Consider the following 57671-nt stretch of genomic DNA (forward strand, 5'->3'; position numbering starts at 1 on the left):
AATGTCGAAAAAGTTCGGAGCTTTGAAAATGAAGGCTACTTGGTATTGGAAAACGACTACAGAGTTCCAATTTCGAAAGCCAATAGAAAAGTTTTCCTCGATTTATTTAATTAGGAATTTTATGTCTTTTTAATAACGAACCTCGTTTTTCTTTTTTGCTTTTTTAACCACTTTTTTCTCATCTTTCCTTTTGTAGTTGCCTCCTAAATGCGGACATTTTTGCTGCTGCTTTATACCATTATATGGTACCGGAACTTTGATATATGAGAAGGTCTCTGCTAAGGATTTTATAAGATGTTTGTCGCCAACAGTTAATTCTACATCATCCATCGTAAACTGACTTGGGTGCTCGTAACCACAGGCGTGAGTCATTTCTAATAGTTCTTTTCTGAAATTTTTAAAATAGAAATTGGCTCTAACAGATTTGTCTTCAATATTAATACCGTTTTGTCTCCACTTATTTTGGGTTGCAACACCACTTGGACAGGTATTATTATGACAAACCTGAGCCTGTATACAACCAATTGAAAGCATCGCTTCTCTTGCAACGTTGATAATGTCGGCTCCCATTGAAAAAGCCATTACAGCTCTAGCCGGAAATCCTAACTTACCACTACCTATAAAGACAATTCTATCCGACAGCTTTTTCTGCTTAAATATTTTATATACTTCCGCAAAACCAAATAACCAAGGCAATGCAACATGATCGGCAAAACTTGGAGGTGCAGCACCAGTTCCTCCTTCACCACCGTCTACCGTTATAAAATCGGGACCTTTTCCTGTCTCCACCATTAAATTGGCTAGTTTTTCCCAATCTTCTAACTTCCCAACAGCCGATTTTATACCAACCGGTAATCCGGTGGCTTCGGCAATTTCCTCGACAAATTTTAAAAGCCCATCAACACCGTCGAATGCAGAATGAGTAGGCGGTGATAAAACATCTTTGCCAACGGGGACATGACGTATCGCCGCTATTTCAGGTGTTATTTTGGCAGCAGGTAAAACACCACCTTTTCCCGGTTTAGCTCCTTGTGATAATTTTACTTCAATAGCACGAATTTGCGGATTGTCTTGCACCAGTTGTATCATTTTCTCCATAGAAAAACCACCATCGTCATCGCGTACACCAAAATAACCTGTTCCGAAGTGAAACACTACATCGCTGCCCATTTTGTGGTAAGGAGACAAACCCCCTTCACCTGTATTATGATAGGCATGTGCCAGCTTACAACCTTTGTTCAGTGATTCTATTGCTCTCGCAGATAAAGAACCAAAACTCATGGCCGAAACATTTATTACAGAGGCAGGACGATACGGTCTTCTACGTTTATTATATTCTCCCATTACTTTCGCAGAAGCCACAAAATATGGGTCTTTTGCGTTTGGATGTGTCAATTCAACCTTAAAAGGCAGCATTGCATTATTAATAAATATATAATTTGGCTCATAGATATCTCTATCCGTACCAAATCCTTCATAGTTATTTTCATTCTTAGCGCTTGCGTAAATCCAACCTCTTTCAATACGATTAAAAGGCAACTCTTCGCGATTGTTAGCTACTATATATTGTCTTAATTCGGGGCCTATACTCTCAAGCAAATACCTTAAATGCCCTATAATAGGGAAGTTGTGACTTATCGTGTGCCTCTTATTAAAGAACACATCCCGAATTGCAATAATTATCAATACAACTATTAACCATCCCCACCATGGCACACTTCCAAGAAATTCCATTAATAAATCCATATATATTTAAAGTATTAATTTTTATATGTTTAAAATTTTAATTTTCAAGTGGAAAAAAATCTTTTATAATTTCTGAAGAATACTTTGGTAGTATCTAATTTGCGTTTAAGTAATCAATCGCTAGCTGGCTCATCGTTTTAACTCCCAATAACATTCCACTGTCTTCAATTTGAAAATCGGCAGTGTGATGTGGATAAGGTGTTGTATTTCCGGGTGTCATACCTCCAAGAAAAAAATAAAAACCGGGAATCAATTCCTGAAAATATGAAAAGTCTTCACCACCGGTAGAGGCTTTCATGACAATTACATTTTCTTCTCCGGCTATGTTCTGAAGAGTAGGAAGCATTTGCTCAGTGAGAGCGGGGTCGTTATAAGTTACAACAGTATTATTCTGCCATTCAATTTCGGCAGTCCCGCCATAGGCTTTCGCTAAATCCGAAGCCATTTCCGTCATGCGAGTCATAATGTGAGTTCGCATAAAGGGATCCAATGTTCTTACAGTTCCAATCATTTCCGCGCTTTCCGGGATAATATTAAATCGAACTCCACTGGTGATTTTTCCAACTGTAATAACGGCAGGTTCATTTACCAGATTAGCTTCACGACTAATGATAGTTTGAAATCCGTCGATTATTTTTGCAGAGATCAAAATAGGATCCACACCTGTCCAAGGAGCAGATCCATGAGTTCCTTTTCCCTTTACGGTTACCACAAAGCGTTCTACTGCGGCCATGGTTCCTCCCGATTTATAACGAATGTCACCAACAGGCGTTCCGGAATTTATATGAAGTCCGAAAATAACATCCACATCCGGGTTTTTCAAAACTCCTTCTTTGATCATCAATTTAGCACCACCTTCTTCCCCCGGAGGTGGGCCTTCTTCTGCAGGTTGGAAAATAAATTTTACGGTGCCCTTAAGTAAATCTTTATGTTTCGAAAGCACTTCGGCCACACCCATTAATATAGAAATGTGAGTATCATGTCCACAAGCATGCATAACTCCTGTTTCTTCATCAAGGAAGGTGGTTCTAACCTCACTTTTATACGGTAAATCGTTTCGTTCTGTTACCGGTAACCCATCAATATCTGCTCTTAATGCTACAACTTTGCCCGGCTTATTGCCCTTTAAAATTCCAACAACACCGGTTATTCCTACGCCAGTTTTAACTTCCATTCCAAGCGACTTCAAATGAGCTGCTATTTTTGCAGCTGTTTTGAACTCCCTGTTAGATAGCTCCGGATTCTGGTGAAAATAATGACGCCATTCTATTACCTGTGGTTCTATGGCTTCAATATCTTTAAGCAGCGTGGCATCCATTTGAGCAAAATTTGAAAAACTAATAAAAAGGAGAATTACAGAAAAAAAAGCAGTTTTCATAAAGTAAATGTTTCAGTTAGAACAGTAGTGCTTATATATAGTTTAGTAAATACAATGCATCGATTCAAAAGCGTTCTCGTACAAGGAAGTATTAGTGTAGCTAAAGATATTAAATTTCAGATGAAACGAAATGATTGATACTGTTTATAAATTCTGAAAGTTCTTCGGCTTGATTAAGCCTATTTTACTTAATTTCACACTCTCAGAATTACTTCAGAAAAAAATCAGAAATCCAAGAAATTGCAGAACTATTTAGAACAGTTAAATGATGCGCAGCGTGCTCCGGTATTACAGAAGGACGGGGCGATGATTGTAATTGCAGGTGCGGGCTCCGGAAAGACCAGAGTGTTGACCTTCCGAATTGCGTATCTCATGTCCCTTGGGGTAGATCCCTTTAGCATTCTTGCTTTAACCTTTACTAATAAGGCGGCACGGGAAATGAAAAAACGTATTGCGCAGATCGTTGGTAATAGCGAAGCAAAGAATCTATGGATGGGAACTTTTCATAGTGTTTTCGCTAAAATTCTAAGATTTGAAGCCGACAAATTGGGATATCCTTCCAATTTTACCATTTATGATACACAAGATTCTCAGAGCGTTATTCGAGCCATTATTAAGGACATGCATCTCGATAAGGATATCTACAAATACAAACAAGTGTATTCGCGGATTTCCTCTTATAAGAATAGTCTTATTACAGTAAAAGCGTATTTCAGTAATCCGGATTTGACGGAGGCAGATGCCATGGCAAAAATTCCCAGACTCGGAGAAATTTATAAAGCCTATGTAGAACGCTGTTTTAAGGCGGGTGCCATGGATTTTGATGATTTATTACTGAAAACAAATGAGTTGCTTACACGTTTTCCTGAAGTACTCGCCAAATATCAAAATCGTTTCCGGTATATACTAGTAGATGAGTATCAGGATACAAATCATAGTCAGTACTTGATTGTAAAAGCGTTGAGTGATAAGTTTCAGAACATTTGTGTAGTAGGAGATGATGCCCAAAGTATTTATGCTTTCCGGGGAGCGAATATTAATAACATTCTCAACTTTCAGAAGGATTATGATGGTGTGAAAGTATTTCGATTAGAGCAGAATTATCGTTCTACGAAGAATATTGTGAATGCGGCGAACAGTATCATTGAAAAGAATAAAACCCGACTTGACAAGGTTGTTTGGACGGCAAATGACGAAGGTGCTAAGATCAAGGTAAACCGTACCATGACAGACGGGGATGAGGGACGGTTTGTTGCGAGCAATATTTTTGAAACCAAAATGAACGAGCAGGCACAGAATGGCGATTTTGCTATTTTGTACCGTACAAATGCGCAATCACGTGCCATGGAAGACGCTCTTCGGAAGAAGGACATTCCATATAGAATCTACGGCGGATTAAGTTTCTACCAGCGAAAAGAGATCAAAGATGTATTGTCGTATCTACGACTGATTTTAAATCCGAAGGATGAGGAAGCATTAAAACGAGTCATCAATTATCCGGCTCGCGGAATTGGAAGTACGACCATCGATAAAATCATTGTAGCTGCCAATCATTATGGACGTTCTATGTTTGAGGTGATGCAGAACATCGATAAGATTGATTTGAAAATTAATAGTGGTACAAAAACTAAGCTTCAGAATTTTACGATGCTGATAGAGAGTTTTAGAGTGACCAATGAAGCTTCAGATGCTTTTCAAATCACCGAGTATGTCTCTAAAAAAACCGGATTGGTTCAGGAATTAAAGAAAGATGGTACTCCTGAAGGAATAGCAAGAATTGAAAATATAGAGGAACTCCTTAACGGGATGCGGGACTTTGTGGAAGAACAAAAAGAACTGGCAGATGCCAACGGTTCTTTAGCTGAATTTATGGAAGACGTTGCTTTGGCGACAGATCTGGATAACGAAAAGGGCGATGAAGATAGAGTAGCATTGATGACTGTTCACTTGGCAAAAGGACTCGAATTTCCGTATGTGTATGTAGTAGGAATGGAAGAAGATCTTTTCCCTAGCGGGATGAGTATGAGCACGCGAAGTGAACTGGAGGAAGAGCGAAGATTGTTTTACGTGGCATTGACCAGGGCCGAAAAGCAGGCCTATTTAACCTATACGCAATCCAGATATCGCTGGGGGAAATTGATCGATGCGGAACCTAGTCGTTTTATTGAAGAGATCGACGCTTCATATTTGGAGTATTTAACACCAATTACCGAGCATCGTTATAAACCGCTTCTGGACGCCGATATTTTTGATGAGGTGGATAAGAGCAAATTGCGAATGCGAAAGCCGGTTGCAGGTAACGCTCCAACAGCTTCAAAAAGCTCTACGGAGGATCAATTGCGCAAGCTTCGAAGATTGAAACCGGTAACTAGTGATACTGATAAGAATTTTAGTGCCGAGGAGGCCAACTTAAAAGTTGGAACTTTGGTGGAGCATGTTCGCTTCGGAAAAGGGCGCATTTCCAAAATCGAGGGAATAGGAGCCGATACTAAGGCCGAAATCAACTTTGAGAACGGAGGCCTGAAAAAATTGTTATTGCGATTTGCCAAGTTGAATGTATTGGAGTAACAATTACTTCACCATCCAAACAGAATTTACATTTCCTTTTCCATCATCTTCTCGTACAGGATTATCGGGATCCAAAATCCAAACCCCATCCACAATATATTTATAGTGATGTTTTCCCGCGGGAAGAAGTAAACCGCATTCCCAACCGGTGAACGATTGTGACATTTCCTGAGCATTTTCATTCCAATCGTTAAAAGATCCGGCCAGTGTTACTTTTTTAGCATTTTCATAGCCGTTAAGAATAAAAGTGGTAGGTGCTAAAATGCTAATCACCGAATTGTAACCTGAATATTCGTTTCTGCGTTTGCTAGGATTGTTAGGATCTTCAATCCATTTACCATCCACAATGTATTTGTATTCGTACTCTCCTGGCTTCATTTGAAGGGTAAGTTCAAAACCGAAATCCGTACTTTTCATTCTAAATAGATGTTCATCCCATTTATTAAAAGAGCCGCTTAAAACAACGTTTTTGGCATCCTTAAAACCCTTAAGTTTAAATGTGATATTTCCAGAATCATTTGGAAAAGCAGTGTACATCTGTAAATTATATACATTTAGTTCTAAACCGTTCTTTAAGGCTTTAATAACGTTGGGGTCTCTTTTTGAAGGTTCAGCCCAATAATTATTATTCACAACAAATTTAAATTCCCAAGTAAATTCATCATTGAAATCGCTCAGTTTTTTTCGAAGTTCGTAGCGATCGGCATCTATCTTTTTCATATACCAGTCATTCATCGACCAATTGTTGAAATTCCCTGAAACCACTACATTCTCAATATCGATATCGTCAAAATCAATTCTCTTGGAGGTCTTTTCCTTAGTAGCTTTTTTATATTCGTTTCTGTGGAAACTAAATACAATTTCATCACCCTCAATTCTATATCCTTTTGGGGTATCAGTTTGTGCATTACTCCCCATAAACGAGAGAATAAAGATTATAAAAACGATATAAAGATTACTTTTACTCATTGTCTGTTAAGTGGGTAATTGATAAAGAAAAGTTTTTCTTTTTGATAGTTAATAATAGTTCTTTTTTGCTGAAAAAACTCATACCCCAACACGCCATCTAAATTTGTTCCAAAAGCTTCATTCATCTTGTTTAAATTTGTTAAAACCGTGTTCATAGGACCGAAATAAACATTTTCACTAAGTTTTACACCAAACAATCTACCAGTGATCACTTCAATTTTTTTATTACTGGCACCGGTTAATAATATTCTTCCCTTCGGAAAAAAGGATCTAATTACTTTCTTGTTAATTCGTTTGTTTAATTGGTTGAATTCCGCTGCACTATCAAGTCCAAAGTTAACAGTTATATCATTTACCATCGCTTTAAGGGTTATGGTATGACCGTTTAATTTAAAAGGAATGCTATCCGTTATTTTTTCTGAATACACTTTTTTATCATACTTATTACCATACTTATCGACCTTAGTCAAGGTAATCTGGTTTAAGTGAAGGTCGATAAAAACTTCATAATCTTTTAATATTGAAAATCCGATGATTCCCAATAAATGTATTTTTTTGCTTTTTTCAATATGGGATAGATCAATAATTTCTGAATGTGCATTTTTAAGTACGAAATCATGCAATAGAAACTCTTGAAGTTTTCGCTCTTTTACATTATCAATAATATCGATAACGCCTGAAGCTTGTTTGGTTGGTGTTAGAAAAGGATATTCTGAAGGGAAATGAACTTCATTTAAAAGCAAGGCTTCAGAACCAGTATCTATAATAAAGTCACCTTTCTGATTTAATAAGGCCGCTTCCACTACAATAAGTCGATCTACAAGTTTAAATGGAATTCTAGCAGTATACTCATTTAGTATTTCTGCTTCAGTAAAAACAATGCTTCCGTCATCAAAATACGGAATAACAGGCTTGATTCCAGCTCGAAGTGAACTATGAAGTAAAATAAATGCTATAACCATTATAAATCTACTCATAATTAATAGACTCTTAAAGTTGCCTTAAGTTACACAATATTTTGGAGTGGCAACCATAGCTTGTCATTCTATGTAATTAAAGTAATATATTTATAGTTATGGAAATGCTAACCACCGAAAAACTTTCCGAAGTACAAAAAACAGAACTTTTCCAGCTCTGGAATAAAGAATATCCGCAGAATTTGTCTCTTCACGATATTGCGAGCCTAGAAAAGTACCTTGATAGTCTTTCGGATCCCTTTTACACACTTTTAATTAATAAAGAAGGGCAAATACAAGCTTGGTTTGCAGATTTTAACAGGGACGACGCCAGATGGTTTGCCATGATAATCGATTCTCAATTACAAGGAAAGGGCAATGGAACAATGCTAATTGAAGATGCCAAAAAAAGACAATCGGCGCTCAATGGATGGGTAATCGATGATGAAAATTATAAGAAATCCGACAACACCTTTTACCGATCACCTCTGGGTTTTTACAAGAAGAATGGTTTTAAGGTTACTAGAGATACGAGGCTAGAGTTGGAAAAATTTTCGGCGGTGAAAATAGTTTGGAAAAGTAACTAAGTCAGTTGCTACTTCCATAAAAAGGGATATCCTTCAGAAAAACATACTTTTCTGCTTCAAAATCCATCTGACAATAATAGTGTTCTAAGCCATTGGTAACCATTAAATAGCTTGCATCGAGGACCAGATTGTAACGAGCAATCTGATCGAAAGTGGTTTGGTCTATATTAATCTTCGGAGCCTTACATTCAATGATAAGATGAATACTTCCATCACTGTTAAAAACAACGATATCGTAGCGTTTTGTGGTGTTGTGAAGCTTCAGTTGTTTTTCTACGTTTATATGAGAAATGGGATAATTCTTTTCTGAAATCAGGAAGTTTACTACATGTTGGCGCACCCATTCTTCCGGCGTGAGAACCACAAACTTTTTTCGGATCACATCAAAGATCAATGGTTTGTTTTCGTTACTTTTGAAACGAAATTGATATTCCGGGAAGTTGAGTATCTGCATAGCACAAAGTAACAGTTTCCGAAGGAAATAACATCTAAATCCAATCAGGAAAAGTAAAATTCCAATACATAAATGCCATTAGACAAAGCCAAACAAATTGTAACTAGTATCAAGCAGGGAGATGTAAAAGCCGTTTACTTTTTAATGGGTGAGGAGGCGTACTATATTGATGCTATTTCCAATTTTATTGAAAGTTCGGTGCTTTCCGAAGAAGAAAAAGGATTTAATCAAATGGTGCTTTACGGACGCGATGTTTCTATTGATGATATTATAAGTCATGCAAAGCGCTATCCGATGATGGCAGAAAGACAGGTGATAATTGTTAAAGAAGCCCAGGATCTTTCCAGAACCATAGAGAATTTGGTGGCTTATGTCGAAAATCCGCAGCCCACAACGGTTTTGGTAATGTGTTATAAATATAAAACCCTTGATAAGCGTAAAAAGCTTTCAAAAAGCATCGCCAAGCATGGGGTGATTTTTGAAAGTAAGAAATTATATGAAAACCAGGTGCCTGATTGGATTAGGAGAGTGCTGGCAGGCAGAGGATATACTATTACACCGAAGGCAGCGCAGATGCTTGTCGAGTTTTTAGGGAATGATTTAGGAAAGGTAAATAATGAATTGGAGAAGCTTCAATTGATAATTAAACCGGGAGAGCAAATCACACCTCAGATTGTGGAAGAGAATATTGGGATCAGCAAGGATTTCAACAATTTTGAGCTTCAGAATGCAATAGGAGAGAAAGATATAAAAAAGGCATTCGCCATTGTTCAGTATTTTGCTCAGAACCCAAAGAATCACCCAATTGTAATGACCGTAGCTTTACTTTATAGTTTCTTTTCAAAATTACTAAAGTTCCATGCCTTAACTAATAAGCGAGATGCGGCAAAATCGTTAGGTGTGAACCCCTATTTTATTAAAGATTACGAACTGGCGGCAAGAAATTACCCGATGAAAAAGGTAAGTGCTGTTATATCTTCCATTCGTGAAATAGATATGAAAAGTAAGGGAGTAGGAGCCTCCAATCTGCCACAAGGGGATTTATTGAAGGAGCTCCTTGTGAAAATTTTCAACTAGTTATCTTCTATCAACAGAGTGCTTTCCGGCACCAGTTAAAGCAATAACGATAAAAGCAATTAAATAAAGTAACGCCTTCTCTTTGGTTGCTATTGGATCTGCAGCATGAACAATAAATGCAGCGACTCCCATAGTAATAATCGTTGGGATAGCGGCAATACGTGTTTTATAACCAATAATAATTAAGAGCGGACAAATTGCTTCACCAATTACAGTTAGTACTAAGGATAAAGTGTTTCCATTACCGATTGGGTCGCCAAAATCCAGATTTCCTTGAACTAAGTTTATTAACTTAGGAATCCCGTGAGTTAGCATCATAGCGCTAAATCCAAGACGTAATAAAAGTAATCCGATGTGGTATGTTGATGACATATAAGTTGGTTTTAGTTAGGTGTCTAAAAATAGTAATTTCCTACAAAACATATAACATTACTACCATTTACTTTGAAGATCTTAAAAATCTGGCAATTAAATACTTCTGGATATTGTTATTGATTTTCCATAAATTAATAAAGATACTAGTTCGTATATGTCTAACTCCTGAAGTGGAAAAACAGATTGTTCGTCTTTAGGTTTTTATTTTTAAGCGTACTTTTGCGGTACTAAATCAATTGAATGTCAAAAGTAAAAGCTTGGATATCTGCAGCGCGACTTCGCACATTGCCCTTATCCATTTCAGGAATTTTAACAGGTTCTGCTGCGGCCATGCTGATCAACAAATTCAATCCATTAATTTTTGTGTTCGCAATGTTAACTACGTTGGGGTTTCAGATACTTTCCAATTTCGCCAACGACTATGGCGATGGTGTTAAAGGAACTGACAATGCAGACAGAGTTGGACCAGCTCGCGCCATGCAGAGTGGTTTGTTAACCGCAAAAGAGTTGAAAATGGGTATGGTGATTACGGCCATCATCACATTATTAATTGCAAGCATGTTGATTTTTGCTGCTTTTGGAAACGAAAATTTTATTCTTTCTCTTATTTTTTTTAACCTCGGAATTGCTGCTATTGTTGCAGCAATCACCTATACGGTAGGAAAAAAGGCATACGGATATCGAGCTCTTGGCGATGTATTTGTATTCTTGTTTTTCGGACTATTAGGAGTCATGGGAAGTTATTTCTTGTATACCCACCAGTTACAGCATCATATTTATTTAATAGCTGCCACAATAGGTTTGTTAAGTGCCGCCGTTCTCAATCTTAATAATATGAGAGATCGCTTTGCCGATGCGAAAGTGAATAAAAACACATTAGCCGTTGTTTTGGGAGAGAAAAACGTAAAACATTATCATGCAGCTCTTATTATAATTGCTTTAGGCTCTGCGGTTTCGTATTTCATTTTAACTAACGAAATTGTTTTACAGTATGTTCCATTAATTGCATTCTTACCCTTACTTCTGAATATTTTCACTGTTTATAAAAATGTAAATCCGCCCTTGCTGGATCCCGAATTAAAGAAGGTCGCATTAAGCACTTTTTTATTTTCGCTATTGTTTTTTATCACTACTTTGATTTAATTACTAAATAACAGGACATGAAAATTACTTTTTACGGACAAAACAGCTTGTCACTTATTATTTCAGGGAAACATATCATTGTAGATCCATTTATTTCGGGCAATCCGCTTTCGAAAGACAAGGTGAATATCGATCAACTGAAAGCTGATTATATTCTATTAACACATGCACATCAAGATCATATATTAGATGCCGAGGCTATAGCTAAAAATACAGGTGCCACTATTGTGAGCAATTACGAGATAGCAATGCATTATGAGAAAATGGGGTGTACTGTACATCCTATGAATCATGGTGGGAATTGGCAATTCGATTTTGGAAAAGTAAAATATGTGAATGCTGTACATACTAGTTCGTTTCCAGATGGCAGTTACGGTGGACAACCCGGCGGATTTGTAATTGAAGGTGAGCACAAAAACATCTATATCGCCGGAGATACGGCACTTACAATGGATATGAAACTAATTCCGTTGCATACAAAATTGGATCTTGCCATATTACCTATTGGCGATAATTTCACTATGGGAATTGATGATGCTATCATTGCAAGTGACTTTGTTGAATGTGATAAAGTATTGGGAGTTCATTACGATACCTTTGGTTATATCGAAATAGACCATACCGAAGCTAAGAAAAAATTCTATGACGCTAATAAGGATCTTATGTTATTGGAGATTGGGGAGTGTTTAGAGTTATAGATTATTGGTTGACAGTTGACAGTTGACAGAAAACCAGAAAACCAGGAATCCAACAATCCAACAATCCAACATTCCAACATTCCAACAATCCAACCATCCAACAAACCAGTATTCCAACAATCCATAATGAAAGCTACTTATAAAAAATATGTTCTCAATTTTAAAATGCCAAGCGGTACTTCCCGTGGTATTCTTAAAACAAAGGAAACTTGGTTTATCAAGATCGAGCAGAAACATAATTTTGGTATTGGTGAATGTGGTATTTTAAGAGGATTAAGTGTGGATGATCGTCCGGATTATGAAAATATGTTAAAATGGGCTTGTGAAAATATACGCCTGGGTGAAGAGGTACTTTATAATGCGCTTACCGACTATCCATCTATTCAGTTTGGGATTGAAATGGCTTTTAGATCGCTTTCTTCGGAAGACAAATTTCAATTGTTTCCTTCAGCGTTCACCAGAGGTGAAAAAGGTATTCCCATCAACGGCTTGGTATGGATGGGGGATAAACAGTTTATGAAGCAACAAATTGTCGATAAACTTGACAATGGTTTCAGTTGTATAAAAATGAAAATAGGAGCGATCGATTTTGCTTCAGAAATAGCACTGCTCACATCCATTCGGAAGGAATTCTCGGCATCAGAAATAGAACTAAGAGTCGATGCCAACGGAGCATTTTCTCCTTCCGAAGCACTAGAAAAACTAAAGATACTTTCAGAACTTGAACTGCATTCGATTGAACAACCCATAGCAGCAGGTCAATGGGAAGCAATGGCAAGCTTGTGCGAGGATAGTCCGTTGCCTATTGCATTGGATGAAGAGTTAATTGGGGTGTTTTCTTCGGAAGAAAAACAACAACTACTGCAGTCTATTTCACCTCAATTTATCATCTTGAAACCCAGTCTAATTGGAGGTTGGAAAGGGAGTGATTTATGGATTTCTGAAGCTTCCAAATTAGGGATCAACTGGTGGATAACATCGGCTTTGGAAAGTAATATTGGATTAAATGCAATTTCGCAATATACCTTCACAAAAAATAGTAAATTGCCGCAAGGATTAGGAACAGGAAGTTTGTATACAAATAATCTGTCATCGCCTTTAGGAGTTAGTAACGGCAACATTTATTATCGATCTAAGGATGCCTGGAAAATTGATGAAATTTTTTAGTGACTCAGAAATAGTCGACTTTCATTAAGAAAAATAACCGATTTTAATCAAAATTTAAAATTAAGTATGTTTATAGCACAAGCGTTTAAGTACGATCACGAATGGTGGCGTTATTTGGTTGGGGTGATTATTATTTTTGCGGCCTCACAAATTGGATCGGTGCCATTTTTGTTAGCGGCCATGTTCGAGGTGATGCAAAATGGTGGAAGTATAGCAGATCTTGAAGACATTAACGTACTCATGTCGGTATTGGATTCTAATCTCACATTCTTCTTAATGTTGTTAAGTTTCGCTATCGGATTGTTGGCTGTATTCTTTGTGGTAAAGTATCTACACAGACAACCTTTCTTAAAAGTAACTACTTCCAGAGGCAAAATGGATTGGGGACGTTTTTGGTTTGGGTTTCTACTTATTGCCGGTGTAACGATTGTACTTACTGTTGCTGATTATTACTCGAATCCACAGGATTATGAGCTGCAATTCAATTTGGTTCCTTTCTTAATACTTGCCGTAATTGGTATCATAATGGTTCCATTGCAAACCAGCTTCGAAGAGTATCTTTTTAGAGGATATTTAATGCAAGGATTGGGTGTAATCGTAGGTAATAAATGGTTTCCGTTATTTGTCACCTCTCTTGTTTTTGGAGGGCTTCACTTTTTTAATCCCGAAGTAGATAAAATTGGCAACATTATCATGTTTTACTATATTGGAACCGGTTTATTTTTGGGTATAATTACCTTAATGGACGAAGGGATGGAACTGGCACTCGGTTTTCATGCTGGAAATAACTTGGTAGGAGCTTTATTGGTAACAGCAGATTGGACCGTATTTAGAACCAATAGTGTACTTCTGGATATCTCTGAGCCAAGTGCGGGTTTTGATGTATTGGGGCCGGTGTTTGTAATATATCCTATTTTCATTGGAATCATGGCCTTTAAATATAAATGGACAAATTGGGGTGAGAAATTGTTTGGCAAGGTGATAAAACCCGAAGAAATAATTGAAAACCCATCTCTTTAAAAAGCACAATTGAAGACAATCTCTCAAATACTTCATCCTTCCTTTACCTTGAATGGTTTGCAATACGATTCTGTGAATGAATTGCTTTCAATGGCAAAAGAACTCCGACAAGAAGGCGATGATTACGAGGTACATATCGGGAAGTTTATAGAGAAATGGTTGGACGATTCAGATACAGTGACAGTTCGGACTTCAGGGTCAACTGGAAAGCCTAAAAAAATAGAGATTCCGAAGCTTAGTATGGTAAATAGTGCCAAAGCTACCGGAGATTTTTTCGATTTAAAAGAAAAAACTTCTGCCTTATTATGTTTATCGGCAAAGTACATTGGCGGAAAAATGATGTTAGTTCGTGCGATGACTCTTGGCTGGCATTTACATATAGTAGCCCCAGTCAAGGATGCCTTGACACAGTATGACAACGATTATGATTTTGTGGCAATGGTGCCATATCAGTTGTATCATTCCATTCCTGCATTGAAAAAAGTAAAGAAAATGATTGTTGGTGGTGGTGTGGTTTCAAAGGAACTTGAGGAAAAAATACAGGATGTTTCTACCGAGATTTATTCTACCTACGGAATGACAGAAACTGTGAGTCATATAGCTGTAAGAAGGCTCAACGGAAAAGACAAATCGGATGTATATAAGGCGCTACCCAATGTTAAGATTGGTACAGATGGAAGAGAATGTATGATCATTTATGCGCCAGAGATCAATAAGGAGCTACTAATAACCAACGATCTTATTGAACTAGTTTCTCCTACAGAATTTAAGTGGTTAGGTCGTTATGATAATGTGATTAACAGCGGTGGAGTAAAATTATATCCCGAAAAAATAGAAGCCAAATTATCATCCTATATTGAGTTACCGTTTATAATAGCTTCGGAAGCTGACGAACAATTGGGAGAACGTATTATTCTGGTACTTGAAACTAAGGAAGATCAACCAATTCCTAATTATACTGAAGCATTCGCTATGCTTGAAGGTTTCGAACGACCTAAAAAAATCTATACCCTTTCAAAATTTCCATACACCGAAACCGATAAAATAAAAAGAGCGGATGTAATACAAGTTCTTCGGAAGTATAAGTAGCCCTAAGTTATTTGATTTTTGTAATTTTAGGTTACAAAGCCAATCTACATGCGAACAAACGCCTTTTTTTTCTTCATCCTATTTACTCAAATTTTAACGGCTCAAATTCTCAACGAACGCGATCGTGCTGTATTAAAAGACGATATTCTTACCGATCGTTTCAATAATCTACTCCCTCAGCTTATGGACAGAGCGGAAATTGATATGTGGATTGTAATAAGCAGAGAATACAATGAAGACCCTGTAATGAGAACAATGCTTCCAGCAACATGGCTGAATGCCAGAAGAAGAACTATTCTTGTGTTTTTCAGAAATAAAGAACAAAATACTATCGAAAAGCTTGCAGTTGCCCGCTATGATGTTGGTGAAAATATTACTTCGGCATGGGATAAGGAAAAGCAACCTGATCAATGGGGGCGTCTTGTAGAAATTATTGAAGAAAGAAATCCGAAGAAAATCGGAGTGAATTTGTCAACGCACTTCGGAATTGCAGATGGTTTGGTACATACTGACCATGAAGAATTTATGCAGGCCATTACACCAAAGTACAATGATCGAGTGGTTTCTGCCGAAAAGTTGGCTATTGGTTGGATTGAAACAAGGACCGAAAAAGAAATGGAACTTTACAATACATTAGTTTCCATTACACATGAAATTATAGATGAAGCATTTTCAGCTAAGGTAATCACAGCGGGTGTAACTACCACAGACGATGTTGTTTGGTGGTTGCGACAAAAAGTAACAGATATGGGTCTTGAAACCTGGTTTCACCCCACGATTGATGTCCAACGGGATTCAGAAGCATTGAAAAGTCATATTGAATCCTTTAGTAAAGCAAAAAAGGAAGATATTATCATTCCGGGAGATCTGCTACATTGTGACTTCGGAATCACTTATATTGGATTAAATACCGACTGCCAGCAACATGCATATGTACTAAAGGAAACAGAACAGCAAGTACCAGGTTTCCTTTCCGAAGCATTCAGTAAGGGGAATCGAGTTCAGGATATATTTACCAGTAATTTTGCCTCCGGGCGATCTGGAAATGAAATTCTATTGCAGTCTCTTTCCGAAGCGAAAAAAGAAGGATTACAACCTTCCATTTACACACATCCATTAGGAACCTATGGTCACAGTGCCGGACCTACAATTGGGATGTGGGATTCTCAAGGTGGTGTTCCGGGCACGGGTGATTATTTGTTGTATCCAAACACCGTTTATGCTATCGAATTAAATACAACTGTAAACATTGCGCAATGGAATAAAGATATCCGGATAATGCTTGAAGAAGCAGGATATTTTGGAGAAAAAGGATTCAGATATGTAAATGGAAGACAGCAGTCAATAAAGGTAATTAAAACCTTCTAGATCTTTTATTTTTGCATTTTCAGATAGTAATCTACAGAGTGTTTACCACTTCCGTAGAACATAAAGAAAATACAAAGTGCCAATATCGCAAGTGAAAATAAAAGGTTCGAAATTACCATTTCACCATAGAAGTTTATTAAAACAGCTCCAATTAGAATTGGCAATTGTGCGATCACCGCCCATCGAGTGAGCAAACCAAAAACAATAAGCAGTCCGCCAATAAAATGAGCAGGGATTACATAGTGCACAGCTAGCATTCCCCCAGCTAAGTTTTGAATAGGTTTAAAAAGTTCCATGAGCATTTCAACATCCGACATAAAATTGATCCCTTTAACAAAAAGAAATACTCCTAAACCGATACGTAATAGATCCAATGGATAATAGGTATGGGCATTTGCCCATTTGTTTAAAGATTTAATTCTCCCCATGGCCTTTTAATTTTGTAGACTATCTAAGGTACTCATTTTAAGGGAGATATAAAAGTTAAAAATTAAAAGACTTAACTCCGTTTCGATATGTAATGTAATCGTAAAGTGGCGATTAATCCAACAAATGAGAAGATTGCTAGCATGATAAAAACATGCTGATGTCCGGGTTCACCAGGATGATTATCCAACAGATAACCAATCGCAGGACCGGCAAAGATATCTGGGGTATAGCCTATTAATGACATTAAACCTACTGCTGTGCCTGTAACTGCCAATGGAATGTTTCCCTCTTTCATTGCAGCGAAATAAAGAGTCCGGAAGGCATAGACACCTGTAGCCGTAATAATAAGAGCGAGAAAGAATAAAAGTTCGGTATATGCACTAATAACGCCAGTTGCGAACAAGATGGCTCCTAAAATGATCGTCACAAAACCAAATATCATCATCAAACTTGCCTTAGTGCGATCTGCTAATACACCTATTATAACTCCAACAACAGGACGTATATATAACATAAAAGCGCCTACTTGAGCAGCTTCTATCTGATTATAGAGCATCACTTCTTCAGCATAAAGAGAAAACACGTCTGTTACTTTGTAACCAGTATAGGCACAAAGAATGATAATCATTAGTAAATAAACTGAAGGAATTTTAAGCGCTTTTCGGTAGTTCGAAAGTAATTCAATGCTATTTATGTGCGTCCTTTTTTCAGAAAGTGGTTGTCTGATCTTTAAGAAAAAAAACACAAGAACTCCAACAAAACCTATGATTCCTGACGAAATTAAAATGACGTGCTTAAAGGCTTCTTTTCGATCTACAAGAGTAGCAGCGTCAATTTCTGAAACTAAAAACAGAGAAAATATAAAAACGCCTAATGACCCAAAACCGGCAGCAACTAAACCGCGACCGCCATCTAAAAATCCAAAGGCTATTCCTTGCTTATTTTCTCCTCCCCAAACACGGGTAGCCTTGATCATTGCTGCCCAAAATAAAAAGATCGTTGTAAATCCCCAATATCCATAAAGGACTTTTAAAGTTTCATAGGATGGGAATGACGCGTATATTAAACCTCCCAGAGCTGTTAGAACTAATGCTACTGCCATAAGTACCCGAGGCTGAAACTTATCGGCAAGACTGCCACCAAGGAGGTATGATGCAAAAGCGACAACTCCATAAACTGAAAAACAAGTTCCTAATTCGAGATTGGTTAGCTGAAAAACATCCAGCACAGTAGGTCGAAAGACTCTAGCTAAAACAAAAGGCAGAATAAATACCGCTTCCCCTGCTAGAATGAGCAACAGTATCATGTAAAAGGGTTGTCTCGTAAGTGCCGTTTCCTTCATTGATGTGAAAAGGTAAGACTTTTAAACGAGCAAAATAAATTGTTTTGAAACTATGGACTAAACCTGAATAATACCCAGATTAAAAGGTTTTTCGATTGGAGCATGGTTCGCAGCTTCTATTCCCATTGAGATCCATGTTCGGGTATCCAACGGATTAATAACCGCATCGGTCCAGATTCGAGACGCCGCATAATAAGGCGAAATCTGCCTATCATAGCGTGCTTTTATACGATCGAAGAGTTCTTTTTCTACTTCAGGAGTAATTTTTTCTCCTTTCTTTTTCAATGAGGCTGTTTCAATTTGAAGCAATACTTTAGCCGCGCTATTGCCACTCATCACCGCAAGCTCGGCACTGGGCCAGGCTACTATTAATCGAGGATCGTAGGCTTTTCCGCACATGGCGTAGTTTCCCGCGCCATAAGAATTACCAATCACGATGGTGAATTTAGGTACTACACTATTACTTACAGCATTTACCATCTTAGCGCCATCCTTAATAATTCCTCCGTGTTCGCTTTTAGATCCTACCATAAAACCGGTAACATCTTGGAGAAACACCAACGGAATTTTCTTCTGATTACAATTCGCGATAAACCGTGTGGCTTTATCGGCGCTATCACTGTAAATCACACCACCGAACTGCATCTCACTAGGTTTGGTTTTTGCCTTGGTTGTTTTTACCAGTTTCCGCTGATTCGCAACAATACCTACAGCCCAGCCATCGATACGCGCATATCCGGTAAGAATTGTTTGTCCGTAGCCTTTTTTATATTCTTCAAAATCACTATTATCAACAAGGCGAGAGATAATTTCCCTCATGTCATATTGCTCAGCTCTGGATTTTGGGAGTAGTCCGAAGATCTCGTCAGGATCTTCTTTTGGTTTTTCGCTTTTTTCACGGTTATAACCAGCCTTTTCGTAATCACCGATCTTGGAAACTATATTTTTAATCGTGTCTAATGCATCCTTATCATCTTTGGATTTATAATCGGTAACGCCACTAATTTCGCAGTGTGTAGTTGCACCACCAAGAGTTTCGTTATCGATACTTTCACCGATTGCAGCCTTAACAAGATAACTTCCTGCAAGGAAAATACTTCCTGTTTTATCCACAATAAGTGCTTCATCGCTCATGATTGGCAAATAGGCGCCTCCAGCAACACAACTCCCCATCACAGCAGAGATTTGAGTGATTCCCATGCTGCTCATGACTGCGTTGTTTCTGAAAATTCTCCCAAAGTGCTCCTTATCCGGGAAAATCTCATCCTGCATAGGCAAATAGACCCCTGCACTATCTACCAAATAGATAATTGGCAGTTTGTTTTCTATAGATATTTCCTGAGCTCTTAAATTCTTTTTGGCGGTAATTGGAAACCATGCACCTGCTTTAACTGTTGCGTCATTGGCAACCACGATACACTGCTTTCCTTTTACATAACCTATTTTTACCACGACACCGCCACTTGGACAACCACCATGCTCTTCATACATTCCTTCTCCGGCAAATGCTCCAATTTCAATACTAGGTTTTTTATCGTCAAGTAAATAGGCAACACGTTCACGGGCAGTCATTTTGCCTTTAGCATGTTGTTTCTCGATACGTTTTTCGCCCCCTCCTAATTTTACTTTGGAAAGTTTTTGGCGTAATTCTGAAGCTAGAAGTTTATTATGATCTTCGTTTTTATTGAAGTTGATATCCACGTGAAATAAGTTTGGTGCTAAAGTACAAAATATCGAAATAATTTGAAGGCTTGGAGCGGTTATAGTGAAAGTTTTTTAGTTGTACATTAGTATGGGCAGGTTTTATGAATTGTGGCTATATTTGCCGTTTCGCTTTAAAAACATATATGAAGAATATAATTGCATTTGCAGGAAGTAATAGTAAAAAATCAATCAATAAACAACTAGCGGTGCATGCATCTGGTCAATTGTCTGAGATGAATGTTACCATTTTGGATCTCAATGATTTCGAATTGCCTGTTTTTGGGGTAGATTTAGAAGCAAAAGAAGGGATTCATAAAAATGCACTAAAATTCTTAGAGCATATAAAGTCGGCCGACGGAATTATTTTATCACTGGCAGAACACAATGGTGCCTACTCAACAGCTTTTAAGAATATTTTCGATTGGATGTCGCGAGTAGATGGTAAATTATGGAGCGGAATTCCAATGTTGTTGATGGCTACTTCGCCGGGTGGAAGAGGTGGAGCATCGGTGTTGGAAATTGCCAAGAATCGTTTTCCGCATATGGGTGGCAATATTGTAGCAGACTTTTCTTTGCCTTCCTTCGGAAATAATTTTTCTGAAGATGGCATTACTGATGAGGCATTAAATGAAGAATTTAAAATGGCAATAGGAAGATTTCAGTCAGCTTTGAAATAGTGTGCTGGGAAACTTCTGAAGCAAGCTGGATAGTTTACACATTCTTGGAATAAAGCATCTTTCGAGATGTTTTTTTGTATAAATATCCGATATTTGCAGTTGCTATTAATACGCATTAAAAGGGGGAGATAGTCTTAATACATATTAAATTATGTAACAGCTTATCTAATAATAAAAGCGTTAGTGATAGAGGCATTGTTGGAGCTCATGATTACCGTCTAAACGGTGATGATAGCGACTGCCGAAAGCACGACTTACTTATTCGCCATAGGCGCAGAAGTAAGTAACGCCATAACACAAAACAATATGATGAATAAAAATACAGTATTGGCCTGGGCTACTTTTATAATGATTCTAGTAGGCATGGGACTAATTGCATTGGGAGCTTTTAAGTATGACGATGTTGCTGGTTGGGGTTTCGCCTCGGTTGGGTTTGGATTCTTCGCCATAGCATGGGTGTTTAACGCTTTGAAAGGAAGGGTGTAATGAAATTATACCAATCGGTATATTTTAAGTATTAACGAGTTGATTAATTAGATAATAAAATAATGGCAGACGATAAGAAAGTAATCTTTTCAATGTCCGGTTTAACGAAGACGTTTCAGAACGCGCAGACACCGGTTTTAAAGAATATATATTTAAGTTTTTTCTATGGTGCCAAGATTGGTATCCTTGGATTAAATGGTAGTGGTAAATCAACCTTGCTTAAAATCATTGCAGGGGTAGAAAAAAACTACCAAGGCGATGTGGTATTTGCACCGGGTTACTCGGTTGGATACTTAGAACAGGAACCACTACTAGACGAGAGTAAGACGGTGCTCGAAATTGTAAAGGAAGGTGCCGCTGAAACGGTTGCCATTTTGGATGAGTACAACAAGATCAACGATATGTTTGGTCTGGAAGAGATATATAGCGATGCCGATAAAATGCAGAAATTGATGGATCGTCAGGCTGTTTTGCAGGATGAGATCGATGCGGCTAATGCTTGGGAACTGGACACAAAACTGGAAATTGCCATGGATGCTCTCCGTACTCCGGAAGGCGATAAGAAGATTTCGGTATTGTCTGGTGGAGAAAGACGTAGAGTGGCACTTTGCCGCTTGTTATTGCAGGAACCGGATGTTTTATTACTGGATGAGCCTACTAACCACTTGGATGCAGAAAGTGTGCATTGGTTGGAACATCATTTGGCACAATATAAAGGGACAGTTATCGCTGTAACGCATGACCGTTACTTCTTGGATAATGTTGCGGGTTGGATTTTAGAACTTGATAGAGGAGAAGGAATCCCATGGAAAGGAAATTACTCTTCATGGTTAGATCAAAAATCAAAGCGTTTAGCGCAGGAAAGTAAAACAGCTTCTAAAAGACAAAAGACTTTAGAACGTGAGCTGGAATGGGTACGTCAGGGTGCAAAAGGACGTCAGACTAAACAAAAGGCGCGTTTAAAGAATTACGATAAATTAATGAGTCAGGATCAAAAGGAACTTGATGAAAAGTTGGAAATCTACATCCCTAACGGACCGCGTTTGGGAACCAATGTGATAGACGCCATAGGAGTAAGTAAGGCATATGGCGATAAATTGCTATATGAAGATCTTAATTTTAATCTTCCACAGGCGGGAATTGTTGGAATAATTGGTCCGAATGGTGCGGGTAAAACCACCATTTTTAGAATGATCATGGGCGAAGAAACTCCGGATAAAGGTGAGTTCAAGATGGGAGACACGGCCAAGGTGGCTTATGTGGATCAGGCGCATTCGAATATCGATCTTGAGAAAACAATCTGGCAGAATTTTAGCGACGGACAAGAATTGGTGATGATGGGAGGAAAGCAAGTAAATTCCAGAGCTTACTTAAGTCGATTTAATTTTAGCGGAAGCGAGCAGAATAAAAAAGTATCGTTACTATCGGGTGGAGAACGTAACCGATTGCATTTGGCGATGACCTTAAAGGAAGAGGGCAATGTCTTATTACTCGATGAGCCAACCAACGACCTGGATGTAAATACGCTTCGAGCACTTGAAGAGGGACTTGAAAATTTTGCTGGTTGCGCTGTAGTAATTAGTCACGATAGATGGTTCCTAGATCGAGTTTGTACGCACATATTATCTTTTGAAGGTGATAGTCAGGTGTATTTCTTCGAAGGCGGATTTAGTGAGTATGAAGAGAATAAGAAAAAGCGTTTGGGTGGTGATTTAATGCCGAAACGTATTAAGTATAAGAAGTTGATTCGATAACGAAATTGATTTTAGTAATAAAAAAGCCGCAAGAAATTCTTGGGGCTTTTTTATTTATATTATTTGATTAAACTCTTTATAAAGCTGTTTTGGTGTCCTATTTAAACGGTGTATTCTATTCTGAATGGTTTATAATTGTGAATATAAGATCGTCTTTGTAATAAAAAAAGACAAATTACAACACCTTGATTGCTAGACTTTATGAAAAGGTGTTGTTTGTCGGTGAAAATTACATTTTATCGTAAGTAACTGATATATCTATGTTTAGCTGTTAAAAATTTGGCAAAAATAAAAAGAAGCACTTTATTTGTTTTGTAGGAATTATCTGATTATATCACTATTAACTCAAGTGGAAAAGTATAATTTAAACGATAAACTGCAAACTCTTAAACTAACAACATAAATAAGAAGTTATGAAGCCCCAAATTTCAGCTTTTTCTTTCGCAAGTCTTCTTGCAATTTTTGTTTGCACAAGTGTAAACGCTCAGGTAGGGATTGGAAACAGTAATCCCGATAAATCAAGTCTTTTAGAAATAGGATCCGGAAATGATGCCGGAGGTTTACTTGTCCCACGAGTAGCTCTAAGCGCTGCCAACATTTCGGCGCCAATTAGTACTCCTGAGAACAGTCTATTTGTATACAATACTGCTACAAATCTTTCACCTGCTGGTTATATCAACGACGTTCGTCCAGGGTTTTATTCATGGGATACGTCTAGAAATAGATGGGTAACACAGACTAAAGAAACACGAACTGCTAAATGGAAGAGTACGAACACTACAGAACAAATGAACACGACTACTCCCACACAGGTAAATTTATTCGGAACAAATATTTGGAACGATGATAGTAGTTTATTTAATGTCTCACCTTCTGATACAGAAGATGAGTTATTTATCTCGGAGGCAGGGAGGTATGAACTAAACTTCGTCATAGGTCTAGAAGTAATAGAAGCCGATAAATACGAAGAAATAGTTGTAAAATGTGAGGTACGCTTAAGAACTGGTGGAGTTTATAGTTATCCAGGAGTTTCTGTGTATGGTTATATTAACGATGATAACGATATTTATAGAACATCGATGCAGATTAATGATATCATTGAAATTCCCGAAAACACTACGCTATCTGTTTGGGTTACAAGAGAGGTTGATGAGGCGGAAGTCTATTTGGAAGACACAGGTTCTTGTGTACTTACAATTCGTAAAGTGGAATAATCGTAGCAGAAATTTAATACAAAAAGCCTCAAGTATCACTTGAGGCTTTTTGTATTGAAGATGTTTCTTTAGCGCTTTACTATTATTTGTTTACTGTAAGTATTTGATCCGCTAATGAATTTCACAACATATTGTCCATTTGCTAATCCTTCAGTGGAAATACTTATTCTTCTTGATTGATCAAAGTTTCCTTCAAAAAGTGTTTTAATTTTCTTGCCTGAAATATCATATAAAAGTATCACACCTTCTGAAGAGAGATTGTGATCAATCGTAAATTCAGTTCTAGCCGGAATTGGATACATTTTAATAGCTTCGGAAGCTAATGCATTATCATTTGTGCTTAAAATAATATTACCAATATCATAGCTGTGCATAGATCTTCCGAAGGTACCTGCATACAATGTATTAGTAGGCTGGTGTACTTTAAGATCCATAGTGATCGTAAATGGTAAGTCATTCCCAACGATATCCCAATTGGTACCATCATCTCCAGAATACCAAACATTGAGATCGGTTGCCACAAAAAGCAGTCCGGCAGATGGATAAATAACTATGTCATTCACAGGTATGCTTGGTAAATTACCAGAAATATCAACCCAATTCTGACCACCATCGGTTGTTTTAAATACATGGGGCGCATAATTCACAGCCTTATAACCCGATAAAGTTACATAAGCAATATTGTCGTCTGTTGGCACTGTTGCAATTGATGTGATATAGTGGTCTGGTAAACCGGTGCTAACATTGCTCCAGGTGGTTCCTCCATCGAAAGTGACGTTGACATTTCCATCGTCACTTCCTGTATAAATGGTGTTTAAGTTATTGTAAGAAGCTGCAATAGCAGTAAGGGTTCCATAAGAAAGGGATCCACTTGGATGGGGTCCGTCTGTAAGATCCGGGCTAATAGCACTCCAAAATGATGCTCTACTTGAACTGTATAATCGATTGGTTCCATAATACACGATTTCAGAATCGAATGGCGAAATTATTACCGGAGTATTCCAGTTATTACGGTCACTACCGCTTATCCCGTTTGTAGCATTGCTGAAATTTACGCCACCATTTGTAGATCTTCCAAGGTTTCCATATTGAGATTCTACATAGATATAATTATTGTCGTTAGGATCTACGTTAACGTGAAAGCCGTCACCTCCCCAAATCGAGCTCCAATTACTAGTACCTGCGGTGGTAGTTCTAATTGTATTATTATCTTGAGTTCCCCCGTACAAGCGTTGTGGGTCGGAATAATCAACTTCAATATTATAAAACTGAGTGATTGGTAAATTAAGAAACTTAGTCCATGTGGTTCCCCCGTTTTCAGAAATATAGGCGCCTCCGTCATTTCCTTCAAGTATAAAATCTGTGTTGTTTCGTGAATATTCCAGGGCGTGATGATCCACGTGCATTCCATTTACTTCTTGCCAGGAAGTACCACTATTTGTTGTTCTTGCAATTCCTTGCCCCAGTACATATACTTCATCGGGATTTGTTGGATGAACGCGAATATTTCCGAAGTACCATCCAAAAGAAGCATCAATACCACTCAATGCCCCTAAGGTTACTAAAGTCCAATTATTTCCATCGTCTGTAGATTTATAAATACCGTTAAAAACGTTGGTTATTGGGTTGGTTGTATAGCGCGCATATATAATAGAAGGATTCGATTCAGAAATCGCCAATCCAATGCGGCCCGTTTCCGTATCGGGAGCTGGTAAACCATTTGCGGCACCAAGTTCACTCCAAGTTGTTCCTCCATTGGTTGATTTGTGTACAGTAGATGTAATTCCGCCGTAGCTTCGTTGCCAAGGCTCACGAATACGTTCCCACATTGCAGCGAATAGTATATTTGGGTTATCCGGATTGATAACTACATCAATAGCCGCTGTGATATCAGAAATATACAATACCTGTTCCCATGTAGTACCTCCGTTTGTTGTTCTGTAAATTCCTCTATCGGGTGTTGCTCCATAAAGAAGTCCTGTAGCCGCAACGTAAACAATATCGGGATTCGTTGGGTGAATAACGATACGACCAATATGGTTGCTTTCTGATAGCCCAATATTGTTCCAGGTATCTCCACCATCGGTACTTTTGTAAATTCCATCACCAAAATAAGCTCCATCGGTGGCACTTCCATTTGCCTCTCCGGTACCTGCGTAAATAATTTGTGAATTTGAAGGTGCAATTGCAATATCCCCAATTGAGGGTTTTGTAACGTCATCGAATATAGGTGTCCAATTTGCACCTCTATCGTAGGATCTAAAAATACCTCCTACAGCAGCAGCAACATATAAATGATCGTCATTGTCGGGTGAAATAGCGACATCGGTGATTCGACCACCGGTGTTTAGAGGCCCAACCAGCTCCCAGTCGGCAGCTTGCGATTCTCCTCTATTGGCAAGAATGTTTTTAGAGATTTGAATGGCTTCAGATATAGCTTCACGGTTGATGTAATTATCAGGGTATGCTCTCTGATTGTACATATGTTCGTGAGGATACTCTTTAAATAAGGTCGCTTCATCTGAAGTCGATGCAGACGATTTTTTTTCAGAACAAGAAAAGAAAGCAACTAAACAAAGTGCGGCGATACTAAGTAATGAAAGTAGATATTGTTTTTTCATAGTGAGGAATTTTAAGTAAATATACCATAACTATATCAGATTTGAAAAACTATGAAAAGAAGTATCTTTAGCTTTCAAATAAAATAATATGCGCACAACCTCTGGAATTATCACGATTTTAATATGTTTATTTAGCTTTCAATCTTGGGCCCAGATTCAGAAAAATTTTGAAGCCTTAGATGTATTTCAACTGGAATACACCGACGATCCCCAAATATCTCCGGATGGGAGCACTATTGTTTACCGAAGAACTGGATTCGATATTATGAAAGATGGCGCTAAAGGGGACCTATGGACAATCGATACAAATGGCAATAATCACCATAAGCTCACCAATCGGGAGGAGAATGAGAGCCAAGCACATTGGTCACCATCTGGAGATCGAATTGCTTTTGTAAGCAAGAGTGAGAATGGTAATGAAATTTATATGTATTGGAAGGAAAACGGAGCACTTGCAAAATTAACGCAGTTAGAGAGTAGTCCTTCCTCGATAAATTGGTCGCCAGATGGGAAATCTATTGCTTTTTCTATGAAGATAGACGCGAAAGCTCCTGTAATAGCAAAAATGCCTGAAAAACCAAAGGATGCAAAATGGGCCGACGCACCCAGAATCACAGATCGATTAAAGCATGAGGCCGATGGGGCAGGATATTTGAAACCCGGATTTTCACATATTTTTATTCTTTCTTCGGAAGGCGGCACGCCTCGACAGATTACTTCCGGGGATTATAATCACGGTGGAAGCTTAAGCTGGTCACCAGATGGTCGTAAGATTTATTTTTCTGCAAATAGAAGTCAGGATTGGGAATATGATTTTCGCAATAGTGAAGTTTATTCGGTTGATGTGTTTACTGGCGATACTGAAGCTCTTACCGATCGCGATGGACCAGACGGCTCACCAATTGTTTCTCCAAACGGAAAATATATTATTTATACAGGATTTGGAGATAAAAGAGAGGCTTATCAGATAGAGGCACTTCAGATTATGGATGTTGATGGTGCCAACAAACGCATTGTTTCAGGCCAATTAGATAGGGACGTGGCTGATGTGGTTTGGGCAAACGATAGTAAGGGTGTTTATTTTAAATACAACGATCTGGGTCTTACTAAGCTTGGATATATGGATCTGAAAGGTAAAGTAACCGAGATCGTAAATAATGTTGGGGGAACTACTTTAGGAAGACCTTACGCCAGCGGAAGTTTTAGTGCTTCAAATAGTGGCGTTATTGCTTATACTCTGTCGCGACCGAATAGACCTGCGGATATTGCTGTGGTTGAAAAAGGCAAAAAAGAAAGGCTTATTACCAAGGTTAATGAAGACTTATTGGATTTCAGAAATATGGGAGCCACGGAGGAGATCAACTACAAATCTTCTGTGGATGGCAGAAATATTCAAGGTTGGGTTACCTATCCTCCGAATTATGTAAAAGGCTCTAAACTTCCATTATTGGTTGAAAATCACGGTGGTCCAATTTTAAATTACGGACCACATTTTTCGGCCGAAATTCAGTTGTATGCCGCTGAGGGCTATGCAGTTTTTTATCCGAACCCGAGAGGGAGTACTAGTTATGGAGAAGAGTTTGGGAATCTGTTATTGAACAATTATCCCGGCGAAGATTATAATGATGTCATGGATGGAGTAGATGAACTGATTAAAAGTGGGATTGCAGATGAAAATCGTTTGTATGTAACCGGAGGTAGTGCTGGGGGAATCATGACGGCATGGATTATTGGGAAAAACAACCGTTTTAAAGCGGCGGTGGTTGCTAAACCAGTGATTAATTGGATAAGCAAGACTTTAACGGCCGACAACTATTTTCAGTACGCCAATTCCAGATATCCGGGACAGCCTTGGGAGAACTTTGAAAATTATTGGAAGTTTTCTCCTATTTCATTAGTTGGAAATGTTGAAACACCAACAATGGTTATGGTTGGATTGAACGATTTACGAACACCTCCCAGCGAGGCAAAGCAATTGTATCATGCCTTAAAACTTCGGAAAATCGAGACAGTGTTGGTCGAAATCCCGGATGCTTCTCATGGAATCGCTGCACGACCAAGCAATTTAATTACAAAGGTTGCACATACATTGGCTTGGTTTGAGAAGTATAAGTAGGAAGGCATAAATCAGTGATTTCGCACTTAGGATTTGAAAAAGTCGCTTCAAATATCGCTTGAAGAAATTCAATTTCACAATCATTTTAAAGAGTTAAAAACTACTTCCGAAGAGAAAAAACGATTTTCAATACAACGCTACACTTTATAAAGTCTTAAAATTATAAGATAAGTACTACAAAATGGGTATGGTAGATGGTGTGGAAAAAATAATTTTAGCTTTATCTTAATGTAAAATTTTGATTTAGGAACATTATTTAGGTTCAAACGTTCGTTATAGATATAACGAAACGTTCAATCGATATTTTTATAGTTTCTGAAAAAATTAGTAAAAACCTCAAAACCTAACAAAAATGAAGTATTTAATTCTGTTTTTTTTGTCCTCGCTCTTAATGATCTCTTCTTGTAAAAATGATGATAATAATACTGATCCCCCGCCGGAAAGCACTGATTATTTTGCAGTAGCTAATCGTAATGAAGGTACCGTAACAATTTATGATGCCGATACCCAAGGTTTAGTAACAACTATTACGATTTCAGATGCCAATGCGGCTCCGACTTATGTAGTTTTTAGTCGGGAACGGGATAGACTTTACGTCGCAGATTTCAATAATGAGAAAGTAAGCTTTTACAATACTATAAACTTTACAAAAGAAGGCGAATACGCCACAGGAATGGGATCTTTCCATATGTGGCTTAATGATGCTGTAGATCAATTGTGGGTAAATAATATTACCGATAAAACGACAACTGTGATTGATTTGAATATTGGTATTATCATTGCAACTATAGATTTACCAACTTCAATAGAGATTAATACAGATACTGCGCAGCATGACGTTACCATTTCTCCCGATGGTGAATTTGCCTATATTAGTGTTTTTTCACAATTAGGTTTAAACTATGTGCTCCAATATGGTACAAACTCCTTATCCCTTATTGACTCCGAAGTGGTTGGAGGTGATCCTCATTTGTTGGCGGGACCTGTTAATTTGTTCGTGTTGTCTCAAGACGATTCGAATATTAGAGAGTTTAATTATAGTGACCTCACCTACACAGGAAATGTTGGTATTTTCGCAAATGCACACGGAGTGACTCTTGGCGGAAGCGACAATATTTTTGTGTCGAATATTTCAGACCGAAAGGTAGCATCTTATGATATCGCTACACAGACTATATTAAACATCACCGATGCCGGATCTACTGCCGGAGCCGCACATAATTTAGCTTACAATCCGGATAACGGAATACTAGCGCTCACATTATCGGGATCTAATACGGTCGATTTCTTTAAGGTGGATTCCACTGGAATTACATTTCTATCGTCTGTAGTTTCTGGCGATAATCCCTTTGGAATAGTATATATTGATCGTTAATTTATTTGGAGTGATAACTTTTAATAGAGCTGTTTAAACTTACTTTTTAAACAGCTTTATTAGTTTATATACTATTATTGACGTTTACTCTGATGGATACCAATCAAGTTGTATTACTTGAATATCAGGATTACTTTCAGATACAATTGATTTAAATTTTTCAACATCGCTTAGTCCTTCTGTCCCTCTGAAGTGATAAGGATATACTTTTTTAGGATTGAAGTCGAGAACAGCGTTGGCGGCACTTTCTACCGTCATAGTATAAGGTAAGTTCATACAAACAAATGCAATATCTATGTCCTTTAAATTGCGCATTTCAGGAATATCTTCGGTATCACCTGATATATAAACGCGTATGTCGTCATTTTCAAGTACATATCCGTTTCCTCTTCCTTTTTCATGAAACTTTAGAGCTTCTTGTCGAAGGTTGTACATTGGGATCGCTTCAATCTGAAAACCATTCGTGTTTCCAGTATCTCCATTATTTAAAACCAATACCGGATTTGTAATCGCTTCGGAAAATTTATCCGCCACAGCCTTTGGAGCAATGATATTGGTGTTTGCACCGCTTATTGATGCAATCGTCTCAACATTCATATGGTCTCCATGAATATCTGTAACCAGAATAATATCCGGGGCTTTTTGACCTTCAAATGCTTTTGCACCTCCCACAGGATCAACATAGATTGTGATGTTGTCCCATTCTAATATCATGGTCGCATGAGAAATTGGAATAATATTTAAAACTGGTTCTAAGTCCAACTGAATTTTGTTATTTTGGTTATCACTATTTTCGGCCTCTGCCGTTGATTTTTCTGATGTGTTTTTGCAGGCAAATACCAAAAAGATTGCCATAAATAGTAAAATTGCATTTTTCATTAATGAGGATTTTTATTTAAAATACACCATTTTATTTAAAATAGGAAGGGTGTTTCACACAACTTTAAGAAATTGAAGTACCATCTTAATATTACTTCGTTTGTATGGACTATCTTTTTCTACTGGAATTTCCCTAAAGCCATATTTTCGATAAATATAAATTGCGTTTTCAAGCTTGGTGTTTGAGTAAAGGAAGAGCCTATCGAATTTATTTTTCTTTGCGTATTTTATACAGTGTTCCATAAGTTTTTGACCAATCTTCTTACCACGCTGATTTGGTAAAACTGCCATTTTGGTGAGTTCAAATACGCCATCGTGCGCCTTTATTAATGCAACTGTACCCAGAACTATTTCATTTTCTATGGCAAAGAATATATGGCCTCCCGGTTCAATAATATATCGCTCTGGATTACTCAACACTTCACGATCATAGTCTTCAACATAGAAAAATGTTTCCAGCCATTCAATATTCAGATCGTAAAATGCGCTCTTGTACTTGGGGTCGAAAGGAATTATCTCAAAACTCATATAGATATCACATCACTTATTAAATACGAAATAGTCTTTGCTACCTGATTCGGAAATATTCCTGCTTCAGGATTTCCTTCACAGATATGTATGTAACGACAATGATCTTTTTTTGCGAAATATCGCATAAATCGCCTTGCTTCAGTTATTGAAAACCCACTTGGTGTCATGGCGCTACTTCCCATGGCTTCAATAGCATCCATGTCTAATTCGAGTCCGAAATCACTTCCGCAGCAAAAATCATTTGCTTGTTTCATTGCATCGGTAAAGCTTATTTCTTCGGAAACCGATATCGATTCAAATAAATTGAATTTCACGCGGGATTCGTGCTTATGTATACTTTCAAATACCGCCTGGGATGTATAATTAAGGTGCAATCCGAAGATAAAATAACGTTGAAGAAAACCATCCTCAAAAGCATATGAAAAACCATTACCACTATGGCGATGTTCCAAGGCTCTAAAGTCTGTGTGTGCGTCGAAATTGATACAATTTATAGGCTTCCCGAGAGCATTACTACTTCCTTTTATGTTTCCGAAGCTATTGTTATGTCCTCCTCCAATTAAGATTGGAATTTTTCCGGCTTCAACAATTTTTTGGACTACTTCTGAAACTTTATTATCAATTTGAGTGACTAATTCACCTAATTTATCCAGGACATTTGGGTCATTATTTGAAATATTACCGGCTTTTTCGTTTTCTGTTTTACAGTCGATTTCACCAAGGATCATCACGTTTTTAGCATTTGTATAACGATTGTTTTGAATATTACACAGAGCTCTTAATCCGGCAGTCCAAGCAGTTTCAGCTCCAGACTTTCCTAGATTTGCCCTAACTCCAATAGTTTCCGGGATGCCTACTAGAACGTATTTAACAGCGCTCTTTTTTAACTCGTCCCAATTGGAAAAAACCATTACAACTTCTCCGAACTTTTGTTCACCTGTCCGAGGATTTGTAAAACTTTCGAGGTCTTTTTTAGTATATGTTTTTAATGTGCTCATTCTACTAATTTCCCATTAATAAATACACTATCGATGTTATTACTTCCAAACGCGTAAGGTAAATAACCATAAGATGGAATTTCCTTGGTAAGGATCACATTCGCTTTTTTACCTTTAGTGATACTTCCGTGAGTCTCACTCAATCCCATGGCATAAGCAGCATTGATAGTAGCTGCATTAATAGCCTCTTCTGGTGTTAACTTCATTTTAATACAGGCCGTTGAAACCACAAAATTCATATTTCCGCTGGGGGTCGAGCCCGGATTATAATCGGTGGCTAGTGCTAATGGTAAACCTGCATCAATTAGTTTACGGCCCGGTGTATAAGGGATGCTGAGAAAGTAAGAACAGGAGGGAAGCGCTACTGGCATCGTTTCAGAACCCTTGAGTGCCGTAATATCGTCGTCTGTTAATACTTCGAGATGATCTACGCTCAAGGCATTGTGTTGAACACCCATTGCAACTCCGCCAATCGAATTAAATTGATTGACGTGTATTTTAGGTATGAGCTTATATTTATTAGCTTCGGAAAGAAGGCGGTCTGTGTCTTCTACGGTAAAATATCCCAACTCACAGAAAATATCAACGTAATCAGCGAGCCCTTCTGAAGCAATCTTCGGAAGCATTTCGTTGCAAATGAGATCCATATAGGCATCCTTATCGTTTTTAAATTCGGTTGGAATAGCGTGGGCGCCTAGAAAAGTAGTTTTTACGGTTACAGGATAATTTTCACCAAGTTTTTTAGCAACTCTTAGCATTCTCATTTCGGCTTCGGTTGTAAGTCCGTAGCCACTTTTTATCTCGATAGCGCCTGTTCCCAAACGCATTACTTCTTCCAAACGTTTAGCAGATTGTTGATAAAGTTCTTCTTCGGAAGTTTCTTGAAGTTTCTTTGCAGAGTTAACAATACCCCCGCCTTTATTAGCAATTTCCTGATAGGAGAGTCCGTTGATGCGATCTACAAATTCCTGTTCCCGGTTTCCGGCATAGACAAGGTGTGTATGTGAATCGCACCAAGCGGGCAATACCATCTTTCCGAAGCAATCGATCGTATTTTCCACCTTTGCAGAAATAAGTTGATCCATACTTCCGAAGTCGCAAATAAGGCCATCCTCGATTAGTAACCAGGCATTTTTAATAGTAGGAAGCTCTTTCATTTGATGCCCTTTGAGCATTTTTGTAGATTCAGGACGTACCTGAAGCAATTCTTTGATATTAAAAAGTAGAAGTTTCATTGGATAAAGATAGCAAACCTGAAAAGGAATTTATAAATTAGAGCAGCGAAAATTTAGTAAAAATGAAAGATCAAAAATTAGGAATAAATACTATTTGCACACATGTTGGTGAAATCAAGGATGAACAGTTCAAAGGGGCTATTTCACCTTTGTATATGTCGAGTTCATATGCGTATGAAGGAGTTGATGTAAAGCGATATCCGCGTTATTTTAATACACCCAATCAGGAAGCCTTGAATAAAAAAGTGGCGATGTTGGAGAAATGTGAGGCTGGTCTTATCTTCGGAAGTGGGATGGCAGCTGTAAGCACCACTTTGTTGGCATTCTTAAATAAAGGAGATCATGTGGTAGTTCAAAAGACTATTTATGGTGGAGCTTATAATTTTATTGTGGAAGAGTTTCCGAAGTTCGGAATAGAATTTTCTTTTACACAAGGTTTTTCTGAAGCTGATTTTGATTCAGAAATAAAAGACAACACAAAAGTGATTTATGTAGAAACGCCTTCAAATCCACTAATGCTTATAACAGACTTGGAAATGATTTCGCGAATTTCAAAAGATAGAGGTCTTGTAAGTATGATCGATAATACATTTGCGTCTCCTATTAATCAGACTCCTTCAGATTTTGGAATTGATATCATGCTCCATAGTGCAACTAAATACATGGGTGGGCATAGTGATATATGTGCTGGAGCTGTGGCAGCTTCCGAAGAACATATAAAAAAGATCTGGAATGTAGGTAAAAATCTCGGCGGTAGTTTAAGCGATTATACTGTTTGGTTGCTGGAACGAAGTATGAAAACTATGGCAATTCGTGTCAAGGCACAGAATAGAAATGCAAAGAAAATGGCAAAGTGGTTGGAATCACATGCTATGGTAACCAAAGTTTATTATCCGGGCTTAAAGTCACATCCCGATTACGAACTTGCTAAAAAGCAGATGCGAGGTTTTTCAGGAATGCTTTCTTTTGAATTAAACTCAGATATTGATGCAAATCAATTTATGCAATCATTACAATTGGTAAAACAATCCATGAGTTTGGCGGGAATTGAATCAACAATATTATCACCTACTAAGACATCACATGCATTGCTTTCGGCAGATGAAAGAGCACATCAAGGAATTGCAGATGGTTTGCTGAGGTTTTCAGTTGGAATTGAAAATAAAAACGACTTAATAGCCGATTTTGAACAGGCATTTGAAAAAGTGGCTAAAAAACAATTGGTTTAATAAAACATCCTGTTAAAGAACTCAACGTATGAAGTTAGATATTCTTGCCATAGGAGCCCATCCCGACGATGTTGAATTGGGTTGTGGGGCGACGATTGCAAAGGAAATAAGTAAAGGGAAACGAGTTGGTATTTTGGATCTCACAAGAGGGGAGCTAGGTACCAGAGGAACTGCTCAAATAAGGGATGTTGAAGCGGCAAATGCTGCTAAAATTTTGGGAGCTTCATTTCGAGAAAACCTGGAATTTGCAGATGGTTTTTTTGTAAATAACGCTTCTAGTCAATTGGAAATTATAAAAATCATTCGAAAATACGAACCGGATATTGTGCTCTGCAATGCCGTTGACGATCGCCATATTGATCATGGGAAGGGTAGTAAACTGGCAAGTGACGCTTGTTTTCTTAGTGGACTTAAAAAGATAGAAACGATACACGAAGGGAATCATCAAAAAGCATGGCGTCCTAAACATGTGTATCATTACATACAATGGAAAAATATCACACCCGATTTTGTAGTTGATGTTTCCGGATTTATCGATAAAAAGAAACAAGCGGTATTCGCGTATGAAAGTCAGTTTCATAAAGAAGGAGCTAAAGAGCCTGAAACGCCTATAACTTCTACCAACTTTAGGGATAGTATTGAGTATCGTGCTCGTGATTTAGGCAGGTTAATCGGTGTGGAACACGCTGAGGGTTTTACGACAGAACGTTATGTCGCGGTGTCCTCTTTATTCGATTTGAAATAAAAAATCTTGTAATTTTCTATTGTGCAACCGTATTAATTGAATTATATTTGCAACCGCTTTCGAAGCGAAATACAAATGGTGGTTGTAGCTCAGTTGGTTAGAGCATCGGTTTGTGGTACCGAGGGTCGCCGGTTCGAGCCCGGTCTTCCACCCAGAAGCAAAAGTCTTTCAGAAATGAAGGACTTTTTTTGTGTTTGATGTTTTGAAAAACGTGGGCGAGAAGTTTATGCTGAGTCCCGATAGCTATCGGGATCGAAGTGAGCCCGGTCTTCCACCCAGAAGCAAAAGTCTTTCAGTCCCGATGCTTCGGGAGAAGGACTTTTTTTGTGTTTGATGTTTTGAGAAACATGGGCGAGAAGTTTATGCTGAGTCCCGATAGCTATCGGGATCGAAGTGAGCCCGGTCTTCCACCCAGAAGCAAAAGTCTTTCAGTCCCGATGCTTCGGGAGAAGGACTTTTTTTGTGTTTGATGTTTTGAGAAACATGGGCGAGAAGTTTATGCTGAGTCCCGATAGCTATCGGGATCGAAGTGAGCCCGGTCTTCCACCCAGAAGCAAAAGTCTTTCAGTCCCGATGCTTCGGGAGAAGGACTTTTTTTTGTATCTGAATTTAAAAATATCTGTAATTGATGGCTACATTGATCCTCCCCTTATTTTAAGGGGAGGTGCCGAAGGCGGAGGGGTTTGGGGTATTAATTTTTTATCTCTTCAAAAAGTAAACTAAAAATATAAATTGAAGATTAAAAACAAAAAAGCACTTTCCGTTTTGTTAGAAAGTGCTCTTAGTCTTGTTAAAACTAGACCTATAATTTATCGGCTATAATTCTTTTTTCTTGATTTGCAACTTCCCAGGCTGTTTGAAATATTAGTCGGGTACGTTTTTCCATTAAATCATATTCGATTTTATCTGGAGTGTCGGTCATTTTGTGATAATCTTCATGCACACCATTAAAATAGAAGATGATTGGAACATTGTTTTTAGCGAAATTGTAGTGGTCACTTCTATAGTAAAAACGATTAGGATCATTTTCGTCATTAAAAGTGTAATCCAACTCTAGATTTGAGTATTTTTTATTCACCCTTTCTGAAAGATCATGAAGTTCCTGGCTTAATTTATCACTCCCTATTAAATATACATAGTTTGGGTTGTCAGCTTTTTTAGGATCAATTCGTCCTATCATGTCAATATTGAGATCGCAGACGGTATTTTCTAATGGAAAGATCGGATTTTCCGTATAATATTTGGAACCGTATAATCCAATCTCTTCTCCTGTTACGTGAAGAAAAAGAATAGATCGTTTAGGACCGTTGCCATCTTTTACTGCTTGTTGAAATGCTTGCGCAATTTCAAGAATAGCTACTGTTCCACTACCATCATCATCAGCTCCATTAAAAACATTACCGCTACTATCTGTACCTACATGATCTAAATGGGCAGAAATAATCACAATTTCATCAGGTTTTTCGGAACCTTCAATAAAAGCCACTACATTTTCTGAGTCCATTGTACCTTCTTTTCCTCGGAAATAAGACTTCGGAACTCGCTGATAATAATTGTTTTCCTCCAAAGGAGATTTAATTCCGTGATCCATGTAGAAATTTCGTAGATACTCGGTAGCTAGTTTTTGTCCTTTTGTACCGGTCATACGACCTTCCATTGCATCTCCTGCATAAATATAAAGATGTGTTTTGAGATCTGAAGCAGTAATAGTTGCAGCGTAATCAGTACGTGTTTTTGTCTTAAGTTCTGTGGGTTTAACGGAGCTTTGAGCCATATTACAGGATACTGTGAAAATTGTAAGCAGGCCAAGGAATAAATATTTCATAATAGTTTAGTCAAAAGATGTTAGTTCATAATCGTCGGGAGAGAGTCCTTTTTCTCCAATCTTTGCATATTCAAGTTTATGAGTCTTTACATTCGTATTTCCGTCACGGTCTTGAGAGGATATTCCAATTTTTACAACATAAGTTATGCCAATTCCTTCAATTTCCGGAACTTCAGTTATGGCAAAATCCTTGTCATTAAAAATAGTACCTTCAGGAAGTTGTAGAAAAGTAATTAGATCTTGCTTCGCCAATGCGCGTACGGTTTCCATTTGTTCCTTTTCCGAAGAACAAGAAAACACTATAAAACTTAATAATAGGATTGTTATTTTTTTCATGAATAAGAAATTTCTGGCGATAAAGATAAGTGAACTTCCCATTGTGGATGTGAAAATTAAGTAAAAATATGAAAAGAAGGCCCTTTTCAAAAAAACACTGCTATAACAATTACTATATTTGCAAAAAATTCTGAACAAATGAATGTCGAGCAAATTTATACTGGGTGTCTTTCACAAGGCGCTTATTATATAGAAAGTGAAGGAGAAGTTGCAATCATAGACCCGCTTCGTGAAACAAAGCCATATCTGGAACGTATAGCACGTGATAAGGCTAACATCAAATATATTTTTGAAACTCATTTTCATGCCGATTTCGTGAGTGGTCATGTATCTCTTTCGAAGCAAACGGGTGCGCCAATAGTCTTTGGGCCGCTTGCAAATCCTGCCTTCGATGCTATTATAGCTAAGGACGGACAAGAGTTTAAAGTAGGAAAAGTCTCTATTACGGCATTGCATACTCCGGGGCACACCATGGAAAGTACGACCTATTTGCTAAAAGATGAGAATGGTAAGGATTACGCTATTTTTAGTGGTGATACCTTATTTCTTGGCGACGTAGGGAGACCCGACCTTGCGCAGAAAGGAAATGAAATTACTATGGAAGATCTCGCAGGAATTTTATTTGACAGCCTTAGGAATAAAATCATGCCATTAGCCGATGATGTAATTGTTTACCCGGCACATGGTGCAGGCTCGGCTTGTGGTAAACATATGATGAAAGAAACGGTAGACACTCTTGGGAACCAAAAAGCCTCTAATTATGCATTGAGAGCAGATATGACGAAAGGCGAATTTGTTGCAGAAGTGACAGAGGGGCTCGCTCCGCCACCGGTTTATTTTCCTTTGAATGTTAAGATGAACCGCGAAGGTTACGATGATATTAACGATGTTATTGAACGAGGTACAAGGAAAATGACAGCTGAAGAATTTGAAGTAGCTGCAAACACAACTTCCGCTATCATTCTGGATGTCCGACATCAGATAGATTTTATGAAGGAACATGTTCCAAATTCAATCTTTATTGGACTCGATGGTGGCTTTGCACCATGGGTAGGCGCTTTAATAGCAGATGTAGAGCAACCAATTATCATAATTGCTCCTGAGGGAAGAGAAGAGGAAGCTGTGACTCGTTTGTCTCGTGTCGGTTTCGATAAGACCTTGGGCTATCTAGATGGTGGAATAGAGGCATGGAAAAGAGCCGGAAAAGAAACTTCAAATATGACGTCTGTGTCGGCAAAGGTTTTGAAGTCAAAATTACGGGAGAACGCGCCAGTATTTGATGTACGAAACGATGGAGAATATGAAAATGCTCATATCCCAACTGCAAAACATACACCTTTGGATACAATAAATGATCATTTAAAAAAATACCCTAAAGAAGAGCCTTTTTATATTCATTGTGCGGGAGGATACCGATCGGTAATTGCAGCTTCTATTTTAAAGAGTAGAGGAATTCACAATGTTATTGATGTTGCAGGAGGATTCAAGGCAATCAAGGAGGAAGGTATTGAAGTAGTTTCCTAAACGAAAATTACTAAACGTAAAAAAAATGCTCTTGCAACTAAGTTAGTTGCAAGAACATTTTCGTTCAAATTAAATTGAATTAACTCCAACTATCGGCAATATCTTCTAAGGACTTTACCTTACTCACTGTTTGTTTAATTTGTGAAAGTTGATTATTCAAAACACTAGAAATGTTTGGTGAAAATCTGTTTTCATTCAAAGTTTCTTCATAATCTTCAGCACAAGCTTTTTCTCCACGAATACACTCTTCCAATACAGCCTCATCATTGTCTGAAGTAAAAGCTGTTTTTACGCCAATCCATGCGCGGTGTAAAGTTCCTGCAGTAGAACCACTTTCTTTAGGAGTCTCATTTAAACTTCTAATTTCATGATCTAACTCTGTTGCGAATCGCGCATGTTGAGCTGCTTGATGTTTCAGAAAATTCTTTAATTGTTGATTTTTAGAATCTTGCATTGCTTTCGTGAAGCCTTTTTCAGCGTCATAATTTTTTTCCAATAAGCCCTGTAAATTACCTACAAGATTTTCGTGAATGTTTTCATCTGCTTTTTCTTTTGTCGTTTTCATAGTTTTGTTTTTTTATTTTGTTTCATAAAATTACTAAATGAATGAACATACTTTTCATATAATTTTGCTAATTGAGAGTAGTTTAACAGAGGTTGTTAAGGGAGTCTAAAAATTGAAATTGTGGTGAACTCTTGTATTAAAATGGGTCTATACTTTTTAATAGTTGGCAGAAATTGGAGTTATGCCTGTGTTTTGGAAATCGAATAGATTATTTATGATCAGTTTAATATTTTAATGAGGTAATAATAATCGAGAAGAATGTTAATTATTATAATTAATTTTTTATAATTAGGAATCCTAACTATATTTACAAGGCAATTATGCAAAACTTAAATCTTATATTATGAAAAAGTCAGTTTTTTATCATGCCGGATGTCCTGTATGTGTGAGTGCAGAACAGGATATTGTAAATCTTGTCGGAGCACAAAATGTAGATGTTGTTAATATTGGTCAAGAAAGATCAAGAATTTCTGAAGCGGAAGCAGCAGGAGTGAAGTCGGTTCCTGCAATGGTTACTCCTAATGGAAATGTACTTCATATCAATTATGGTGCGTCAATGGCGGATGTAAAAGGTTAATCTTTTATTTGTATACAAAAATTAGGAATCCTAATTAAAATTTATTAAACCAATTTTATGAAAACAATTAATAGTATTTGGCTTTATGCCTTGTGTTTATGTCTTCCCTATGTGAGTATCGCTCAAGAGGTTTCTTATAACAATGATAATTTTACAATTAATTCGGTAACTGTTGAACACCTTAGTGAGCATTCTGTTACGGTTTGGACCATTAAAGTGAAAGGAGAAGCCGGTAAGACAACCCCTAAACCTAAAGGACAAATGAACGGCGCCCCGGTTTTAGGATATGTGTTTCCTACCAATTTAAAATCTGAAGATGTCGGGTTTAATTCTGTTGATGGAATCGTAGCGCTGGCATTAACTTCTCATCCTGATTTTGATGATACTCCGCTTTGGGATGAAAATATAGATAGCGTTTACGATAATGACGGCATTATTTGGCATCCGCATTGGGTAGTTCTGGAAAAGAACGAAGCGGTATCAGGTGGCTTGGCTGTGAAGCAATTTAATGAAGGTGATTCTTCGGTAGTGTTACCGCCTACAAATCCGGGAATGCCGATGTATATGGACTCTCCCGGCTATGCTGTAAATACGAACGCTAACAAAATAACTGTTCTAATTCCGGATTATAGAATTAAAAATAAAATAGCCTTTAATTATGATGGTGTCGCGGCTTTTATGAAGGTAAATACAAGTGATATGGAGCTTCCTATGCTTGGTGTTTATGAGGTGTTTAGCGTTGCAAGCGGAGATTTGTCATTACCTTATACTGTAAAACAAAACTAATGAAAATAGCAGTTTGGGATACGTACGTTAAAAAGAATGATGGCAAACTAATGCATTTCGATATTCTGGTGCCGGAAGATCAGTCTAATGAGCAGATTGTGTATAACTTCGGAAACGATTATCTTCTGAAAAAGAAGGTTAATGCAGTTAAACTAAGCGCTAAAGAATGCCAATATTGCCACATGGAAAATGCTTCCGAAGCAATTGTTGAAGAAATACAGCTTAAAGGGTATTATATTATTGAAATGGAAAATTGTAATTAGTTTAATTAGGATTACTAACTTTGTCTGCCGGCCTAATTCCGGCAGACATTTTTATGGAAAAGAGAATTTTTGATCCTGTGGTGCAAAATAAGAGTGTTTCCGGTAAAATAGTGGCCGGACTGGAACGTATTTCCGAAGCTTTTAAAGTACTACTATGGGAAAAGGCCAAAGCTTTAGGATTAAGTCCTATACAAATACAAATCCTTATTTTTACGGCTTACCATACGTCCGATCTGTGCAACGTTAGTCATTTAGCGAAGGAATTCAATGTCACTAAACCAACCATCAGCGACGCGATTCGGGCCTTATTTTCTAAAGATTTAATTCTGAAAGATTTTTCTTCGGAAGACAGTCGCAGCTATTCCATCGTATTATCTGAAAAGGGAAAAACTATGGTTGCTGCTACCGAAAGCTTTGCGAATCCACTCTACCAGCAACTGGAATCATTTGAAGAAGGCGATTTGGAATCACTCTTTCATACCATAAGTAAATTGATCTTTCAACTTAACCGAAACGGAATCCTAAGTGTGCAACGTACTTGCTATGGATGTAAATTTTATAGTAAAGCGGAAGCTTCAGATTATTGTAACCTCCTTGAAAAACCTTTATTAAATACCGATATCAGATTGGATTGCCCTGAGTTTATCATTAGGTAATTCAGAAGAAAGAAGAAAGAAGAAGACCGTCACTTCGAGTGGTTTTTGATGACCATTAGGGAATTAAAAAATGTATCGAGAAGAAGAATAAAGAATAAAGAATAAAGAATAAAGAATAAAGAATGAAGAATAAAGAAGAAAGAAGAAAGAAGTAGGATGTAAGAAGTAAGAATAAAGAATAAAGAAGAAAGTGTACAATTGCTTTTTTTGAAACAATACCTTTAAAGCTTTAATGCAATTTTAGACTTTTCGAGCTGCTGCTCAAACAATACTTTGGTTATTTCGGTATTCCATGAAGGCACCATTTTTTGTCTAATTTTTTTTCCTTCGGAAGAATATAAAATCTCAGGAAATGCCTTGTCTAGCACATCCAACATAATTTTGACTGCCGTTGAAGCCCCCGGAGAAGCGCCCAGTAAACAGGTAATACTTCCGTCTTTACTACTTATTACCTCAGTACCAAACTGAAGTTTTCCACCTTCAAACTCGTCTTTTTTAATAATCTGTACCCGTTGTCCTGCATGCATGATCTCCCAGTCATCATCATTCGCATCCTTCACAAATTTCCGAAACTCTTGCATACGATCCTCAAACGACATGGAAACCTGATGAATAAGATATTTAGTGAGTGGCATATTGTGCCAAAAGGCTCCCAGCATCGAAGGAAGATTATCCCATTTTACGGAATTCATTAAATCGAAATTAGAACCTTCCTTTAAAAATTTAGGACTAAAACCAGCGAAGGGCCCAAACAGTAATTCCTTTTTTCCATCAATAAAACGTGTGTCCAAATGAGGGGTGGACATTGGAGGATCGTTAGGACCAGCTTTGCTATATACTTTTGCCATATGTTGGGCGATGATTTCCTTATTTTTGCAAACTAACCATTGACCGCTTACCGGAAAGCCACCATAACCTTCTTTTTCGTCGATTTCGACCTTCTGCAATAACAACAGACTTCCACCGCCAGCACCAATAAATACGTGATTCGCATCAAAATAGGAAATTTCTTTTGTAATAGTATTTTTTACTTTTGCATACCATTCTACTTTGTCATCCGGGTCAATATCCTCGACTTCCATATTGCAATGCACCGGAGTAGTAAATTTAGTTTCAAGAATTTCAAAAAGTTGTTCGGTAAGTGTTCCGTAGTTTACTTCTGTTCCACGGTCTATCCTTGAAGCAGCCATTTTTTCATCAGAGTTGCGATCGTGCATAATAAGTGGAAACCACTTCTCCATTTGTTCTATTTCCTTCGAAAACTCAATGGTTTCGAACATAAAATGTTCTTTCATGGCCTTGAATCTATTTTCGAGATAAGTGACATTATCTTCTCCTGTAACCCAACTATGATGAGGAACTGGGGTTATAAAGGACGAAGGATCTTTTAGAAGACCTAGTTCTACCAAAAATGACCAGAATTGTTTAGAGATTTCAAATTGATTACAAATTTCAACTGCTTTGCTAATATCGACGCCGTTTTCAGATTGCGGACAGTAATTAAGCTCACATAGCGCCGAATGACCCGTACCAGCATTATTCCAGGCGGCTGAACTCTCCTGTGCGACTTTATCCAATCGCTCTAATAATAAAATCCGAAGATCCGGTTTTAGCAGTTTTGCCAGCAATGCTAAAGTTGCGGTCATTATACCGCCACCTACACAAATTAGATCGTATTCTTTATTTACAATTATATTCTTTTCAGACATTTTCCGATCGTTTTAGCGAAGTTAGCCAAGTATTTCTAAATTAAAGAACACTTCAGAATTTGCTTTTTCAACAGTCTTGTTTACTGAAATAGAAGTTTATATTTCTTCTTTATAAAACGTAGAAGCATCCTTCACAAGCAATTCTAAAATTTCTATTTCTTTTGCAACACGATGATTGTCCCAATCAAAATACACAATAAAGTCTTTTAAAATGATAGTTCTATATTTTTCAATACTCTCAATGTTGAAATAAAGTCTTCCGGTTCTACGTACAAAAAAATCTGCAAGGGTGTTTGTCATTTCGTATTGCACGCAGTACCATAATTCGGCTCTAATTAAACGTTCTTCTGCTTTTTCGTTGGAAAAAGTTCCTGATTTTCTAATAATAGTATCAGCCTGTTTGCCGTAAGTAGTAGTAAGATACCATGCTTCATGGACATCGGTCGCACCAATTTGAATCAACTTATTTTGGACCTCTTCGATATAAGTTTTCACTTCCAATTTATTTGCCATTGATGGAGTGGTTAAGGTAATCTTGTCGGTATGGGATTCCTTAAATGTATCTCTTCTTTTTGAACTCATGGTTTTTAAAACAGCATCGATTACACGATGTGCCATTTTTCTGTAACCAGTAAGTTTCCCTCCCGCAATGGAGACCAAACCACTCTTCGAAATGAAAATTTCGTCCTTTCGTGATAATTCTGAAGGTTCTTTTTCATCTTCATGAATCAAAGGACGCAAACCTGCCCAGCCTGATTCTATATCTTTTTCTACTAAGTTTAGCTTCGGAAATGTACTATTTACAGCCTTCAATAAATATTCGACATCATTTTTTGTAATAAGTACTCTCTCCAAATTACCAGAATAGTCTGTATCTGTAGTACCTACATATGTTACACGGCCCCTTGGAATAGCAAAAATCATTCTACCGTCGCTCACATCAAAGTAGATGGCTTGGTGTAATGGAAGCTTCTCAAAAGGAAACACTATATGAACCCCTTTGGTTAAATGCAGATATTTATGATTCATGGAAGCATCCTTTTTCCGAAGTAAATCGACCCAGGGACCAGCAGCCGAAACAAACTTTCTCGAACGTATATTAAGACGAATCCCAGTATTGTGGTCGATACAATTCAGGCTTATTATTTTTCCTTCGGAATCGTACACAAATTCATCCATCTCACAATAGTTAATCACGGTAGCGCCCATTTCTGAAGCTTTCTTCAATAATTCTATGGTGAGTCTGGCGTCATCTGTTCTATATTCTGAATAATACCCACTGCCTAAGATCGTTTCTGAGTCGAGCAAAGGTTCTTTATCCAGCGTTTGTTCTTTATCTAGCATTTTTCGCTTGTCATCCCCTTCAACACTCGCTAGTAAATCATAGACTTTTAATCCGATAGAGGTCATCATTTTACCGTAATTACCTCCTTCGATTAGTGGGAGTAACATTTTTTCAGGAATTACTAGGTGTGGTGCTAGTTTGTGGACAATTGCCCGCTCTCTCCCTGATTCTTTTACCAATCCGATTTCTAATTGCTTCAGATATCGCAGACCACCATGAATTAGTTTGGTTGATTTGTTACTGGTTCCAGATGCAAAATCATTCTTTTCGATAAGGCAAGTTTTTAATCCTCTCGATGCAGCATCTAAGGCTATTCCAGCACCTGTGATACCTCCTCCTATAATTATAAGATCGAATTTTTCCGAAGACAGTTTAAAAAGATGATCCTCTCGGTCCAAAATCGAAAATCGTTTCGATATCGCACCTTTTTTAATCTTAATAGGCGATTTTGTTCTTTCAATTGCTTGTAACCAACCTTCATATTTGTCCTTTCTTGTCTTGCGATCCATCTTAGGTTCAAAAACGGTATCAATTTCCCGAATAGTAGCAATATCTTCAGAAGTCCATAAACCGGCTTTCAGCCCTGCTAGCATGGCAGCGCCCAAGGCAGTTGTCTCAATCATTTTTGGTCTATCCACAGGAACATTTAGAATGTCTGCCTGAAATTGCATTAAATAATTATTGGCGCTCGCACCTCCATCGACTTTTAGCGTTGACAATAGTTTTCCACTATCTTCTATCATCGCATTAATCACATCTTTTGTCTGATAGGCAAGAGCTTCAATGGTCGCCTTTATAATTTCTTCTTTTCCTATGTCCAGCGTAAGCCCGTAGATAGCGCCTTTTGCATTTGCATCCCAATAGGGTGCTCCAAGACCTGCAAAAGCCGGAACAACATATAAATCCTTTAAAGGAGGAATGCGTTTGCAAATTTCTTCGGAATCACTTGCAGTTTTAAGAAGTTGCATACTATCCCGTAACCATTGAACTGAAGCCCCACCAATAAAAATACTTCCTTCCAGAGCGTATTTTACAGGGCTATCGGGAAGGCCGCAACAGATTGTGGTAATCAGTCCATTTTTAGATAATACAATATCATTTCCTGTATTTAGAAGCATAAAACAACCAGTTCCATAGGTGTTTTTTGCAATACCTTGTGTAGCGCCCCCTTGTCCGAAGAGCGCTGCTTGTTGATCTCCGGCAACTCCATAAATAGGAATCAGTACATCTTTATAATGAAGCGAACCAAAATCTGAAGCTGAGTTTTTTACTTCAGGCATCATAGATTTAGGAATATCTAAGGCCGAGAGTAGCGTAGAGTCCCATTTCAGATCTCTAATATTGTAAAGTAGCGTGCGGGAAGCGTTGGTATGATCTGTAAAATGATTTTTCTCCTTCGTGAATTTATAAATCAGCCAGCTATCGATGGTACCAAAAAGTAGCTGTCCGGCCTCTGCTTTTTCACGAACACCCGGTACGTTGTCCAGGATCCATTTAAGTTTCGTGCCTGAAAAATAGGCGTCGATTACTAAGCCTGTATTTTCACGAACATAGGTTTCTAAACCCTGTTCCTTTAACTCTTCACAAATTTCTTTGGTTCGATTGTCCAGCCATACGATTGCGTTGTAAACTGGCTTTCCAGTTTCTTTATCCCAAACGACGGTGGTTTCCCGCTGGTTAGTGATCCCAATTCCGGCGATTTCATTTGGGTCTATCCCTGATTCTGAAATTACTTCTTCAAAAGTAGTCAACTGATCTTTGTAAATCTCCTCCGGATCGTGCTCTACCCAGCCCGACTGCGGATAATGTTGGGTGAGTTCTTTTTGAGAAATACCCTTAATTTTTCCATGTTGATCGAATATAATGGTTCGGGTACTGGTTGTACCTTGATCGAGGGCTATGATGTATTTCTTGTTCATGTGGGGCTTCAGAAAATATGTGAATTTTTAAACAATTGCGAGATCGTTTATAACACAAAGAACCGAAAATTTCTTGCTAATTATTGTTGCTTCGGAAAAAAAACTATTTCAGTACAAACATAACGGACTCATTTACAACCGAATTACACTAAACAAATATTATACATTAAATTTGTACTTTGTATTTCAGAAAAAATAAAAGGTCATGACAAAGAAAGCAGATCAAACCGCATCATTTATGGTTCGGTTTAACCAGATGATATTTGAAGAAAATGGAGAGTCTAAAGTGCAATGGCGCGGAAAGGTATCTCATGTTCAAGGAGGGGAGGATAAAAGTTTTTCAGATTTTAAAGAAGCTGTAGTTTTTATACAGGAAAAACTCGCTGAGCTTACGATTGAAGCAACTAAAGATCACACACCAGACGAGCAAGACGGTATACTTAAAAAGAGCTTTGCTTTATGGAAATCGGTTGCTAAAGAGGGGCCGAAAGTATTCATGGAAACTCTAAAAGACCCAAGAAAGCAGGTAGCCAATTTGCAAGATCAGATTAGTCATTTTGGTGATGAGTTAAGTGAGAAAGTGCAGATAGACCAATGGCGAAACGCTTCTAAATCGGATTTCAATGAAATGAAAGAATCGATTGGTGACTTAGTTTCTCAAATGAAAAAACTAAATGCAAAGGTTGATTCCTTATCAACTCCAGTTAAGAAGCCAAGAACAACTTCCGCCAAAAAGCCCACAGCAACGGCCAAAACTGTCGCTAAGAAAGCCGCTACAAAAGCTACTTCAACTACAAAAAAGAAGTAATATTTATGGCAAAACCATCCGATAGATTAGAAACCTTGAAGCAATTTCAGGAAAATGCGCCAATAAAGATTCAGACTTTGGGGCAGTTTAATCTATGGAGAAAAGGCGAAAAGATCGATTCTAAGTCTTGGGGGCGTGATAAAACCGTACAACTTTTTCAATATTTGATTTCTAATCGACAGCGACATGCATTGCATCGGGAAAAAATTATGGATCAACTATGGGAAGATGGCGACGATCGTGATTTTAAAGTAGCCTTGCATGGTGTAAATAAAGTCTTGGAACCCGAAAGACCTTCTCGTACCGAACCGGAGTATGTAATAAGACAGGGGATTAGTTACCAGCTCGATCTTGAGAAGATTTGGATAGATGTTGATGCCTTAGAAAAGTATATTATTATAGGAAACGAATGCTTCGGAAGTGATCAAAAAGTCGCAAAAGCAGCCTACAAATCAGCACTTGATCTGTATCATGGAGTGTATTTACCTAACAGGGTATTTGAAGATTGGTCTTCCGAAGAGAGAGAAAAAACACAGGTGCTCGTTTTAGGAGCCTACATAACACTGGCAGAGATTATACTTTCGGAAAATCCAATGGAAAGCGTCCGACTTGCCCAATGTGCCATCGCCATCGACCCCACCTGGGAGGATGCGTACCGATTACAAATGAAGGCCTATATAGCGAAAGGGAATCGTCCTCAAGCAATTAAGGCGTATCAAAAATGCGCCGACATTCTGGATGAAGAATACGGTATAGATCCGCTACCCGAAACCAAAAAGTTACTACAGGAAATCGAGAGCTTAGCATAAGCTACCGCTTTCAATGCTCAATATTCAATGTTCAATTTTCAAATTGATTCTTCTGCAACTCATTTGTAACCGGATGCATGTACGTTTGCATCATAATTTACCGAAAGCGTTAATAATCATATAATATAAGAAGATGGCAACTGCAAAAAGAAATACGAATTCAAAGTCAAAAGAATCTAAAAAGATAAATGGGATAGTTGAAAAGTTAAAGACTTCAGCCACAGCTACGAGTGCAATAGCAATCATGACAGCAGAAGATGTTATCGCTGAAACAAAAACGATAGCCGGAGATTGGCGTGGCGTGGCTTCGAAAGCAGTAAAAGGAGGTTCAAAATTAGCCTCAAATCAACAAGAATTAATCGTTGATACTTTGGATAACACCAAAGAACATATGACCATTATTTATAAAAGGTCTACCGCATTATTTGGAATAAAAAAATAGTTTAAGTTGATAGTTTGAGTTAAAGTAGAAGAGTGCCTGTATGAAAATACAGGCTTTTTTTATAACAAATACAGTACAATGATAAAAGTGCAACTCATTTGTAACTGTCTGATAGTATGTTTGCACCATAAATATTAAACAAGACTTTAAAATATATAAAACGATGACAACAAAAATGAACAAAGCGAAAACTGGGAAGATCAATTCTACAATGAACACTGTACTTTCTTTTGCAACAAAAGCGAATGACTTTGCTTTAAGTACTACTGAAAAAGTAGCTAGCAAATCAATTGAGTTCACTGAGAAATGTTTAGGAGTTTCAAATAGTGTTGTAAAACAAGGATTAAAAATAACGGCTACACAGCAGGATATGGTTTTTGACGCATTAGAAACTGTAAAAGGGAAAGTAGTAAAGCCTTCAAAAAAGAAAAAATAATTAGAAAATAAATAAGCAGGTCTAAACTGCAACTCAGTTGTAACTCTCTGATTGTATGTTTGTACCGAAATTAAAAAACAATAGTAAAGTTAACAATATATATTATGGCAACGAAAACAAAAAAAGCAACAAAAAAAGTTCAGAAATCAACAAATGTTGTAAAGAAGATTAATTCTGAATTAGTAAACGCATCTATGTCTGCTATCGACACTACAGTAAAAAATGGTGAGAAATGGCAAAAATTGGCTTCTAAATTAATCAAGAAGTCTGAAAACGTAAGAGAAGCACAAATCAATATGGTGTTCGATACAGCTGAAGCTTTAAAAGGACAGTTAGTGACTGGAACTAAAAGAATGAAAGATCTTGTTGAGTTTGATGCTCAAGTTGAAAAAGTACAAGATTTCGCATTTAATAATCCTGTAACTAAAAAAGCAATGAAAATTGCTGGTGAGATTTCAAAAAACCCGGTAGTGAAGAAAGTTGAAAAAACTTCAACTGATCTTAAAACTAAAGGTATGGCGAAATTTAATGACGTAAAAGGAGAAGTTATGGAAACTGCTTCAAAATTGAAAACTAAAGGAGAAGCTAAAATTAATGAGGTAAAAGGAGATGTATTAGAGCAAGCTGCTAGGATCATTAATAAGGGTGAAGTTGTAGTAAAAGAAGCAAAAGCAACGGTAAAAGAAGCTAAAGCTGATACTAAGAAAACAGCAACTAAAACTAAAGCGAAAACAGCAACTAAAGTAAAAGCTGCAAAGAAGTCTACAAAAACGACTACTGCTAAAGCGAAAACTGTTAAAGCGAAAACTGCACCTAAAGCGAAATCAACTGCGAAGAAAGCTGTAAAAGCAACTCCAGCAAAGAAAGCTGTGAAAGTTGCAGTGAAAAAAGTTGATAAAGTAGTAGCTCCAAAAGTGGTTAAGAAAGCTGAAAAAGTAGCAGCTCCAAAAGTAGCAAAGAAGGAAGTTAAGGAAGTGAAAGCTGAGGTTAAAACAACAACAGTAAAAGTTTCAGTAAAGGATGATTTGAAAACGATCAACGGAATTGGGCCTAAAACTGAAGTAGTTTTTAATAACAACGGAGTTAAAACATTCACTGAACTTGCAAAAGTTACAGAGAAGAAAATGGACCAAATTGTAACTGCAGGAGCTTCGAATATTACAATCGAAGATGTTCAAGATTGGAAAAAACAAGCGGTAGTAGTTGCGGCTAAAAAGTAATAAAGGATAATTTATAACAGATTATTTTCTATTAATAATTGAAAAATTATATAAAAATGAACAAGAAGAATTCAGTAAAAGGAGCGGTTAACAATATGGTTAGCACTACTAAAGATATAGCAGCAAAAGTAAATGGAAAGGCACTAGCGACCACAGAAGTTGTAATCACAGACACGATTGAAGTGGCAGAGCAATGGCAAACAGTTACTAAAAAAGCTATCAAAGAAAGTTTAAAATTGGCTTCAGCGCAACAGAATATTGTATTTGACGCTTTGGATGGTTTTAAAGGTCAGATTCAACTTAGTAAAAAACGTTTTACAAAGTTAATCGCATAAGACGAGAGATTTTTTCATAATTGGTTAGTTAAGTTGAAACCGGGTTACATTTTTAATGTGACCCGGTTTTTTTATTCTGAATTTTCTCACTTCGGAATTAGTATTTTAACCATACATAAATGCAGCTTCCGTTTGAAGCATTTACCGTTAAGGTTTTGTACTTTTGAAGTATAAAATTTACTTGATGGGCAGGAAGAAAAAGGTATCAGATACTGAAATTATAGCTTTTTACATGGAGTATGTCATTGAACATGATGACAAACCTGAGTCTGTTGAGGATTTTGCTAAACATTATAATTTTCAAAAAGCTTTATTTTATAGTAGTTTCGATTCATTTTTTAATTTAGAACAAGAGGTTTTTAAAGTGCTTTTTGATACTGCGGTGGAAATGTTAGAGCAATCCGGGGATTATGCAGATTTCGACAAGAAAAATAAACTGCTAAGTGTGTACTTTACCTTTTTCGAAAATCTGTCACTCAACAGAGAATTCGTAAAATTTATACTTGATGGTTACGGAAATCAATGGAAAACATTTACAGTTCTTTCTAATTTGAAAGAGAGTTTTACTAGTTATATTGATAGTCTGGATCTTCAAAGTCTAAATTTAAATGTAGATAGTTTGGAACAAATTCAGAAAACAACCATTCGTGAGTCTTCATGGGTTCAGATGTTGTTGACACTTAAATTTTGGATGGATGATACTTCACCAGCTTTCGAAAAAACAGATATTCTCATCGAAAAATCATTGAATACCGGATTAGAATTGCTAGATACACGATCGCTCAATAATATAATTGATCTTGGGAAGTTTCTATATAAAGAGAAATTTCAATCCAATTAAAATTCATAAATGAAAACTGCAAAAAACATACCTATTTCGAAAATTCAAAGAGCCTCCAAGCTTGTACAGACAGGGGCGAAAGTAGGTGTGAATTATATTAAATATTTCGGGGATAAGATGGTCAATCCGGAAACCGAAGCCAAAGATCGTTTGGATGAATCGAATGCCAACGATATTTATGATAGCTTGAAAGGCTTAAAAGGGAGTGCATTAAAAGTAGCACAAATGCTGAGCATGGAAAAAAATATTCTGCCTCAGGCCTATGTTGAAAAATTTTCACTTTCACAGTTTTCGGTGCCACCATTATCGGCTCCTTTAGTATTAAAAACCTTTAAAAAGTCCTTTGGTAAATTTCCTTCAGAGATCTTCGATTCTTTTTCTGCAGATGCAATTAATGCTGCTAGCATAGGGCAAGTGCATAAGGCTGAAAAAGACGGTAAAATATTGGCGGTTAAAATTCAATATCCCGGAGTGGCAGACAGCATAGTTTCAGATCTGGCCATTGTGAAACCCATTGCAATGAAGATGTTTAATATAAAAGGGGAACATTCGGATGTTTACTTTAAAGAAGTTGAGAACAAATTGTTCGAAGAAACCAATTATTTGTTAGAGATCGAGCAAAGTAAGGAGGTAGTGAAAAGTTGCAAGCATATTTCCAATTTATTATTTCCGGAGTATTATGAACATTTATCGTCAGATAAGATTATTACGATGGACTGGATGGATGGTATACATTTGTCTGAATTCACCAAAAAAAATACTGACGAGAAACTAGCTAACAAACTTGGACAGGCACTTTGGGATTTTTATTTGTACCAGATTTATATTCTGAAGAAAGTACATGCAGATCCACATCCGGGTAACTTTTTGGTTTCTGAAAATGCGGAATTGATTGTGCTCGATTTTGGTTGTATGAAGGCATTGCCCGAAGAATTTTATGCTCCATATTTTGAACTATTGAAGCCTGAAGTTATTGAAGATCCAAAACGGTTCAATGAAAAATTATACGAACTGGAAATTTTGAGAAAAGGAGATACGGATGAAGAAATCACTTTCTTCACTACACTTTTTCACGACGTGCTCACCTTGTTTACCCAACCATTTAATCATGAAAATTTTGATTTTTCAAATCCTGGTTTTTTTGCTGAAATAGCTTCGATAGGTGAACGTTATATGAAGAGCTCTAAAATTAGAAGTCTCAACGCGAACAGGGGCTCCCGTCATTTTATATATATGAATCGAACCTTTTTCGGACTTTACAGCTTAATGTTTGACCTCAAGGCTACCAACGTTAAAATTGATAATTTTCTAACACTTGCGAAGCCTGTTATTAATGAATAATTCATTTCTGAAAAATTCTAACAATTATGCACGCATAGTATATAATAAATGATGTATATTGCTAGATTCATGTATAAAAACACTTTTTACGCTTAATTTTTTAATTATTCCCGCTTAAGCGGGTACTGTTATGGCAAAAAAAATTGATTTGAAGGACATCGTTCAAGATGCATTAGATTCTTCCATTCATCAAATTTCTGGTTCCGATGCGGCTTTTCTATATGCAGAGTCTCCAACGAGTCCTATGCATATCGCAACACTTAACATAGTTGAAGGCTCCTTAAAATATAAAGATTTCAAAGAGATTGTAGCTTCTAAGTTACATATGCTGCCAAAATTCAGGCAGCGACTTCTAAGTGTTCCTATGAATTTGGATTATCCTTATTGGGTGGATGATCCGAATTTTGATATTGACCTGCATTTAAATCGCATCAAGTTACCGGATCCATCGAACTGGAAAACTTTGAGATCGCTAACTTCTACTATTTTTAGTGCTCCTTTGGACCTTCGCCGGCCGTTATGGTCTGTTCATTTTATTGAAGGCCTGGATGAGATCGCACAGGTGCCGAAAGGATCTGTAGCCATCATTACCAAGGTGCATCATGTGATGATCGATGGCAGATCGGGCGTTGGAATCATGGGTGTCTTATATGATAGTGATGAAAATGAAAAAGGCAAAAAAAGGGCAGTTCCTATGCCATACGACCCGGAGCCGCTTCCGGATGAATTGAGTTTGCTATTGAAAAGTGGGTATGGGTTTTTGAAGAATCCGTTTAAAATTCCTAAGACGATTGGGGAAACTGTGTATTCGTTTATAAAGAATAAGGCTGCTAAAACACTTAGTATTCAGAAGGAGTTTAATTCGGCTACTTATCCTGTTCCGATCACAATTTTTAACGGTTCCATTTCAGCAAAAAGAACATGGGGAACGGCAATTTTATCTTTTGATCGTATCAATGTACTTCGGAAAATGATGGGGGGTAGTATCAACGATATTATTCTTGCGATTTGCGCAGGAGGGATTAGACGTTATTTGGAAGAAAGAGAACGCTTGCCAATGCAGCCCTTAGTTGCCAATGTGCCTATCTCAATACGCTCGAAAAGTGACACAAAAATGGGCAATCAGATTGCCAATATGATGATTCAATTGGCAACTCATATCGAAGATCCGTTAGAGCGATTGGAGTATATTCAGGAGCAGACTATGTTAGGAAAATCCCGACATAATGCGATGGGTGCAAAAACATTGGCAAAGATGGCCGATGCAGTACCGTTCGGATTGGCGAATCTTGCTGCCGGACTCTACATTAAATACAATATTAAAGATCTGCACCGACCGCCGTTCAATGTGACGATCACCAATGTACCAGGGCCTAGAGGGCTTCTTTACTTAAATGGACATAAGGTAGTGTCTATTTTCGGACTTACACCTGTTGTAGATGGCTTCGGATTAATTATTGCTGCATTTAGTTATAACGGACAGGTTAGTATTACAACTACTTCTGATACGAAAACAATGCCGGATGCAGATAAGTTTTCCAGATATATTCGAGAATCTGCGAATGAATTGGAAGCCTTGATTAAGAAAGCAGGAAAAAAGAAAAATACGGTTCAAAAGTCGGGTAGTGCAAAAAGTAAAAGTACTCCCTTCTTTGCTGCATTGAAGAAATATTTTAAAGAAAATCCTACACTTCAGAAAAAATATAAGGGGCAATATCATTTAGAAATTAGTCAGGGTGCCACTACTGAAAATTGGGAGTTGGATCTTTCCGAAGAAAAAGCGGAAATAAAGAAAAAGAAAAACCTGAATCCAAAAGTATTGATTGAGATTGAAGATCAGAACTTATATCAGCTGTATAAAGGTAAGCTCCTGCTAGAAGAACTTCAAATTCAAGGTAGAATAAAACTCACCGGAAGCAAGGCAAATACGACAAAGTTTATGAAACTACTTACTGCCTTTTTAGAAAGATAATAATGCATTATAAGACCAATACATTTTCTTCCAAGGATGGAGAGACCATTTGTTATTACAGGTGGACGGCTAATAAGAATGTTCCATTTAAAGGGGTTGTTCAAATTTCTCACGGGATAGGCGAATACGCCGGACGTTACGATTCTATTGCACATAAATTGCAAAATGTAGGATACGAAGTATATGCCAATGACCATCGAGCACACGGAAAAACAGCCGAAATAAAAAGACTCTTCGGTTATTATGAAGGAAGTGATTATTTTGTAGATGTAGTTGAGGATATGCATGAGCTTGCAGAGCTAATGAAAGTCAATCATCCTGGTGCTAAGTTCGTGTTATTTGGGCATAGTATGGGCTCATTACTTAGTAGGAAATATGTTACTCAATATGGGGATGAATTGGATGCGCTTATATTATCTGGTACTGCGAGTTTTATAAAAGGTTTAGGGAACATAGGCTTACTTAGTACCAAGGCAGTTGTTGCTTTTAGAGGAAGAACAAGAGGCAATTCGGTCTTAAAATCCTTCTTTTTTGATGAATTTAATAAAAAATTTAAGCCAAATCGTACTAAACTGGATTGGTTGAGCACCGATGAAGCGCAGGTAGATTTGTTTGAAGCAGATCCATATAGAGTAGAGAATTTTTCTTTAGGTGTATTTCAGGATGTAATAAAAAACAGTAAATACCTAAACCAAGAGGATGCTTTTAAAGCTACCCCAAAGGATCTTCCTGTTCTAATTTTTTCTGGTGATAAAGACCCTGTTGGAGAGATGGGAAAAGGCGTAAAAAGAGTGGTGAATCAGTATGAGAAAACCGGAATTAATGATCTTACTTTTCATCTTTATGAAGGTGGGAGACATGAAATGCTGAATGAAACAAATAGTGAAGAAGTTGAAACGGATATCCTTAATTGGTTAAAGGAACGCATTCACGATTAAAAAAATTAATGGAAGAAAAAAAAGTGTTGTATAAAGCATTTGCACGATTTTCAATTTCTCTTGGAGTTATGGGAGGAATGACGTTTGCAAAAGCTAAGAAATATATTTCTGAAAGATTTAATAGTCATCCTAACAGCCCATTCATTTTAGATTTTATAGAAAATTTAAGGCAGGCAGAAGACGATCACATAGAAGCTTTGTTTGACGAATGTGTACGTGTTTGTGATGAACTTGGCCCTAGCCGGGATTATGTAACCCTGGTAATGATGTTGGAGAGTTTGGGTCTGTTTGTTTCTGAAAAAGATGAAACTGCTAAGAATAAGTATCTTAAAGCATTGATCGAGCGGTTTAAAAAGGAAATAGTATTAATCAATCAAAAAATTCCGAAGCCACCGTTGTTCAATATGATCATGGAAGGTAGATCCTTGATCGAATGGAGTTCTATTTATTGTATTTATCCTTTTATTCCGAAGCGAATTAAGGGAGAAGGAAAACCTGTGTTATTAATTCCACCATATTTGGGCGATGATTTTTCGACTTCCTTTGTGAGACGATATCTAAAATCATTAGGCTTTACAACTTACAAATGGGAAATGGGTTTTAATATGGTAAAATCGCATTATATTCCAAGATTGGAAGAGAAATTGGACGATATTTACGAAATTCACAAAGAAAAGGTGAGCATCGTAGGATGGAGTGGCGGCGGTATCTTTGCGAAGATTATGGCAAACAGACATCCAAATCAGATAGAGCAGATCATCACTATTGGATCTCCAATTTGGGGAGTTATGGATATGAAGACACCTGTTTATGGACTGTTGGAATTCTTTAGAGGAAAATCACTCAAGGAGAGAAACGAACGGTTTTTGGCTGAATTAGAACCAATTCCGGAAGTTCCCGTGACCTGTATTTACACTAAAACGGATGGTTTGGTACCATGGAAACATTGTATGGAAGCCGAAACTTTCCGAAGCAATATAAAAAATATAGAAGTTTTTGGTAGTCATTCGGGTATGGGAGCAAATGCTAGTGTGCTTCTTATAACGGCAAATGCATTAAGCGCCAATATTCGTGGGAAGGAAATTAAAGATGTG

Annotated in this window: 54 protein-coding genes and 1 tRNA gene (2 of these 55 running past the window's edge); 36 read left to right on the plus strand and 19 right to left on the minus strand. The window is 37.4% G+C overall.

Annotation, left to right across the window (positions count from 1 at the left end; translation table 11 throughout):
* A protein-coding gene (locus BXY75_RS09895) for a LytR/AlgR family response regulator transcription factor (protein WP_121907592.1) crosses the window boundary here: on the plus strand, positions 1-114 show its end. Its footprint begins 627 nt before the window's first position; the window shows 114 of its 741 coding nt (coding positions 628-741); its start codon lies beyond the left edge, outside the window; its stop codon occupies positions 112-114.
* A gap of 15 nt (positions 115-129) precedes the next feature.
* Here the strand turns inward: BXY75_RS09895 and BXY75_RS09900 are convergent, their stop codons facing one another.
* Both BXY75_RS09900 and BXY75_RS09905 read right to left on the minus strand, forming a co-directional pair.
* Positions 130-1746: an FMN-binding glutamate synthase family protein gene (locus BXY75_RS09900; RefSeq protein ID WP_121907593.1), complete on the minus strand. Its 1617-nt coding sequence runs from the start codon at positions 1744-1746 to the stop codon at positions 130-132.
* Between the two features lie 94 nt (positions 1747-1840).
* On the minus strand, positions 1841-3124 hold the full coding sequence (locus BXY75_RS09905; protein ID WP_121907594.1) for an amidohydrolase: 1284 nt from the start codon (positions 3122-3124) through the stop codon (positions 1841-1843).
* 240 nt (positions 3125-3364) lie between these two features.
* Here BXY75_RS09905 and BXY75_RS09910 point away from each other — a divergent pair, with 240 nt between their 5' ends.
* A complete protein-coding gene (locus BXY75_RS09910) occupies positions 3365-5692 on the plus strand; it encodes an ATP-dependent helicase (protein ID WP_121907595.1) in 2328 nt (775 codons plus the stop codon).
* Positions 5693-5695: 3 nt separating this feature from the next.
* On the opposite strand, the gene BXY75_RS09915 is transcribed toward BXY75_RS09910, so the two are convergent.
* Positions 5696-6661, minus strand: a complete 966-nt coding sequence (locus tag BXY75_RS09915) for a hypothetical protein (RefSeq protein ID WP_121907596.1) — start codon at positions 6659-6661, stop codon at positions 5696-5698.
* Positions 6658-7638, minus strand: a complete 981-nt coding sequence (locus BXY75_RS09920) for a pepsin/retropepsin-like aspartic protease family protein (RefSeq protein WP_147437263.1) — start codon at positions 7636-7638, stop codon at positions 6658-6660. Before BXY75_RS09920 ends, BXY75_RS09915 begins: the two co-directional genes overlap by 4 nt.
* A gap of 98 nt (positions 7639-7736) precedes the next feature.
* Between BXY75_RS09920 and BXY75_RS09925 the strand changes: the two genes are divergently transcribed.
* Positions 7737-8204 (plus strand): GNAT family N-acetyltransferase, encoded by a 468-nt coding sequence (locus BXY75_RS09925; RefSeq protein ID WP_121907598.1) that lies wholly within the window; start codon positions 7737-7739, stop codon positions 8202-8204.
* Between the two features lies 1 nt (position 8205).
* On the opposite strand, the gene BXY75_RS09930 is transcribed toward BXY75_RS09925, so the two are convergent.
* Complete coding sequence (locus tag BXY75_RS09930) at positions 8206-8658, minus strand: type I restriction enzyme HsdR N-terminal domain-containing protein (protein WP_121907599.1); 453 nt, start codon at positions 8656-8658, stop codon at positions 8206-8208.
* Between the two features lie 72 nt (positions 8659-8730).
* Between BXY75_RS09930 and holA the strand changes: the two genes are divergently transcribed.
* Complete coding sequence (gene holA, locus BXY75_RS09935; protein ID WP_121907600.1) at positions 8731-9735, plus strand: DNA polymerase III subunit delta; 1005 nt, start codon at positions 8731-8733, stop codon at positions 9733-9735.
* On the opposite strand, the gene BXY75_RS09940 is transcribed toward holA, so the two are convergent.
* On the minus strand, positions 9736-10107 hold the full coding sequence (locus BXY75_RS09940; RefSeq protein WP_121907601.1) for a DoxX family protein: 372 nt from the start codon (positions 10105-10107) through the stop codon (positions 9736-9738). It abuts the gene before it with no gap.
* A gap of 243 nt (positions 10108-10350) precedes the next feature.
* Between BXY75_RS09940 and menA the strand changes: the two genes are divergently transcribed.
* The 6 genes from menA to BXY75_RS09975 all read left to right on the plus strand — a co-directional run bounded on the left by menA (position 10351) and on the right by BXY75_RS09975 (position 16595).
* Positions 10351-11253 carry a 1,4-dihydroxy-2-naphthoate octaprenyltransferase gene (gene menA / locus BXY75_RS09945; protein ID WP_121907602.1) on the plus strand — a complete coding sequence of 301 codons (903 nt, stop codon included), beginning with the start codon at positions 10351-10353 and terminating at the stop codon, positions 11251-11253.
* 17 nt (positions 11254-11270) lie between these two features.
* Positions 11271-11951: a metal-dependent hydrolase gene (locus tag BXY75_RS09950; RefSeq protein WP_121907603.1), complete on the plus strand. Its 681-nt coding sequence runs from the start codon at positions 11271-11273 to the stop codon at positions 11949-11951.
* A gap of 126 nt (positions 11952-12077) precedes the next feature.
* Entirely contained in the window at positions 12078-13118 is a 1041-nt protein-coding gene (locus BXY75_RS09960; RefSeq protein WP_121907605.1) for an o-succinylbenzoate synthase, read from the plus strand.
* A gap of 66 nt (positions 13119-13184) precedes the next feature.
* A complete protein-coding gene (locus BXY75_RS09965; RefSeq protein WP_121907606.1) occupies positions 13185-14138 on the plus strand; it encodes a CPBP family intramembrane glutamic endopeptidase in 954 nt (317 codons plus the stop codon).
* Positions 14139-14147: 9 nt separating this feature from the next.
* Positions 14148-15227 (plus strand): AMP-binding protein, encoded by a 1080-nt coding sequence (locus BXY75_RS09970; RefSeq protein ID WP_245962953.1) that lies wholly within the window; start codon positions 14148-14150, stop codon positions 15225-15227.
* Between the two features lie 48 nt (positions 15228-15275).
* Positions 15276-16595, plus strand: a complete 1320-nt coding sequence (locus tag BXY75_RS09975; RefSeq protein ID WP_121907608.1) for a M24 family metallopeptidase — start codon at positions 15276-15278, stop codon at positions 16593-16595.
* A 5-nt stretch (positions 16596-16600) separates the two neighbouring features.
* On the opposite strand, the gene BXY75_RS09980 is transcribed toward BXY75_RS09975, so the two are convergent.
* From BXY75_RS09980 to BXY75_RS09990, 3 genes are all read right to left on the minus strand, one after another.
* Positions 16601-17023 carry a DoxX family protein gene (locus BXY75_RS09980; RefSeq protein ID WP_121907609.1) on the minus strand — a complete coding sequence of 141 codons (423 nt, stop codon included), beginning with the start codon at positions 17021-17023 and terminating at the stop codon, positions 16601-16603.
* Positions 17024-17094: 71 nt separating this feature from the next.
* Positions 17095-18366 carry an MFS transporter gene (locus BXY75_RS09985; protein ID WP_121907610.1) on the minus strand — a complete coding sequence of 424 codons (1272 nt, stop codon included), beginning with the start codon at positions 18364-18366 and terminating at the stop codon, positions 17095-17097.
* A 57-nt stretch (positions 18367-18423) separates the two neighbouring features.
* On the minus strand, positions 18424-20067 hold the full coding sequence (locus BXY75_RS09990; RefSeq protein ID WP_121907611.1) for an acyl-CoA carboxylase subunit beta: 1644 nt from the start codon (positions 20065-20067) through the stop codon (positions 18424-18426).
* 146 nt (positions 20068-20213) lie between these two features.
* On the opposite strand from BXY75_RS09990, the gene BXY75_RS09995 reads away from it, so the two are divergent.
* The 4 genes from BXY75_RS09995 to BXY75_RS10010 all read left to right on the plus strand — a co-directional run bounded on the left by BXY75_RS09995 (position 20214) and on the right by BXY75_RS10010 (position 24201).
* Complete coding sequence (locus BXY75_RS09995) at positions 20214-20747, plus strand: NADPH-dependent FMN reductase (protein WP_121907612.1); 534 nt, start codon at positions 20214-20216, stop codon at positions 20745-20747.
* Between the two features lie 309 nt (positions 20748-21056).
* A complete protein-coding gene (locus BXY75_RS10000; protein ID WP_245962963.1) occupies positions 21057-21233 on the plus strand; it encodes a CAL67264 family membrane protein in 177 nt (58 codons plus the stop codon).
* Positions 21234-21295: 62 nt separating this feature from the next.
* Positions 21296-22987: an energy-dependent translational throttle protein EttA gene (gene ettA, locus BXY75_RS10005; protein ID WP_121907614.1), complete on the plus strand. Its 1692-nt coding sequence runs from the start codon at positions 21296-21298 to the stop codon at positions 22985-22987.
* Between the two features lie 413 nt (positions 22988-23400).
* Entirely contained in the window at positions 23401-24201 is an 801-nt protein-coding gene (locus BXY75_RS10010; RefSeq protein WP_121907615.1) for a hypothetical protein, read from the plus strand.
* A 68-nt stretch (positions 24202-24269) separates the two neighbouring features.
* On the opposite strand, the gene BXY75_RS10015 is transcribed toward BXY75_RS10010, so the two are convergent.
* Positions 24270-26822: a VPS10 domain-containing protein gene (locus BXY75_RS10015; RefSeq protein ID WP_121907616.1), complete on the minus strand. Its 2553-nt coding sequence runs from the start codon at positions 26820-26822 to the stop codon at positions 24270-24272.
* Positions 26823-26910: 88 nt separating this feature from the next.
* On the opposite strand from BXY75_RS10015, the gene BXY75_RS10020 reads away from it, so the two are divergent.
* Both BXY75_RS10020 and BXY75_RS10025 read left to right on the plus strand, forming a co-directional pair.
* Positions 26911-28938 carry a S9 family peptidase gene (locus BXY75_RS10020; RefSeq protein WP_121907617.1) on the plus strand — a complete coding sequence of 676 codons (2028 nt, stop codon included), beginning with the start codon at positions 26911-26913 and terminating at the stop codon, positions 28936-28938.
* Between the two features lie 352 nt (positions 28939-29290).
* The gene (locus tag BXY75_RS10025) at positions 29291-30313 is read left to right on the plus strand and encodes a YncE family protein (protein ID WP_147437264.1); all 1023 of its coding nucleotides are present in this window, start codon (positions 29291-29293) and stop codon (positions 30311-30313) included.
* Between the two features lie 84 nt (positions 30314-30397).
* Here BXY75_RS10025 and BXY75_RS10030 read toward each other — a convergent pair whose 3' ends face one another.
* From BXY75_RS10030 to hutI, 4 genes are read right to left on the minus strand one after another with little or no spacing between them, the layout of a single operon-like run.
* Positions 30398-31192: an MBL fold metallo-hydrolase gene (locus BXY75_RS10030; protein WP_121907619.1), complete on the minus strand. Its 795-nt coding sequence runs from the start codon at positions 31190-31192 to the stop codon at positions 30398-30400.
* A gap of 54 nt (positions 31193-31246) precedes the next feature.
* Positions 31247-31720 carry a GNAT family N-acetyltransferase gene (locus BXY75_RS10035; RefSeq protein WP_121907620.1) on the minus strand — a complete coding sequence of 158 codons (474 nt, stop codon included), beginning with the start codon at positions 31718-31720 and terminating at the stop codon, positions 31247-31249.
* Positions 31717-32721: a formimidoylglutamase gene (locus tag BXY75_RS10040; RefSeq protein WP_121907621.1), complete on the minus strand. Its 1005-nt coding sequence runs from the start codon at positions 32719-32721 to the stop codon at positions 31717-31719. The genes BXY75_RS10035 and BXY75_RS10040 overlap by 4 nt, the downstream gene beginning before the upstream one ends.
* A complete protein-coding gene (gene hutI / locus BXY75_RS10045; RefSeq protein ID WP_121907622.1) occupies positions 32718-33956 on the minus strand; it encodes an imidazolonepropionase in 1239 nt (412 codons plus the stop codon). The genes BXY75_RS10040 and hutI overlap by 4 nt, the downstream gene beginning before the upstream one ends.
* Positions 33957-34018: 62 nt before the next feature.
* On the opposite strand from hutI, the gene BXY75_RS10050 reads away from it, so the two are divergent.
* From BXY75_RS10050 to BXY75_RS10065, 4 genes are all read left to right on the plus strand, one after another.
* On the plus strand, positions 34019-35185 hold the full coding sequence (locus tag BXY75_RS10050) for a trans-sulfuration enzyme family protein (protein WP_121907623.1): 1167 nt from the start codon (positions 34019-34021) through the stop codon (positions 35183-35185).
* Positions 35186-35213: 28 nt separating this feature from the next.
* Positions 35214-35930, plus strand: a complete 717-nt coding sequence (bshB1, locus tag BXY75_RS10055) for a bacillithiol biosynthesis deacetylase BshB1 (RefSeq protein ID WP_121907624.1) — start codon at positions 35214-35216, stop codon at positions 35928-35930.
* A gap of 77 nt (positions 35931-36007) precedes the next feature.
* Positions 36008-36083 (plus strand) — tRNA-His (locus BXY75_RS10060).
* A 330-nt stretch (positions 36084-36413) separates the two neighbouring features.
* Complete coding sequence (locus tag BXY75_RS10065) at positions 36414-36653, plus strand: hypothetical protein (protein ID WP_121907625.1); 240 nt, start codon at positions 36414-36416, stop codon at positions 36651-36653.
* A gap of 79 nt (positions 36654-36732) precedes the next feature.
* Here BXY75_RS10065 and BXY75_RS10070 read toward each other — a convergent pair whose 3' ends face one another.
* Together BXY75_RS10070 and BXY75_RS10075 are read right to left on the minus strand one after the other, a co-directional pair.
* Positions 36733-37755, minus strand: a complete 1023-nt coding sequence (locus tag BXY75_RS10070; protein WP_121907626.1) for a M28 family metallopeptidase — start codon at positions 37753-37755, stop codon at positions 36733-36735.
* Positions 37756-37761: 6 nt separating this feature from the next.
* A complete protein-coding gene (locus tag BXY75_RS10075; protein ID WP_147437265.1) occupies positions 37762-38091 on the minus strand; it encodes a hypothetical protein in 330 nt (109 codons plus the stop codon).
* A gap of 138 nt (positions 38092-38229) precedes the next feature.
* Between BXY75_RS10075 and BXY75_RS10080 the strand changes: the two genes are divergently transcribed.
* On the plus strand, positions 38230-39615 hold the full coding sequence (locus BXY75_RS10080) for an MBL fold metallo-hydrolase (RefSeq protein ID WP_121907628.1): 1386 nt from the start codon (positions 38230-38232) through the stop codon (positions 39613-39615).
* Between the two features lie 79 nt (positions 39616-39694).
* Here BXY75_RS10080 and BXY75_RS10085 read toward each other — a convergent pair whose 3' ends face one another.
* Complete coding sequence (locus tag BXY75_RS10085; RefSeq protein WP_121907629.1) at positions 39695-40180, minus strand: ferritin-like domain-containing protein; 486 nt, start codon at positions 40178-40180, stop codon at positions 39695-39697.
* 343 nt (positions 40181-40523) lie between these two features.
* Between BXY75_RS10085 and BXY75_RS10090 the strand changes: the two genes are divergently transcribed.
* From BXY75_RS10090 to BXY75_RS10105, 4 genes are read left to right on the plus strand one after another with little or no spacing between them, the layout of a single operon-like run.
* Entirely contained in the window at positions 40524-40757 is a 234-nt protein-coding gene (locus tag BXY75_RS10090; protein WP_121907630.1) for a thioredoxin domain-containing protein, read from the plus strand.
* A gap of 57 nt (positions 40758-40814) precedes the next feature.
* Positions 40815-41543, plus strand: coding sequence for a hypothetical protein (locus tag BXY75_RS10095; protein ID WP_121907631.1), 729 nt, complete (start codon positions 40815-40817; stop codon positions 41541-41543).
* On the plus strand, positions 41543-41806 hold the full coding sequence (locus BXY75_RS10100) for a DUF2024 family protein (protein ID WP_121907632.1): 264 nt from the start codon (positions 41543-41545) through the stop codon (positions 41804-41806). Before BXY75_RS10095 ends, BXY75_RS10100 begins: the two co-directional genes overlap by 1 nt.
* A 20-nt stretch (positions 41807-41826) precedes the next feature.
* Complete coding sequence (locus tag BXY75_RS10105) at positions 41827-42462, plus strand: MarR family winged helix-turn-helix transcriptional regulator (RefSeq protein ID WP_245962954.1); 636 nt, start codon at positions 41827-41829, stop codon at positions 42460-42462.
* A 221-nt stretch (positions 42463-42683) separates the two neighbouring features.
* Here the strand turns inward: BXY75_RS10105 and mqo are convergent, their stop codons facing one another.
* Together mqo and glpK are read right to left on the minus strand one after the other, a co-directional pair.
* Positions 42684-44171 carry a malate dehydrogenase (quinone) gene (mqo, locus tag BXY75_RS10110; RefSeq protein WP_121907634.1) on the minus strand — a complete coding sequence of 496 codons (1488 nt, stop codon included), beginning with the start codon at positions 44169-44171 and terminating at the stop codon, positions 42684-42686.
* Between the two features lie 96 nt (positions 44172-44267).
* Positions 44268-47435: a glycerol kinase GlpK gene (gene glpK, locus BXY75_RS10115; RefSeq protein WP_121907635.1), complete on the minus strand. Its 3168-nt coding sequence runs from the start codon at positions 47433-47435 to the stop codon at positions 44268-44270.
* A gap of 205 nt (positions 47436-47640) precedes the next feature.
* Between glpK and BXY75_RS10120 the strand changes: the two genes are divergently transcribed.
* From BXY75_RS10120 to BXY75_RS10170, 11 genes are all read left to right on the plus strand, one after another.
* Positions 47641-48243 carry a hypothetical protein gene (locus BXY75_RS10120; protein ID WP_211331815.1) on the plus strand — a complete coding sequence of 201 codons (603 nt, stop codon included), beginning with the start codon at positions 47641-47643 and terminating at the stop codon, positions 48241-48243.
* Between the two features lie 5 nt (positions 48244-48248).
* Positions 48249-49052 (plus strand): AfsR/SARP family transcriptional regulator, encoded by an 804-nt coding sequence (locus tag BXY75_RS10125; RefSeq protein ID WP_121907636.1) that lies wholly within the window; start codon positions 48249-48251, stop codon positions 49050-49052.
* Positions 49053-49185: 133 nt separating this feature from the next.
* Entirely contained in the window at positions 49186-49494 is a 309-nt protein-coding gene (locus BXY75_RS10130; protein ID WP_121907637.1) for a hypothetical protein, read from the plus strand.
* A gap of 163 nt (positions 49495-49657) precedes the next feature.
* The gene (locus BXY75_RS10135; RefSeq protein ID WP_121907638.1) at positions 49658-49930 is read left to right on the plus strand and encodes a hypothetical protein; all 273 of its coding nucleotides are present in this window, start codon (positions 49658-49660) and stop codon (positions 49928-49930) included.
* Positions 49931-50034: 104 nt separating this feature from the next.
* Positions 50035-51150 (plus strand): hypothetical protein, encoded by a 1116-nt coding sequence (locus BXY75_RS17210; RefSeq protein ID WP_211331816.1) that lies wholly within the window; start codon positions 50035-50037, stop codon positions 51148-51150.
* A 56-nt stretch (positions 51151-51206) separates the two neighbouring features.
* A complete protein-coding gene (locus BXY75_RS10145) occupies positions 51207-51485 on the plus strand; it encodes a hypothetical protein (RefSeq protein ID WP_121907639.1) in 279 nt (92 codons plus the stop codon).
* Between the two features lie 184 nt (positions 51486-51669).
* Complete coding sequence (locus tag BXY75_RS10150; RefSeq protein ID WP_121907640.1) at positions 51670-52326, plus strand: TetR family transcriptional regulator C-terminal domain-containing protein; 657 nt, start codon at positions 51670-51672, stop codon at positions 52324-52326.
* 9 nt (positions 52327-52335) lie between these two features.
* Positions 52336-53667 carry an ABC1 kinase family protein gene (locus BXY75_RS10155; RefSeq protein ID WP_121907641.1) on the plus strand — a complete coding sequence of 444 codons (1332 nt, stop codon included), beginning with the start codon at positions 52336-52338 and terminating at the stop codon, positions 53665-53667.
* A gap of 130 nt (positions 53668-53797) precedes the next feature.
* On the plus strand, positions 53798-55639 hold the full coding sequence (locus BXY75_RS10160; protein WP_121907642.1) for a WS/DGAT/MGAT family O-acyltransferase: 1842 nt from the start codon (positions 53798-53800) through the stop codon (positions 55637-55639).
* Positions 55640-55641: 2 nt separating this feature from the next.
* Complete coding sequence (locus BXY75_RS10165; RefSeq protein WP_121907643.1) at positions 55642-56577, plus strand: alpha/beta hydrolase; 936 nt, start codon at positions 55642-55644, stop codon at positions 56575-56577.
* An 8-nt stretch (positions 56578-56585) separates the two neighbouring features.
* Positions 56586-57671: the 5' portion of an esterase/lipase family protein gene (locus BXY75_RS10170; protein WP_147437267.1), read on the plus strand. The gene runs 84 nt beyond the window's last position; the window shows 1086 of its 1170 coding nt (coding positions 1-1086); its start codon is at positions 56586-56588; the stop codon falls past the right edge of the window.

Source organism: Ulvibacter antarcticus, from assembly GCF_003688405.1.
GTDB classification, from domain to species: Bacteria; Bacteroidota; Bacteroidia; order Flavobacteriales; family Flavobacteriaceae; genus Ulvibacter; species Ulvibacter antarcticus.

Coding starts and splice junctions, on each gene's coding strand:
- BXY75_RS09900 (WP_121907593.1), bottom strand. CDS start 1,746: ATGGATTTATTAATGGAATTTCTTGGAAGTGTGCCATGGTGGGGATGG.
- BXY75_RS09905 (WP_121907594.1), bottom strand. CDS start 3,124: ATGAAAACTGCTTTTTTTTCTGTAATTCTCCTTTTTATTAGTTTTTCA.
- BXY75_RS09915 (WP_121907596.1), bottom strand. CDS start 6,661: ATGAGTAAAAGTAATCTTTATATCGTTTTTATAATCTTTATTCTCTCG.
- BXY75_RS09920 (WP_147437263.1), bottom strand. CDS start 7,638: ATGAGTAGATTTATAATGGTTATAGCATTTATTTTACTTCATAGTTCA.
- BXY75_RS09925 (WP_121907598.1), top strand. CDS start 7,737: ATGGAAATGCTAACCACCGAAAAACTTTCCGAAGTACAAAAAACAGAA.
- BXY75_RS09930 (WP_121907599.1), bottom strand. CDS start 8,658: ATGCAGATACTCAACTTCCCGGAATATCAATTTCGTTTCAAAAGTAAC.
- holA (WP_121907600.1), top strand. CDS start 8,731: ATGCCATTAGACAAAGCCAAACAAATTGTAACTAGTATCAAGCAGGGA.
- BXY75_RS09940 (WP_121907601.1), bottom strand. CDS start 10,107: ATGTCATCAACATACCACATCGGATTACTTTTATTACGTCTTGGATTT.
- menA (WP_121907602.1), top strand. CDS start 10,351: ATGTCAAAAGTAAAAGCTTGGATATCTGCAGCGCGACTTCGCACATTG.
- BXY75_RS09950 (WP_121907603.1), top strand. CDS start 11,271: ATGAAAATTACTTTTTACGGACAAAACAGCTTGTCACTTATTATTTCA.
- BXY75_RS09960 (WP_121907605.1), top strand. CDS start 12,078: ATGAAAGCTACTTATAAAAAATATGTTCTCAATTTTAAAATGCCAAGC.
- BXY75_RS09965 (WP_121907606.1), top strand. CDS start 13,185: ATGTTTATAGCACAAGCGTTTAAGTACGATCACGAATGGTGGCGTTAT.
- BXY75_RS09975 (WP_121907608.1), top strand. CDS start 15,276: ATGCGAACAAACGCCTTTTTTTTCTTCATCCTATTTACTCAAATTTTA.
- BXY75_RS09980 (WP_121907609.1), bottom strand. CDS start 17,023: ATGGGGAGAATTAAATCTTTAAACAAATGGGCAAATGCCCATACCTAT.
- BXY75_RS09985 (WP_121907610.1), bottom strand. CDS start 18,366: ATGAAGGAAACGGCACTTACGAGACAACCCTTTTACATGATACTGTTG.
- BXY75_RS09995 (WP_121907612.1), top strand. CDS start 20,214: ATGAAGAATATAATTGCATTTGCAGGAAGTAATAGTAAAAAATCAATC.
- BXY75_RS10000 (WP_245962963.1), top strand. CDS start 21,057: ATGAATAAAAATACAGTATTGGCCTGGGCTACTTTTATAATGATTCTA.
- ettA (WP_121907614.1), top strand. CDS start 21,296: ATGGCAGACGATAAGAAAGTAATCTTTTCAATGTCCGGTTTAACGAAG.
- BXY75_RS10010 (WP_121907615.1), top strand. CDS start 23,401: ATGAAGCCCCAAATTTCAGCTTTTTCTTTCGCAAGTCTTCTTGCAATT.
- BXY75_RS10015 (WP_121907616.1), bottom strand. CDS start 26,822: ATGAAAAAACAATATCTACTTTCATTACTTAGTATCGCCGCACTTTGT.
- BXY75_RS10020 (WP_121907617.1), top strand. CDS start 26,911: ATGCGCACAACCTCTGGAATTATCACGATTTTAATATGTTTATTTAGC.
- BXY75_RS10025 (WP_147437264.1), top strand. CDS start 29,291: ATGAAGTATTTAATTCTGTTTTTTTTGTCCTCGCTCTTAATGATCTCT.
- BXY75_RS10030 (WP_121907619.1), bottom strand. CDS start 31,192: ATGAAAAATGCAATTTTACTATTTATGGCAATCTTTTTGGTATTTGCC.
- BXY75_RS10035 (WP_121907620.1), bottom strand. CDS start 31,720: ATGAGTTTTGAGATAATTCCTTTCGACCCCAAGTACAAGAGCGCATTT.
- BXY75_RS10040 (WP_121907621.1), bottom strand. CDS start 32,721: ATGAGCACATTAAAAACATATACTAAAAAAGACCTCGAAAGTTTTACA.
- hutI (WP_121907622.1), bottom strand. CDS start 33,956: ATGAAACTTCTACTTTTTAATATCAAAGAATTGCTTCAGGTACGTCCT.
- BXY75_RS10050 (WP_121907623.1), top strand. CDS start 34,019: ATGAAAGATCAAAAATTAGGAATAAATACTATTTGCACACATGTTGGT.
- bshB1 (WP_121907624.1), top strand. CDS start 35,214: ATGAAGTTAGATATTCTTGCCATAGGAGCCCATCCCGACGATGTTGAA.
- BXY75_RS10065 (WP_121907625.1), top strand. CDS start 36,414: ATGGGCGAGAAGTTTATGCTGAGTCCCGATAGCTATCGGGATCGAAGT.
- BXY75_RS10070 (WP_121907626.1), bottom strand. CDS start 37,755: ATGAAATATTTATTCCTTGGCCTGCTTACAATTTTCACAGTATCCTGT.
- BXY75_RS10075 (WP_147437265.1), bottom strand. CDS start 38,091: ATGAAAAAAATAACAATCCTATTATTAAGTTTTATAGTGTTTTCTTGT.
- BXY75_RS10080 (WP_121907628.1), top strand. CDS start 38,230: ATGAATGTCGAGCAAATTTATACTGGGTGTCTTTCACAAGGCGCTTAT.
- BXY75_RS10085 (WP_121907629.1), bottom strand. CDS start 40,180: ATGAAAACGACAAAAGAAAAAGCAGATGAAAACATTCACGAAAATCTT.
- BXY75_RS10090 (WP_121907630.1), top strand. CDS start 40,524: ATGAAAAAGTCAGTTTTTTATCATGCCGGATGTCCTGTATGTGTGAGT.
- BXY75_RS10095 (WP_121907631.1), top strand. CDS start 40,815: ATGAAAACAATTAATAGTATTTGGCTTTATGCCTTGTGTTTATGTCTT.
- BXY75_RS10100 (WP_121907632.1), top strand. CDS start 41,543: ATGAAAATAGCAGTTTGGGATACGTACGTTAAAAAGAATGATGGCAAA.
- mqo (WP_121907634.1), bottom strand. CDS start 44,171: ATGTCTGAAAAGAATATAATTGTAAATAAAGAATACGATCTAATTTGT.
- glpK (WP_121907635.1), bottom strand. CDS start 47,435: ATGAACAAGAAATACATCATAGCCCTCGATCAAGGTACAACCAGTACC.
- BXY75_RS10120 (WP_211331815.1), top strand. CDS start 47,641: ATGACAAAGAAAGCAGATCAAACCGCATCATTTATGGTTCGGTTTAAC.
- BXY75_RS10125 (WP_121907636.1), top strand. CDS start 48,249: ATGGCAAAACCATCCGATAGATTAGAAACCTTGAAGCAATTTCAGGAA.
- BXY75_RS10130 (WP_121907637.1), top strand. CDS start 49,186: ATGGCAACTGCAAAAAGAAATACGAATTCAAAGTCAAAAGAATCTAAA.
- BXY75_RS10135 (WP_121907638.1), top strand. CDS start 49,658: ATGACAACAAAAATGAACAAAGCGAAAACTGGGAAGATCAATTCTACA.
- BXY75_RS17210 (WP_211331816.1), top strand. CDS start 50,035: ATGGCAACGAAAACAAAAAAAGCAACAAAAAAAGTTCAGAAATCAACA.
- BXY75_RS10145 (WP_121907639.1), top strand. CDS start 51,207: ATGAACAAGAAGAATTCAGTAAAAGGAGCGGTTAACAATATGGTTAGC.
- BXY75_RS10150 (WP_121907640.1), top strand. CDS start 51,670: ATGGGCAGGAAGAAAAAGGTATCAGATACTGAAATTATAGCTTTTTAC.
- BXY75_RS10155 (WP_121907641.1), top strand. CDS start 52,336: ATGAAAACTGCAAAAAACATACCTATTTCGAAAATTCAAAGAGCCTCC.
- BXY75_RS10160 (WP_121907642.1), top strand. CDS start 53,798: ATGGCAAAAAAAATTGATTTGAAGGACATCGTTCAAGATGCATTAGAT.
- BXY75_RS10165 (WP_121907643.1), top strand. CDS start 55,642: ATGCATTATAAGACCAATACATTTTCTTCCAAGGATGGAGAGACCATT.